Genomic DNA, 54,055 nt, shown 5'->3' on the forward strand with positions numbered 1-54,055 from the left:
AAGCGGAGTTTCTGCGGAGCTAAAACGAAGCTTCCGTTAGGAAGCGGAGTTTCTGCGGAGCTAAAACGAAGCTTCCGTTAGGAAGCGGAGTTTCTGCGGAGCTAAAACGAAGCTTCCGCTAGGAAGCGGAGTTTCTGCGGAGCTAAAACGAAGCCGCAGCACGACAATAGCGGTTACGCCAAACAGTCGCCTGCGCCCATTCCAAACTTTCAGACGGCCTCTACACCTTGCTTTCCCGTATAATCCCCGTTTTTAGCCGTTTCAGACGGCCTCTTTACCTTACCCAGCCATGAAAGCATACAACCGAGAGCTTTTAGGGTCGGCCTGGATGATTGCCGCCGCCCTGTTTTTCACCCTGATGAACCTCTGCATCAAAGCCGCCCATCAAAAATTCGGCATGGGCAGCGGCGAGCTGGTTTTCTGGCGCATGCTGTTTGCCGCCGTGGTGCTGGGCGGGCTGGCCAAATTGCAGGGAAAAACCTTTTCCACGCCGAACCTGCCGCGCCACCTCAACCGCAGCATCGTCGGCACAGTGGCCATGATGTGCAACTTCTATGCCGTGATGCACCTGTCGCTGGCCACCGGCGTAACGCTCTCCTATACCTCCTCGATTTTCCTCGCCGTCTTGTCGTTTATCGTCCTGCGCGAACGGATTTCGCTCTACATGCAGGGCGTACTGCTGCTGGGCTTTGCCGGCGTGGTCCTGCTGCTGCACCCGTCGGTGGGCGGCGGGCAGGTTTTCGCCGCATCCGTCGGCCTGTGCGGCGGCCTGCTGTCGGGCTGGGCGTATTTGCAGGTGCGCGAACTTTCCCTGGCGGGCGAACCGGCCTGGCGGGTAGTGTTCTACCTCTCGCTGGTCGGCATGATAATGGGCGCGGTGCTGGCCACGTTTACCGGTTGGCACCGCCCTTCCCTGCAATCGCTACCCTACCTGCTCGGCATCGGCGCGTCCGCCATGCTGGCGCAGCTGACCATGACCCACGCCTACGCCGTCGGCCGGAAATTCACCGTTGCCGCACTGGCTTATCTGACCGTCGTCTTTTCCACACTGTCCGGCATTGTGCTGTTTAACGAGCAAATCGGCTGGCAGGAATGGCTGGGTATCGGTATTATTATCGCCGGCGGCATTTTGAGCGGTTTGAAAAAATAAACTCCCATAACAGAAAGGCTGAATCATGATTTCCATCAGAGAACAAAGCTACGGCTTGAACGTCGCGCTCTACAACGAATTCACCATCGAAGATTTCCGCGAGTTGGAACAAGCCATACTTCAAGCCGTCGGACGCGTCCACCGCCCCGACCTGCTGTTGGATTTGAGCATGTTGAAAGACTTCACCATCGATATGGCTTGGGAGCAGTTGAAATTCGTCAACGCGCACGACAAAGACTTCGGCCGCATCGCCGTCGTAGTGGACGACATCTGGATCAAGTTTGCCGCCCACATCTCAGACCTGCTGACCCGCACCCACCCGAAATACTTCGACACCGCCGCCGAAGCGCAGGCTTGGCTGTTGGGTGAATAAGTCCCGGATAAAACCATAAAGGCCGTCTGAAAACGCTTTTTGCCGCGAAGCGTTTTTCAGACGGCCCCTCTTTGTTTGCCCCTCCCGTAAAACATTCTTATAATCCGCATCTTTAAACAACACGATAAAAAAGGAACACAACCATGACCGACTTGAGCATCTGGCAAAACGCCCCGCTGAACAACATCACCGCCCACATCGTCCCCCGCTATCACGACACCCACCGCAGCCAAATGGCCGAAATGCTGGAACTGGGCGAAAAAGTGGCCGAAGTGCACGCCGGCAGCTTTCCCGAAGATTTCGTCCCGCTGGTGCAGGCGATTCAAAACGAATTGCTGAGCCACATGATGAAAGAAGAACGCATCCTGTTCCCCATGATAGACCAAGGCGCGGGCAGCGGTGCGGCCATGCCCATCCGCATGATGATGCACGAACACGACGACCATCAGGGCGCGATTGCCCAACTGCGCAGCCTGACCAACGACTTCACCCCGCCGGAAAACGCCTGCGGCTCATGGCAGCGGCTGTACGCACTGGCCAAAGAATTCACCGACGATTTGGCCGACCACATCGAACTGGAAAACAACATCCTCTTCGCCCGCACCCTGAACGGCTGAGCCCTACCCCAAAGGCCGTCTGAAAAGACAAAACCCGCCGTCAGGCGTATAGTTTCGGGCGTTTTGCACCACCTGCAAAACGCCCGGATTTCATTTTCCGCCTTTTCAGACGGCCTCACGAATCCGGCATCGCAACAAAAAAGGAGGAGCAGCATGAAACTGAACGACAACACCCTATTCAAAACCGAATGCCTGATTGATGGCACATGGCGGCGTGCCGACAACGGCCGCACCCTGCCCGTGCGCAACCCCGCCACAGGCGGGCACTTGGCCGACGTACCCGATATGGGCGAAAGCGAAACCCGCGCCGCGGTTACCGCCGCAGCCGCCGCGCAGAAAGACTGGGCGGCACGCCCCGCCGCCGAACGCAGCCGCATCCTGCGCCGCTGGTTCAACCTGATGACGACGCACCAAGACGATCTGGCGCGCATCCTGACCGCCGAACAAGGCAAGCCGCTGGCCGAAGCGCGCGGCGAAATCGCCTACGGCGCATCCTATATCGAATGGTTTGCCGAAGAAGCCAAGCGCGTTTACGGCGACACCATCCCCGCCCCGCGTGCCGATCAGCGCATCAGCGTCATCCGCCAACCCGTCGGCGTGTGCGCCGCCATCACGCCGTGGAACTTCCCCAACGCCATGATTACCCGCAAAGCCGCGCCCGCACTGGCGGCAGGCTGCACCTTCATCGTCCGCCCCGCATCGAAAACGCCGCTGTCCGCATTGGCGGTTGCCGAACTCGCCCAGCGGGCGGGCATTCCGGCCGGCGTGTTCAACGTCATCACCGGCTCGTCCCGCGCCATCGGCGGCGTGCTGACGGGCGACGAACGGGTACGCAAGTTCAGCTTCACCGGCTCGACCGAAGTCGGCCGCGAACTGATGGCCCAATGCGCCGCCACGGTGAAAAAAATCTCGCTGGAACTGGGCGGCAACGCGCCGTTCATCGTTTTCGACGATGCCGACATCGACGCCGCCGTACAGGGCGCGCTGGCCAGCAAATTCCGCAACGCGGGGCAAACCTGCGTCTGCGCCAACCGCTTCTACGTCCAAAGCGGCGTGTATGACGAGTTTGCCGCCAAACTCACGGCGGAAGTGGCAAAACTGAAAGTCGGCAACGGCATGGACGAAGGCACGGACATCGGCCCGCTGATTGACGAAGCCGCCGTCTCGCATGTGGAACGCCTATTGGACGACACGCGCGCCAAAGGCGGCAAAATCTTATGCGGCGGTTTTTTAGACGGCCTCTTCATCAGTCCTGCCGTCATCGCCGGTGCAACGCGTGAAATGGCAGTAGCGGAAGAAGAAATCTTCGGCCCCGTCGCCCCGCTGTTTCGCTTCGAAAGCGAAGAAGAAGCCGTGCGGCTGGCCAACGACACCAAATACGGCCTGGCATCGTATCTGTACAGCCGCGACATCGGCCGCATCACCCGCGTATCCGAAGCCTTGGAATACGGCATGGTGGCGGTAAACACGGGCATGCTGTCCAACGCGGCCGCCCCCTTCGGCGGCGTGAAACAGTCGGGCATGGGGCGCGAAGGCTCGCGCTACGGCATGGATGAATACCTAGAAATGAAATACATCGTTACCGCAGGCATTTAGGCCGTCTGAAAGGCAGTTTGAAGCAAAAAGGCCGTCTGAAATATCTTTTCAGACGGCCTAAGGTTATGCTTTGTCGTGGTATATAAACGCCACCACCGATTTTCATTATTTCTTCCGGCTGTCTTGCAGATATTTCAATTTGACGTATTTATTCATTGTGTAATTGGCATAATTTTTTGCCAAGATATAGCCCATCGCGCCGTCCAAAAAACCGAGTTTTAAAAAATACATTTTAAAAAAGGCGAACCACGGACGTAACCAAATATCGGCAAAGGTATGTATCCGTTTACCTTCGTTCTGATATTTTTCCGCCGACAAAGTGGAATACCGGTTCATTTTATCCAGATATTGCTCCCAAGTCTCATAAGTATAATGAAGCATCGGAGCCTTCAGTTTTTTGTCCCGGCAGCCGTGAATGATTTTCGGATGAACGAAACCTTCCACCCTGCTGCCGTCCTTCGGCATCAGCCGGCACACCCAATCGGGACTGAGCGGGCCGTAACGGACTAATTTATGTTGGAAATGGTTGATGCGTTTCACCCAATATCCGTATTGCGTACCGTCGGCAACAGCCTGCACGATTTCCCCGCACAATTCCGGCGTGCAGCGCTCGTCGGCATCGATGAAGAAAATCCAGCCGCAGCGCGCCTGTTCGACGGCGAAGGTCTGCTGTCCGCCCCAGTCGCCGTCCATGGCGCGGCGTATGACCCTCGCGCCGCATGCTTCGGCGATTTTTTCGGTGTCGTCGGTGCTGAAGTCGTCGATGACGATGACTTCTCCGGCAAAAGTGCAGCTTTCGATGCATTCGCGGATGTTTGCCTCTTCGTTCCTGGCCAAAATCAGTACGCTGATGTCGCTCGCCATGGGTTTGCCCTCATTCGTCGTCCGTTGGAAAGGCCGTCTGAAAATACGGCGGTGCGGTGTTGCCGAACCGTGCCCCGGTGCCTTCAGACGGCCTGCATGGTTTAATGGTTGATGCGGTTGCGTTCGCGCTCTTCGCGCCCTTCTTTAATCGCACCGATCAAGAAATAAATACCGGCCGCGATGAAGGCGGCCACGGTAACGGCGGTAAAGATAAAGAGAAAATTCTGCATGATGGAATCCTGACATTTTCGGCAGGCGCGAGTGTACCCGCTTGACGCGGGCAAAACAACCGCCGCCCCCGCTAACGGATGACTTCCGCCCAGTCGCGTTCGAAATAATTGACCAGCATTTGGTTGTTCAGATAATTCGCCTCCACCGGCCGCCGTGCCATATCTGGCGGGAAGTCGAACATTTCGGCAGCGGTTTTCCCGTTCAGATAGCGGGTGGGGACGGAGAACGCGGCGGGAACGGGGAAGCGGTTTTCACGGCCGGCCAGCACAAAGCCCCATTCGCCGAACGAAGGGACGTAAACGTGATACGGCGCGGTATGCAGCCCTGCGGCCTCCAGCGTGGCCACCACCGACCAATAGGCGTTGGGCGCGAAATAGGGCGAGGTGGACTGGACGACGATTTTGCCCTGCGGCGCAAGACGGCGGGCAACCAGGCGGTACATCGGCACGGAATACAGTTTGCCGAGCGAGAAGTTGGAGGGGTCGGGCAGGTCGATGATGATGACGTCGAAACGGCCTTCGTTTTCCTCCAGCCATTTTGCCGCGTCGTCATTGACGACTTTGGTTTTCGGGTGCGACAGCGAACCTTGGTTCAGGCTGCTCAGTTTGGCCGAAGTGCGGAAGGTTTTGGTCATTTCGGGATCCAAATCCACCAGCGTCAGCTGTTTTACCTGCGGGTATTTCAATACTTCCCGCGCGGCCAGTCCGTCGCCTCCGCCCAAAATCAACACGTTTTCCGCCTTTTTCGCCATCTGCATGGCGGGCAGCACCAGGGCTTCGTGGTAACGCGCCTCGTCGCGCGAAGAAAATTGCAGGTTGCCGTTGATGTAGAGCCGCGTATCGTTTTTCCACTGCGTTACCACCAGCCGCTGGTAGGGCGAGTGGCTTTCAAACACCACCGGATCGCCGAAATAACTCTGTTCGGCGCGGAAGGTAATCCGGTTGGCGTAGGCAAAGGCCAGCAGCAGGAACATCAGCACCGTCCATCCGCGGATTTGCAGCCCCCGGTAATTTTTCAGACGGCCTTTGAAGATGCGGGCGGTCAGCAGCGCGACGGCGGCATTCAATATGCCGAACAGCAGGGCCGAACGCGCCATGCCCAGCCGCGGGGCGAGCACCAGCGGGAACAGCAGCGAAACCGCCAGCGCGCCGAGATAGTCGAAAGTCAGCACCTTGGACACCAGCTCTTTGAAGTCCGCCTCTTCGCGGTTCAACACCCGCATCACCAGCGGAATCTCCATGCCCACCACCGTGCCGACCACCAGCACCAGCGCGTACAGCAGCGTGCGGAACGGCGCGGCGGCCAGCCCGAAGGCCACAAACAAGGCCAAGGCCGATATGCCGCCGATAACGCCCACCAGCAGCTCGATTTCGATAAAGCGGCGCAGGGTGTCTTCGTCTTTGATGTATTTGGTCAGATGCGCCCCGATGCCCATGGCGAACAGATAAAGGCCGATAATCGAGGAAAACTGCAAAATACTGTCGCCGAGCAGGTAGCTGGCCAGCGCGGCCATAATCAGCTCGTAAGCCAAACCGCAGCTTGCGACGACGAAAACGGAAACAATCAGCGTGCGGTTGAGTTTCATGTCTTTCAGACGGCCTGTGGGGAAAAGCGGCGATTATATAGCGGATAACGCCGTTTTTCGACACGGCCGGCGGGCGGGGAAATTCCCGACCCTGCGGGCAAATGGGTTAAAATACGGCCCTTACGCAACCTGATTCCGAATTTATGGCCCGCCATCCCTACCACCGCCTGCGCCCCGCGCGTCCCGCCATGCCCGAAGTCGGCATTTCCGAAACCGGCAACATCCGCTCCCTCCATCTGGGCAGCGACACCATCCAAAGTTCGATGAACCTCGACAATCCGACCGAACTGGTTTTATCGTACAGCCGCGCGATGATGGCCTGGCTGTTGTTTGCCGACCCACCCACCCACATCACGCAAATCGGGCTGGGCGGCGGTTCGTTCGCCCGCTGGATAGACGCCTGCCTGCCCGACTGCCGCCAGACCGCGGTGGAAATCAACCCGAACGTCATCGCCGTGGCGCGCAGCCTGTTCGAGCTGCCGTTTGAAGGGGAAACATTCGAAATCGTCGAGGCCGACGGCGCGCAATACGTCAAAACCCTGCGCGGCGGCACCGACATCATCCTGACCGACGGTTTCGACGGCGAACAGATTATCGACGATTTGGTCAGCCCCGGATTTTTTGCCGACTGCCGGCAGGCATTGTCGGACAAAGGCATTTTCATGACCAACTGGTGGAGCGGCGACAAACGCTATCCGCGCTTTGTTGCCGATTTGAAGGAAGCGTTTGACGGAAAAGTATTGGAAGTCCCGGCGGAAAGCCACGGCAACATTGCCGTGATGGCCTTCCGGCAAACTCCGGCGGAACTGAATCTCGACTCGCTGAAAAAACGGGCGGAACAGCTGGCGCGGCAATATCCGCTCGACTTTCCCGCCCTGTTCTCCGCCCTCAAATCCGCCAATCCGCACAACGGCAAACACCTGCATTTCTGATTTACCGCCCGATGCCCGTGCGACAGGCAGACAGGCCGTCGTTTCCGTAATGCGCCAGCAACTGCTTCGTGTATTCGTGTTGAGGCCGTCTGAAAACCGTTTCGCAATCACCCTGCTCTACAATTTTCCCGTTCCGTATCACCATCACGCGGTGCGACAGGGCGTTGATGACCGCCAAATCGTGGCTGACGATGACCATGCTCAAGCCGTATTCCCGCTGCAAATCGGCCAGCAGTTTCAGGATTTGCCGCTGCCATTGCACGTCCAACGCGCTGGTGGGTTCGTCCAGCACCAGCACCGAAGGTTTGACAATCAGGGCGCGGGCAACGGCGAGCCGCTGCCTCTGGCCGCCTGAAAATTCGTGCGGATAGCGTTCGGAAGCGTCTTCGGGCAGGCCGACCTGCCGCAACACTTCGGCCACGCGCTGCCGCACGGTTTCCTTGTCCAAGCGGGGTTCGTGCACGCGCAGGCCTTCGGATACGATGTCCGACACCTTCATGCGCGGGTTGAACGCGCCGAACGGGTCTTGGAACACCATCTGTATTTCCCGCCGCATTTCGCGCCACCATTCCCGCCCGCGTATTTTCAGACGGCCTTCCGCTTCAATCAGCCGCATCAGTGCTTTGGCCAGCGTGGTTTTGCCGCTGCCGCTCTCGCCGATAATGCCCAGCGTTTCACCCGCCTTCAATTTCAGCGACAACGGCTCCAGCAGCGTTTTCCGCCTACTGGAAAACCAGCCGCTTTTTTCGCGCACGGAGACGGCAATCCCGTCGGCCTCGACGACAAACGGGCTGTCCCCGGCCACGGGGCGCACGTCGCGCTGCGGCACGGCATCGAGCAGCAGCCTGGTGTAGTCGTGGCGCGGGGCGGCAAACACTTCGGCCGCCGCACCCTGCTCCACCACGCGGCCCTGCTTCATGACGATGATGTCGTCGGCAAAGCGGCGCACGAGGTTCAAATCGTGCGTGATGTACAGCAGGGTCATGTTGCGGGTTTGCTGCAGACGAGAAAGCAGGTCGAGTATCTGCGCCTGCACGGCGACATCCAGCGCGGTGGTCGGTTCGTCGGCAATCAGGAGTTCCGGCTCGGCCGCCACAGCCATCGCTATCATCGCCCTCTGCCTCTGGCCGCCTGAAAGCCGGAACGGATACGCCGCCGCCTTTGCTTCCGGTTCGCCGATGCCGGTTTCCGCCAACAGCCCGACCGCCCTCGCCCAAGCCTGTTTTTTGTCCAAACCCAGGTGCAGGGTCAGCACTTCGGCAATCTGCGCGCCGACAGTCATCACCGGATTGAGCGCGGTCATCGGCTCTTGGAACACCATGCCGATTTTGCTGCCGCGCAACTGCCGCAAACGGCGCGGCGCGGCCTGCAAAACGTCTTCTCCATTGAAATTCAGACGGCCTTTCAAGGCAAGGTCGGGATTGAGCCGCATGATGCTTTGCGCGAAAACGGTTTTACCGCTGCCGCTTTCGCCGACAACGGCGGTTTTGCGCCCGCGACGGATTTTGCAGCCGATGCCGGACAACACTTCCCGGCTGCCGAACGCGGCAGTCAGGTTTTCAACCTCCAGGATATACGGTTCCATCAGCCCCTCCTTGCCCACACGTCGAAAGCATGGCGCAGCCCCTCGCCTATCATCACCAGCAGTAACAACATAACCGTCAGTGTGCCGAAAGCCGACAAGCCTATCCACCAGGCATTCAGGTTGTCCTTACCCTGTGCCAGCAGTTCGCCCAAGCTGGCCTGCGAGGCGGGAACCCCCAGGCCGAGAAAGTCGAGGCTGGTCAAAGCCAGCACCGCGCCGGAAATACGGAAAGGCAGGAACGCCAATACAGGCGTGAGGCTGTTGGGCAGGATGTGCCGCCACATAATCGCACCGCCGCCCACGCCCATCGCGCGTGCCGCCAGCACATAATCGGCCTGCCTGTTTTTCAAAAACTCGGCGCGCACATAATCCGACAGCCCCATCCAGCCGAACAGCGACAGCAAGGCCAGCAAGACCAACAGGCCGGGATTGAAAAACGACGACAGGATAATCAGCAGGTACAGCTCCGGCATCCCGCCCCAGATTTCGATAAACCGCTGCATCACAAGGTCGGTCTTACCGCCGAAATAACCCTGCACCGCGCCGACCGCCACACCGATAACCGTCGTAACCGCCGTCAAAACCAGCGCGAACAGCAGCGAATCGCGGAAACCGTACACCAAACGCGCCAACACATCCCGCCCCCTGTCGTCCGTGCCGAGCAGATGCCTTTCCGACGGCGCGGCGGGGTCGGGCACGGTATCGAAATCGTTCAGCGTATCGGCGGCATAAGGATTGGGCGGATAAACCGCGCGATTGCCGTCCGAAGAAAGGTTGCGCCTGATTAAGGGGTCGAGGTAATCGGCGGGCGTGTCGAAATCGCCGCCGAAATCGCGGTCGTGGTAAGTGTGCAGCAGCGGGAAATAGCTTTCGCCGCGATACGACAGCCACAAAGGTTTATCGTTGCTCCACAAAGGCGCAAGCAGCGATGCCGAAAACAAAAAAGCCAGCAGCAGCAGGCTGAAATAGCCGCGCCTGTGCCGTTTGAACGCCCGCCACGCGCCGCGTTCCGAGATAGGTTCCATAGACATTCCAAAGGCCGTCTGAAAAACTGCCGCCGCAAAACGGCGGCACGGTTTGAACGGATAATTTTTTCCGGGCGGCAAAGATAACAGTTTTCAGACGGCCTTTCCATGCCCGCACACTTGCCAAAGCGTTCCGCAGCGTTTAGAATGTTACGATATAACAAAGAAGGAGTATTTCCATGAAACCGAATATCCATCCCGAAAACTACCGCACCGTATTGTTTTTCGACAGCGGTGCCAACGAAGGCTGGCTCATCCGTTCCTGCGCCGACACCCACGGCAAGACCATGGTTTGGCACGACGGCAACGAATATCCCGTATTCATGCTCGACACCTCGTCGGCGTCCCATCCGGTTTACACCGGCAAACGCCGCGAATTCAGCAGCGAAGGCCGCGCCAGCAAATTCCAGCAACGTTTCCAAGGCATGATGAACTCTTTAAGGAAGGACAAATAATGCAAGTTTTATCCTCACTCAAAACCGCGAAAACCCGCCACCGCGACTGCCAAATCGTCCGCCGCAAAGGCCGCGTTTACGTTATCTGCAAAAGCAACCCGCGCTTCAAGGCACGCCAACGCTGAACAAGCCGCCAATCTATACAAAGGCCGTCTGAAACCGTTTTTCAGACGGCCTTTGCATCTTTCCACCGCTTTCGCGCTACAATCGCCGCCGTCCGACACGCATGGAAAACCACATGACCGCCCGAGAACTGCAAGCCTTCCTCCACGCCAACATTCCCGCAACGGCCGCACTGTCGCTGTCCGTCGTCGATATCACGCCCGACAGCCTTATCCTCTCCGCCCCGCACGCGCCGAACCGCAACCATAAAAACACCGTTTTCGGCGGCAGCATCGCCCTTGCCGCCACGGTCGGCGGCTGGGCGATGGTACACAGCCGGTTTCCCGAAGCCGCAGGCAACATCGTCATCCAACAGGGCGAAACCCGCTACCTGCATCCGGCAAACGGCGACCTGACCGTCATCACCCGCGCCGCCGCAGAAGAAGACTGGCGCAAGATGAAGGAAATGTTCGAACAGCGGGGCAAAGGCAAAATCGTGCTGGAAACGGAAATATTTTCCGATGGCGTGAAAGCCGCAGTATTCGGCGGAAAATTTGTCGCCTTGAAAGGCTGAACGGCTGCCCGCCAAATACGGGAGGCCGCCGAATCATGGGCCGATGTGGGGAGGTGTTAGTTTTGTCATAGTGGGGAATTAGAAAAAAAAGGGTGAAATTTTAATAAAAACAGAAAAATAGAAGAAAAGCCGGCAAAATTTAAAAATGCAAAAAATCGCGCAAAACTTGTCAAAGCTCTGGCAGTTTCGCGCGATTTTTGTCATAGGCCTATCAGAAAACAAACAAAACCATCACGACGCGATACCGCAGTCCCAGAGGTACTTACCATAAATTTCGAAGTCGTAGTCTTGGCTTTGAGATAGATCGAGGATTTCAGTCGGATAGCTGTCTTTATTGGAGCTGTCACTTATGATTCTGTATGTATAGCGGTTTATCCTATGTAGGCGTTTAATGCGGATGTCGTCATATTGGCGGAATAGATATATTCCCTCACCTAAATAATCGGCGGTCATCTGCCAAAGCACTGTCCCTCTATCTATAAGGGTTGGCTCCATGCTGTCGCCTTTTATACGGGAACAGAAGCATTTATCCGGCGATACGCCGAGTACATCAAAAAACGAGGCGCGAAACCACATAGCTTCGGTAATTAACTGTTTATCGAAGCGTTCACCGTGTCCTGCCCTGCCAAAGAGGTTAGTGTAGTAGCGAACAGGCACGATTGAACTAACATCTTGACCTTCTGACCAAATGTCGTATTCATTGACCATATCCTGCATAACCAATGGAATAGCCGGCTCGTTTACACCTGATTTTCGTTTCTGAATAGTTGTTTGATGTATCAGGTAAGCAGCAGGGGACTCATTTATTTTTTGATTTTCAACTTTATTTTCTAAATGGGATTTTTCAAGTAATGGAATCAATCCCTTTGCCTGTAACTCTTTAATAACATCATTTGGTAGGCTATAAACAGTTTTTTGACCATTTCTACCCCCTTTTCCTTGAACTATTCTACTTTTCCATCCTTCTTTTTCGGCTCTTATTTTCACACCGCTTTTTGATGATGGGAGGTCAATATGTATCTGTTTAGCCGTTGCTTGACTTACTAAATCACATATTTCTTGTGCGCTATATTCCATAAAAAATACCTCTCCATAAAGTGGACTACTTTAATTCCCAAGTAGTCCACTTTTTTATCTCAAAGTGGTACACTTTATTTTAATTAAAATCATATTGTTATGTATTTTTGTAGACAACTTAGCGTAAATTAAGTTGCGCACTTCGGTGTACTACTATACTATGTTTATAACTTCAAACGGGGACTTGTAAAGAAGTATAACTGATTTGGACTTGATCTTTAACAATTTGGAAAAAAGCCGAAAAAAGACGGGTATCTGGACAACGATCAGTTGTACAAACTGGTGGCGGCTTTGCAGATTGCCGCCAACCGTAAAAAGAAGAAGACGGAGGAATAAATGGCTTACGAGCGTTTGAGCGAATGCGGCGAACCGGCATAAATTGTTGCAGTATGTGTTATCATTGCCAAAAGAACAGCGGGATAAAGTCCGCTTATTGGTAAAAATATCGGAGTAAGTCATGCCGTCTGAACTGTATGTCAGCCGCGAAGTAAAAGTATTTTTAGGCGGGAAAACCGCCCCGTCCGAATTGTTGGACTATCTGTACCCGCGTCTTGCTGAAATCGACAAGGAAGCAGCCGACCAAATGCAGGGCGAGTTTTCGGGCTGCGTATTTTCGATTGCGGATTTGTCCGCTGCTGATTTCAATCGTGTAAGCAGTTGGATACTTGAGGCAGCCGAAAAATCCGAATGGATCAAGCCCTATAAAGCCGACTTGAAGGCCGCGCTGGAAGCCGACCCGCGATTTATGGCCAAAGCCGCCTGATACAGCCCGCCACAGAAGCCGTCCATACGTGTAAGCAGTCCTTACAGGTTCGGACGGTTTTTTAATCTTCGGTGAAACCATGGTTCACCCATTTTTGATAAAGCGCACGAAAAACGCGCCAGACGGCATTTGAACGCTTTAGGTAGGGTTTGGTATTACCCTGCCGCCCGTATGCCCTAAAAAACGCGCTTTACAGCCTCTTTACAGCTATCGGGCAATATGGCCCTTGTCAGGTTATGCGGCCGTGCATCTCCGTTATTTCATTCATCCTGCAAAACCGCGTTTACAGGCCGTTTCAGGCGCAAGGGGATACATACCCCCGCCCGTGCCGATAAATTCAATCTGACGCGATTTTAAAGCGGGTTTAAAGCAGGTTTTTCCTCGATACGACAAGCTGCCCGCTATAAAACATCTCTACCCGCCGCAAGGCGGTTTTTTTATGCCCGCCGCCCGCCCGTCGGCACTTGATGCAGTAAGACTGCCCGTAACGCGCTGTTTTGCCTGTAACAATGGCGGCATGAATACGAAAACACCCCTTGAAATCAAACTTTCCGCCGCCCTGCCGGTCGCTTTGGCCGGCCGCGCGGACGAAGTGCGCACCTTCAAAGGCACCGCCAACAGCGGCAAGCCATTCGGCTACGGCGGCACGCAGACCGTCGTCGACTTCGAAGGGCTGCGGCACAAAGCGTCCGTCCCCGTCCTATTGTCCGATAAGGACTACCGCGACATCGACCACCTGCTGGAGGACTGGCTCAACGGCCTGATCGTACCATGACGAGACTCAAACAGCACGACACCCCGTTGGCGGTTTACCCGCTGATACTCGAACGCCTGAAAACCGTCCCCGGCGTGAAAGCCGTGAAGGAAGTCGGCGAGTTGGCCGAACTGCTTTCCACCGCCTCCGCCCGCCGCAAGGCCGCCCCCTTGGACGGCGCGGTGTATGTGGCCTACGGCGGCAGCAGGCCGGAAGGCAGCGCGGGCAATGGGCGCAAGATGACCGAACGGCTGTACTTTACCTTCATCTTGGCCAAAAGCTACGCCGGCGCGCGTACCGGCCTGTATGAAGTCGGCGCGGTACTGGCCGCCATCCAGCACAGCTTCGGCGGCTGGGATGCGGGCGCGGAATACACCGCGGGCCCGTTCGTCCGCACCGCCCCGCCCGCCATCGAATACAACGACGGCTACGCCTTTTACCCCATCTCATTCACCACCACCGTCATCATCCAACCCTAGGAGGAAACCATGACACGACAAGCAGACGACGGCCTGATTTTTGCCGGCGACGTGTACATCCGCAACCGCCGTACCGAAGGCGGCTTCTACGACATCGGCAACACCACCGCCCTGTTGTTAAAGACCGACAGCGAGAAGAAACAGCGCATCAGCCGCCGCAAGGCAAGCTGGGGGCAGCCCTTGGACAGCATCAGCCTGAAAAAGCCGACCGAGTTGAAGCTCAAACTCGACACATTCGACAAAACCAACCTCGCCATGGCCTTGCACGGCAAGGAGTCGGTGATCGAAGCGCAAATCCGCACCGTTACCGACGAAGAAATCACCGTCGGCGTCAAAGGCAACCGCTACCCGCTCTCCATCGACAACCTCGACCCTGCAACCGTCAGCGTCAAAAACGCCGCCGGTCAGGCCGTGAAGGCGGAACACCTGTCCGTCAACGCGGTTTTAGGCCTGATTGCCGTCCTGCCGGAATGCGACAAAGTCAATGCGGGCGAGAAAATCAAGGTAACGGCCAAAACCCTGAAGAAGGGCGGCTTCAAAATCGATGCCGACGCCGTGCCGGACTACGACCTCGAAATCATGCTCGACGGCGAAAACCGCGTGACGGGCGAGGCGGTCAAACTCCACATCCCCTCCGCCGTCGTTTCCGCCGACAGCGAACTGGACTGGTTTAAAGACGACTTCAACGAGGTTTCCTTCACCGGCAACCCCGTACTGGTGGCGGGCTACGAATCGTCCTACAGCGTGAAGGTGTTTGACAAATAGCAACCGCAGTCAGGCCGTCTGAAAACCATGATTTGGCTTTTCAGACGGCCTTTTTACATATTTTAAACAGGATTTGACAGATGACGAAAATCCAAACAGGCATAGAAATCAAGGCGGACGTATCGGGCGCGGAAAACGTCGGCAGGCTGGCGGACGAAACCGAAAAGGCCGCACAGGCGGCGCAAAAGATGAAGCGGCTGGCCGAGGCCAAGGCGGTTTTGGGCATTAAAACCGACCAAGCGCGCTCGGAACTGGCCAAGGTCAAACAAGCCTATGCCGAACTGAAGGCAAGCGGCACGCTGACCAAACGGGAATTGAAACAGGCGACCGCCGCCTATACGGCCAGAGTGCGCGAACTGAAGGCCGAATTGAAAGGCGTACCGTCCAAACTCAACCCCATTGCCGCCTCCGTGCGCGGCATGGGCGGGGAGATGCTGCGGATGGCGGGTGTGGGCGGCGGCCTGTATGCCGTTAAAGAGGGTTTGCGGCAGGTCGTGCAGGCGACGGCGGAAGGCGACGAAGCCGCAGACAGTACAGATAGTACGGCAAGGCGAGGCAACGCCGTACTGGTTTAAATTTAATCCACTATAACCGCCGCTTCCGCACGGAGTATGGCTTCAGTTGCAAAAAGGCCGTCTGAAAACTTTTGCTTCGGGAAAGCTTCAGTTTTCAGACGGCCTTTTCTCAATGCTCCGATTATTTTTTTCTCACTGCCGCAGGCTTGGATACCTTTTTATCTTTCACGGCAGGCCGACCCGATTCCGGCAACGGCACGCCCAAGCGGCGTATGGTGTTTTGCAGGACGCGGATGTTGCCGCCCGCTTTCAGGCCTTTTTCAAACGTTTCGACCGCCTGCTCTTTTTTGCCCAAATGCCACAAAACTTCGCCCAAATGCGCGGACACTTCGGCATCGCCTTGCATCTTAAAGGCATATTGCAGATACGGCAAAGCCGTTTCCGCATCGCCTTTCAGGAAATAAGCCCAACCGAGGCTGTCGTTGATGGCGGGCTCTTCGGGCTCCTGCTCGTAGGCGGCGCGTATCAGTTCCAATGCCTCGTCCACTTTCGGATTCGGCATGGTCAGCATGGTGTAGCCGAGGGCGTTTTGACCGTTCGGATTATCGGGGTTCAATTCCAGGTAACGGCGCAGGTCGGCAATCGCCTTTTCCGGCCGGTTCAATTTATCGACGTACACCAGCGCGCGCTGATAAAGGACAGCACTCAAGTTCTCGGCATTATTGGGCCGGCGGGCGATTTGGTCGTGAAGGAGGTTCAATTCCTGCAAAGCCTGTTGCGAATTATCATATCGGCCGATTACCAGCAGTTGGATTTGCAGCAGGTGGTTTTCGTCGAAGAAACGTCCTTGGCGCGAAGTCATGGCGCGGGCGCGTTTGATTTCAGCCGCCGCCTGCCGCCATTTGCCCTCTTCCAGATTCAGCGAAGCCATCAAAACGGTTTTGTCGAAACGGAAGTCCGGCGCTTGGATTTTGTTCGCCCATTCACGCGCTTCGGCAAATTTTTTGTTGTCGCCGTTGCGGAGGGTGGCGATAACGGCCGCTCTGCTCTGCTGTTCCTGCGTGCCATGCCGGTAGGCTTTGGTCAGATAGTCCATTGTTTCTTCAAGCGGTGCCTTGCGGCTGCTGGATAATAAGGCCGCCTGAATGTAAAGGTCGGCATTAGGCTGTTTTTCCAGCAATTTTTGTAAAAACCGCTGGGCTTCGTCTTTTTTATCGGCATAAATCAATGCTTCAATCTGCAATTCCTGCCATACGGGCGACAGTTTGGACGTATCCGTTTCGGCAAAGAAGCGGTTGATGATTTCCGGCCGCCGCTGGCCGATTAAGCGCAGGGTCAGATGGGTGGGCGGCAGGATTTCGCTGTCCAGCTGAGCCAGTTTCTGCAATGCTTGAACCGAATCGGCAGCCTTGTCGTTCAGCGCGCTTAAAATCGCATCGGCAATCACGGCTTCCGGCAATTCGGGATAGCTTTTGGCACGTTTGTGCACCGTGTCGTCCATCAGTTGGGCGACGGCGGGGTTCTGCGCGGCAATCTGCGCCACCAGCAGGAAAATTCGGCTGCGCTGTTCTTCATTCGCACCTTCCAGCGCGGCATCGAAGCCGTTGCGTGCATCGCCGTATTCCCCGCGCACCATATCGCGCATCCAACTGATGCGTTTCAAGGCAGGGCCGGGTGTCGGCTCGAGTTTTACCCATCGTTGGTACACCGCCTCCGCATACTCGTATGCACCCAGATTAACCGCCATATCCATGGCGCGTTCGGCTACTTCGGAATCGCGCGTGCGGTCGAGCATGGCCATGTAGGTGGCCAATGCCAGCCCGGGGTCGCCTTTATGCAATGCCAGCTCCGCACCCAGCAGGGAAAAGGTATCGTTGGCGCGGTTTATGATGTTTTTCCGACGCTGATGCTCGTCTGCCTGCTGATCGCGGCTGAAGTTGCGGCCTGCTTCGATTTTTTCGCTTTTAACCTGTTCCTTGGACGGGGCATCGTTTTTATCCTCGGCATACAGCGCTGAGGCGCACAGCAGCATCAAGGCGCATACGATGGTTTTTAAGCGGGATTTGCGGGCAAACATATTCTTTCCTCCAGATAAAGCGTACCCTGTTTTCAGACGGCCTGAAACAAAGGGGGCTTACTTTATCACAGAGCCATCCGCCGCGCTTGGCTTTGTCTGCTTTTCCTATCAGGAAACGGTGCTTTTCCCCCTTTCCGTTTGCCGATATGTAAATTCTTGTTACAATGCCTTTTCTTTCAATCAAACCTTTGCAAACGGAGGAATCATGCAAAAAATCCTGCTTGCCGCCGCCCTGTCCGCCGCAGCTGCCGCCGCATCGGCCGCACAATACGAAATCGACCCGTTCCATTCCAACGCCCGCTTCGAAATCGACCATTTCGGCACCAGCACCAACGTCGGCGGCATTTACAAAGTTACCGGCAATGTCCATTTCGACCCCGCGAAGAAAACCGGTTCCGTCGAAGCCGTACTGCCATTGGCCAACCTGCAATCGAGCAGCGACGAATTTACCAAACACCTGAAATCGGCCGATATTTTCAACGCCGAGAAATATCCCGAAATCCGTTTTGCCTCCACCAAATTCATCTTTGACGGCAAAAAAGTAAGCGCGGTTCAAGGCAACCTGACCCTACTCGGACAAACCCATCCGGTTGTCCTCAAAGCCAGCAAATTCAACTGCTACCAAAACCCGATGAAGAAAGTGGAAGTCTGCGGCGGCGATTTTGCCGCCACCATCGACCGCACCCAATGGGGAGCGGATTACCTGGTTTCCGCAGGCATGGCGAAAAACGTGAAGTTGAACATCCAAATCGAGGCGGCGAAAAAATAAGGCCGTCTGAAAAACAGGCACACGGTTTGAGGCCGTCTGAAAATCCGTTTTCAGACGGCCTTTCTCTTTAATGGCCGTGCTGTAAGGAGCAAAAGACGAAGGTGGGAAAAGTGCTACAATGACGGGTTTCCTAATTTTTCAGACGGCCTCAAAAAACCATGTGCAACCACCATCATCAAAACGACAGCAAAACTCCCCACTCAGAAGCCCGCGACAACGACACCATCCGCATCCGCGGCGCGCGCACGCATAATTTGAAAAACGTCGATTTGGACATTCCGCGCCACAAGCTGGTGGTGGTCACGGGGCTGTCGGGCAGCGGCAAGTCGTCGCTGGCGTTTGACACGCTGTATGCCGAAGGGCAGCGGCGTTATGTCGAGAGCCTGTCCGCCTATGCGCGGCAGTTTTTGCAGATGATGGACAAACCCGATGTCGATTTAATTGAAGGCCTGTCGCCCGCGATTTCCATCGAGCAGAAATCCACCAGCCACAACCCGCGTTCCACCGTCGGCACGGTTACGGAAATTCATGATTACCTGCGTCTTTTGTACGCCCGCGTCGGCACGCCGTATTGCCCCGAACACAAGCTGCCGCTGTCGAGCCAGACCGTATCGCAGATGGTCGATGCCGTGTTGAAGCTGCCGGAAGACACGCGCGTGATGATTCTGGCGCCGGCGGTGCGCGAGCGTAAGGGCGAATTTGTCGATTTCTTTGCCGACTTGCAGGCGCAGGGTTTTGCGCGCGTGCGCGTGGACGGCGAGGTCTATCAGTTGGACGAAGTGCCGAAGCTGGAAAAAAACATCAAGCACAATATCGACGTGGTCATCGACCGTGTAAAAGTGAAGGCGGACATCAAGCAGCGGCTGGCAGAAAGTTTTGAAACCGCGCTGCGCCACGGCAACGAGCGCGCGCTGGCAATGAAAATGGAAAGCGGCGAAGAACATTGGTTCTCCGCGCGTTTCGCCTGCCCCGTGTGTTCGTACAGCCTGCCCGAATTAGAGCCGCGCCTTTTTTCGTTCAACAATCCGATGGGTTCCTGCCCGACTTGCGACGGCTTGGGCAACACCAATTTCTTCGACCCCGAAAAAGTGGTCGCCCATCCTGAATTATCGTTGGCAACGGGCGCAATTGACGGCTGGGACAAGCGCAACCAGTTCTATTTCCAAATGATTCAGTCGCTGGCGCGGCATTACGGTTTCGATGTGCAGGCTGCTTGGGAAACGCTACCTGAAAAAGTGAAAAAAGTCGTACTGCACGGTTCGGGCAAAGAAGTTATTGATTTCACTTACCTGTCCGAACGCGGCACCACCTTCAACCGCAGCCACGCCTTCGAAGGCATCATCCCCAATCTCGAACGCCGCTACCGCGAAACCGACAGCGAAACCGTGCGCGAAAAACTGCGCGAATACCAAAACCACCGCGCCTGCCCGAGCTGCGGCGGCGCACGTTTGCGCAAAGAAGCCCGCTACGTTTACGTCAGCGGCGAACCGTTGCACGAAGTCTCCGCCTGGCCGCTGACCAAAACCCACCAATTCTTTGAAACGCTGGATTTGGACGGCAACAAAAAACAAATCGCCGAAAAAATCCTCAAAGAAATCACCGAGCGGCTCGGCTTCCTGATTAACGTCGGGCTGGATTACCTGAATTTAAGCCGCTCCGCCGAAACCCTCTCTGGCGGTGAAGCCCAGCGTATCCGCCTTGCCAGCCAAATCGGCAGCGGCCTGACCGGCGTGATGTACGTTTTGGACGAACCCTCCATCGGCCTGCACCAGCGCGACAACGACCGCCTGCTCGCCACCCTCAAACGCCTGCGCGATTTGGGTAACAGCGTGATTGTGGTCGAACACGACGAAGACGCCATCCGCGAAGCCGATTTCGTCGTCGATATGGGCCCGGGCGCAGGCGAACACGGCGGCAACGTACTGATTGCCGACACGCCCGAAAACGTCGCCAAATGCGAAAAATCCGTTACCGGACAATACCTCAGCGGTAAAAAATCCATTGCCGTGCCGTCTGAACGCACGCCCGTCAATCCCGACCGAATGCTCGTCCTCAAAGGCGCGCGCGGCAACAACCTCAAAAACGTTACCCTCGAACTGCCGCTCGGTTTGATTACCTGCATCACCGGCGTATCCGGCAGCGGCAAATCCACTCTAATTAACGACACCCTCGCCAAAATCACCGCCCGCGAACTCAACCGCGCCCAAGAAGAACCCGCCCCATACGACGACATCCACGGTCTCGAACACCTCGACAAAGTCATCAACGTCGACCAGTCCCCCATCGGCCGCACCCCGCGCTCCAACCCCGCCACCTACACCGGCCTGTTCACCCCTATCCGCGAACTCTTCGCCGGCGTGCCCCTCTCGCGCGAACGCGGCTACAACGTCGGCAGATTCTCCTTCAACGTCAAAGGCGGCCGCTGCGAAGCCTGCCAAGGCGACGGCGTGATTAAAGTCGAAATGCACTTCCTGCCCGACGTGTACGTCCCCTGCGAAGTCTGCCACGGCAAACGCTACAACCGCGAAACCCTCGAAATCCAATACAAAGGCAAAAACATCAGCCAAGTCCTCGACATGACCGTCGAAGAAGCCCGCGAATTCTTCGACGCCGTCCCCACCGTATCGCGCAAACTGCAAACCCTGATGGATGTCGGCCTAGGCTACATCCGCCTCGGCCAGTCCGCCACCACCCTCTCCGGCGGCGAAGCCCAACGCGTCAAACTCGCCTTGGAACTCTCCAAACGCGACACCGGCAGAACGCTCTACATCCTCGACGAACCCACCACCGGCCTGCACTTCGCCGACATCGCCCTGTTACTGGAAGTCATAGGCCGTCTGAAAGGCAAAGGCAACTCGATTGTGATTATCGAGCATAATCTGGACGTGATTAAAACCGCGGATTGGATTGTAGACTTAGGGCCGGAAGGAGGAGATGGAGGTGGTATGATTATTGCTTGCGGTAGTCCTGAGCAGGTGGCGAAGGTTAAGGGAAGTTATACGGGGAAATATTTGAAGGTGGTTTTGTAATCTGCTGCAACAAGTAATTATTTCTAGGAGAATTATAAAATGTCAAAACTAAATATGAAAAAATACACAGTATATTTTTTTACATTACAAGCAAAAAATTCAGTACAAGATAAAATAATCAGCACATTTGATTTTTTTCAGGAAGAATTTATCCAAAAAAATATTGAATTATCTAAGCCAATTGAATTAGGAGAAAATCGTTTTCAGTTAAGAAATATTTGTAGTTTATCCGATAACGAAATTGGAGGATCTTTAACACGGTTAAGAGAAGATGTCCCACCTGTTGGTTCAGCAGAACAAAACACTGAACGAGATATTGAATTAAAAGCGAACGAAGGATTTTTAGAAAAAAGTCATTTTATTATTAGTAAAGAAATTAGTGGGCGAGAACTTATCTCATTTCAATATGCAATAGAAGCTGGGACAGTTAACACTCTTGGTAAATTATTACAAAAACTAATCACTCATGCGGATGAAGTAGAAATTTTAGAAATTATTCGCCAAGATGCTATGCATAGGGTAATGAATGGGGAAGTTCGTTATTTGGAATACACTATTGCAAAGCCACGTACAGAAGACTATATTGCAGAAGATGATTTTACAAAATCAGCATTGGAACTGATGAATGATAGCAATGCAACTAAATTTGATGGGAAAATATCAATACATGCTCGAAAAAAGGGGTTATCTAAATGGATAAAGGAAGAGATAAGCACATTGATTAAACAATCAGAAACAACTAAAAGATTAAAAGTAAAGCTAAATGAGATAGAGATGCCTATTGATATTTTAAAAGATCAGATAAAAACTAAAATCTCTGTTGAAATAAAAAAGAAAAAAACGCGTCGTCCAGAAACAAGTCAAATGTTACAATCAATTTCTACAGGAAAAAAGAAAATGTATGATCAGATTAAAGAAGCAATAGAGATATAATAATGAAAAATAAAACAATTCTACTTGCTATTTTCATCATATCAATAGGATTATGGACATTTCTCTCTAGAAGTAATGTTATTATGAAGCTAGATAATAAATCAATTTCTGATTTATATGGTTCGATACATAATTTATCTGTATCTTTATTTAGCTTATTGCTAGCTGTTCTTGCATTGTTTGCTTCATTAGTGAATCATGACTTCCTTACTAAAATGCAAAAAACTGGACAATTTTATACTTTAATTAAATCAATATTCTGGAATACTTTTAGTTTCTTTGGTTTGATATGTCTAACATTCATTAACCCATTTCTTGAGATGCAGGAAAGTATTTTTATTCTAAAAATTAGTTTAATTATTCTTTCCATCTCTCTGTTTTTATTATTTGATATTGGAAAGAAATTTTGGTTTGTTTTTTACGGATTAAGTAAAAAATCAAAGAAATAATTTAGCAAGCCGTAGCCTGCATACCTAAACAACCGCGTGTGCGGTACGCACGCACGCGGTTGCTTGATTGACCGTTTGCCGTTTTCAAATTTACTTTCGTTGAAGCTACCACTTTTCAGACGGCCTCAAATACAAATACGGTCTATTCATCAGTTCCCAAACCGTCCGCCCACCTAAAACAAACCAATGTGCAGGCTGCTTTTCAACTCCGTTGAAGTTTCGTTTTCAGCAAGCTGCCATTCAAATATCCTATCGATAAAGGCTACCTGAAAAATATCCGCCTCAACAAAGCCGAATATTTTCAGGTAGCCTTTTCTTAACTTCACGGCAGCCGCAGTTTCAAAAATCAGAGACCGCCGTTATCCGCCAAACAACGCCGCCTTGCCTTCCGCGCCGGAAACATCCAGCACTTCAATTCCTTTCCCGTCCAGCACCGCCTGTGTCAGCATGGCCACGCCGCCGGAGGGGCCGATTTCCAAAATCCGCCGCACGCCCAGCGCGACTATGCTGCGGCATTCGGCCACCCAGTCCACGGGATTGACCAACACATTTTGCGCGATGCCGCGCACCTGTTCCGCATCCAAACCGCAGGCGGCCGCCCATTCGGCTGTTTGCGCCACGGCGGGCAGCATGGCGGGGTGGTGGAAGCCGACTTCCACGTCCAGCCGCCACAGCAGGTTTTCGGGCGTTTGGCCGTTGGCGTCTTTCACCGTGTCCGACAACACGCCGCACACGCGCGCCACCGATTCGGACTTGCCGCTGACGACAAAACCGTCTGCGCTGTTCTGCAAGCCGATACACGGGCGGTCGGCCGAACCTGCGGGGAACAGTTCGTCAATCACGGCGGCAATCTGCCCGCGGCTCACACCCTGCACCATCACCATCGGATGCAGGCCGTCGTGCAAATACATGCCCGTTGCGCGCCCTTGCAGCGTGGCCGCCGCGCCAATCAATTCGGCCAAGGCCAGCAGTTCGGCGGCGTGCTGCGGCTCGCGCATCAGATAACGTCCGAGTATGCCCTGAGAATGCCCGATCACGCCTGCTGCCTTGCCGCTGTCCAAGCCGCGCGCCTCCAGCGTGTGCAGATTGGCGATTTGCGAAAGGAAAATGCCGGGCACGCTCACGGCGGCACGCACCAAATCGATGCCGTCCGCGCCGTTTTCCACCCATTTTATCGGCTCGAAACCCTGCGGTCGGGCTGCCGCAATCTGCCCCACCACAGGCTTCAAGATTCGGGCGGCAGCGGCGGCCACTTCGTTTGCCCTGTCCCGCGCCCCTTCGGCCAAAGCCTCGCGCAGGCTGCTTATCCAATCAAAGCCCTGTCCAGAGAAGCAAAGGGCGAACGGTTCATCATAAAAATGTTCCGGCAGGCGGTTTTGTTGCAGTTGGCTCATGGTTTCACTCCCTCCGTAATCGGTGTTGAACGGTTTGCAAAACTTAATATGATGATTGTATGACGAATCATGCCCTTGTGCCACGCACTCAAATCAAACATGGTTTTCAGACGGCCTTATCCATTTCGCGTTATCATTCCGTTTTATTGTTGAAAGGAAACCCCATGCCTGCCGTCATCACCACCCCTAAAAAACTCGCTACCGCACAAGCCTTGTTTGCCGAAACCCTGCTGGCCGCGCTGCCGCAAAAAGCAGCCTGCACCGTATCGGGCGCGGGCGGCGGTTTTGAAGCCGAAGTGGCTTATTCGCCCGAACTGGATTTGTGGTACGCCATGCAGCCGCAGGGCAAAAAATGCTGGAACGGCTTCGGTATCGGCCAACCTGCGGCCAGCAAAAAGGTGTCGATTGCGGCGGAAATCAATTTTCCTACCGAAGGCTTGAACCGCGCCGTTTCCGGCGTATTCGCGGAGGATGGCGACGGCAGCGTTTGGGTGCTGCACCGAGGTAAAATCCGTGGCGGCAAGGAATTATTTTTCCGCCATTTCGGCGGCGAAACGCTGACGGCGGACGACGACGGCAAAGAGGAAACGTTTGCCTTGGTCGGGCGGCTCGACGATGCGGATTTTGCGGCCAAACTGGCGGCGTTTGTGAAGGAAATTCTGCGGATTAAGGCGGCGGCAAAAGCATGCGGATAATCGGAATCCAGCTTAAAAAATCAATGTAAAGAAGCTGTGTTTTTGGAGAGATGACGGAAAAATCAATCCGTCTTTTATCAATGCCGTCTTAAGCAAAACAGTATGCTTTTGCCAAAATCCCATATCAATTTTGATGCAGGCATCGTTCTTCCTGCATCAAATGTACCCCTATCTTGATAGAGACCGTCTGAAAAACAGTTGCCGCAATATTTTCAGACGGCCTACCGTATTTCGCTCATGCACGATATGGTTTTGCCTGCCTTGTTTGGCTTCGCCGCGTTTTAAAGCTGCTGAAATAAGGACGGTTTGTCTGCCTCCAGTGCTTCGGCTAGAATGCCCGTCCGCACCCGCTCCGATATTTCTAAGAAAAATACCATGTCCGCACCATCCAATCATTATGCCGCCCCTTTGCTGATGGTCGGCTGCGTCGTCTTCGGCCTCGGCAGCCTGATTGTCAAATTCGTCCCCGTCGGTGCTTATGCCATCGCGTGGTGGCGGCTGCTGATTTCCGGCTTGGTCTTTTGGTTTCTGGCACGGCGTTTCGGCCAGAAACTGCCGCGCAGCAAAACAGCCCTTGCCTATGCCCTGCTCTCGGGTGCCGCACTCGGCATCGATTTGGCTTTGTGGCACGAAAGCATTTACAGCGTCGGCCCGGGCATTTCTACCCTGCTCAACAGTTTGCAGATTTTTTTCCTTGCCGCCATCGGCTTTTTCCTGTTTGACGAGAGGCTGAACAAGCTGCAAATCTTCAGCCTGATTATGGCTGTCGGCGGCGTGGCGATGATTGCATTCCCCGAGTTCGGCCATAACGGCAATGCGGTTTGGGGTTTTGTCAGCGGCATTATTTCGGGCGGGATGCTGGCATTGTCGATGACGTTTATCCGCAAAACGCATCAAGCCGAACCGACCGCGCTGTTTCCCATGATGCTGCTGGTCAGCATCGGCGGCGTGTTGGCGTTGCTGGTGCCAACTTTGGTTTTCGACTGGAGCCGGCTGTATCCCGCAACGGCGCGCGACATCGGGCTGGTTTTGGTTTACGGCGCGGTTATGCAGTGTTTCGCCTGGGGGTTGATTGCCTACGCCATCCCGCTGTTGTCGTTGTCGCTGACCGGCCTTCTGCTGCTGAGCGAACCCGTTGCCGCCTTGCTAATCGATTATTTCTGGCTGGACAAACCGATTAACGCCGTACAATGGGGCGGTGCCGCGCTGACCTTGCTGGCGATTTACTTGGGTTCGCTGAAAACAAAGGCGCATTGAGCCGCCGAATCTCCCTATCCGGCCTGCCTTTCGTGTAGAATCACGCCCTTATCCCACAGGCCGTCTGAAAACCGATGAATAAGTTTGCCCAAGCCCTTTCCGCCGCACTCGATCTCTGCGTCGCCACCAAAGAAATCAGCGTTTCCGGCCACCCCGTTGGCTTTATGTACCGCGAAGAGCCGGTTTTCGACAACGACAGCGGCTGGCGTTTTTTCAGCGGCGACGAAAGCGACGGCTACACCGACAATCCCGACAACTTCACCGTGTGCGGCATCGGAGAAATCACCGCATCCAATCCCGACATCCTGCCGTTGCTTCAGGAAAAGGCAGGCGCGTGGGAGTGGACGGAAGAAGGATTTCAAGCCGTCAGCGACTGGCAGCCGAAAGAATAAAACCGTTTTTTCAGACGGCCTCGGGCCGTCTGAACGTATTTGAACGCACGCCGCAGCGCGTCAAACGGAACATCCGCCCCGCTGTATTCGGCCGGGGGTATCAACCCGAAAGGAAATCATCATGAACATCATAGAACCAAACCTGAACGGCGAACATCTGCGTATCGGCATCGTCCAAGCACGCTTTACCAACGAAGTAGGCTCGGCCATGCTCAAAGCCGCCGTAGAAAAGCTGCACGAACTGGGCGTGAAGGACGACAACATCACCGTAACCACCGTACCCGGCGCATTGGAAGTACCGCTGGTGCTGCAATCGATGGCCGGCACGCAACGCTTTGACGCACTGATTGCCATCGGTTGCGTTATCCGCGGCGAAACCTATCATTTCGAATTGGTCTCAAACGAATCGGCCGCCGGCATCACCCGCATGACCCTGGATTACAGCATCCCCGTCGCCAATGCCATCCTGACCACCGAAAACGACGAACAGGCACATGCCCGCATCGTTGAAAAAGCGCAGGATGCCGCAGTCGTGGCCGTGGAATGCGGCAATTTGATCAACTTCTTCCTCGGCGAACAAGAAGACTGAGGCCGTCTGAAAGGAACCCGATATGAAAACCAGCCCCCGCCGCCGCGCCCGCGAATTCACCGTCCAAGCCCTCTATCAGGCAGCCTTGAACCACGCCTCCGCACCCGAAGTGGCGAAAAACATCCGCGAAGCCGCCGACTTCAAACGTGCAGACGCCGATTTGTTCACCGCCCTGTTTTTCGGCGCGCACGGCAATAGCGCGGAATACATGCAAATCATCCGCCCCCTGCTCGACCGCGATGAAAAAGACATTAACCCGATTGAGCGCGGCATCCTGCTGATGGCCTGCCACGAACTGAGTGCGATGCCCGAAACACCGTATCCGGTCATCATCAACGAAGCCATCGAAGTCACCAAAACCTTCGGCGGCACCGACAGCCACAAATTCATCAACGGCATTTTGGACAAACTATCGGTACAACTGCGTCCAAACGATCCGAAACGCACGCCATAAACAAAACAGCATCCGCATATAGAAACAGGCCGTCTGAAAACACCCGCTATCGCAGCGGCATTTTCAGACGGCCTGTTTTAATCGAACGGCTTAACGGGAGCGTTTGTAGAGTGCCATATTCTGCTCGGCCGCATCCTGCGCCAAATCACGGTTTTGGCGGTAAATGTCTTTGTATTTCTCCTGAATCTGCGCGTCTGTCAGACCTTTGCCCTGCTCTTTGATTTGGATATTGAACAATTCGATGTCGGTCTCGAATTTTTTAATCCACAAATCGCGCAGTCCGACTACATCCTGATTTTTCACCTGCAAGGTTTTCAATTTTTCGACCGCATCACGGTACAGATTGATATTGCTTTGGTAAATTTCGACGGCCAGTTTGTTTTTCTGCGCCTCATCTTTGGACTTGCCGAATTCAGCAACCTTCTGCCTCATTTCGTCGGAATCCAGATAAGTGGAACTCTGTACGCCGATTTCTTCAATTGCTTTCAACAACACCAAGGCATCGGCTTTAAACGCCGGATCTTCGTTGTTGTTGCCTGCTGCGGGAACGGGCGCATGAGTCCCGCTTGCGGCAGCGGCTTCTGGATCTACCGAAGAAGCGGAAACAGCTGAAGAAGCAACGGGTTGGGCATCGGACGCGGCAGGCTTGGTACTGTTTTCCGGCTGACAAGCAGTCAGAGCCAATGCAGACAATAGGGCGGTGAAGCGTAGGGTTTGTTTCATCATTATGCTTTCAATTCAAACAGATAAAAAATAAAAATAAAAATGGAAATTTAAACTGCGGGGGTTTTCAGACGGCCTATTCTTCGTTGCCGTTTTCCACCCGCACACTGTGGTCAATCAGGCCGGGCTGCACAAAGGCTGCCGCGCCCGACGATTTGCTGGCCGACAGGCGTTGCAGATAGTTCTCATCGATGTCGCCGGTCAGATAGAGGCCGCTGAAGCAGGAATCGTCGAAAGCCTCGATTTTCGGATTCATCTCGCGGATAACGGCTTTCAATTCGTCCAAATTCTGAAACACGCAGCCGTCGGCACTGATTTCCGCCGCAACTTCGGCCGCCGTGCGTCCGTTGGCAATCAGCTCTTCCCGGGTCGGCATATCGATGCCGTAAACATTCGGGTAGCGCACTTCCGGCGCGGCGGAGGCAAAAAACACTTTTTCCGCGCCGGAGGCTTTTGCCATTTCGACAATTTCCCGGCTGGTGGTTCCGCGTACGATGGAATCATCCACCAGCAGGATGTTTTTGCCTTTAAACTCGCTGTCCATCGGATTCAGCTTCTGCCGCACGGATTTTTTACGCGTCGCCTGTCCGGGCATGATGAAGGTACGGCCGATGTAGCGGTTTTTGATGAACCCTTCGCGATACGGTTTGCCCAAATATGCGGCCAGCTCCATCGCGCTGGGGCGGCTGGTATCGGGAATCGGCATCACGACGTCGATTTGGCCCAAGTCCAACTCCCTTTTGACTTTTTCTGCCAGTTTAACCCCCATATTGACGCGTGCCTGATAAACGGACACGCCGTCGATGACGGAATCCGGGCGGGCAAAATAAACATATTCGAACAGGCAGGGCGCAAGTTTGCTTTGACGGGCGCATTGGCGGCTGTACAGTTTGCCGTCAAGGGTGATGAATACGGCCTCGCCCGGCGCGATGTCGCGCTCCAATTCGAAAGCCAGGCTGTTGAAAACGACGGATTCGGAGGCCACACCCCAATCGGTTTCGCCTTTATCGTTGGTTTGTTTGCCCAACACCAGCGGACGGATGCCGTACGGGTCGCGGAAGGCCAACAGGCCGTAGCCCGCAATCAAGGCCACCACGCCGTACGCGCCGCGCACCCGGCGGTGCAGTTCGCCGACGGCGTTGAAAATATGGTCGAGTTCCAACTTATGGCCGTCTGAAGCGGCAACCTCGCGATGCAGTTCATGCGCCAAAACGTTCAGCAGCACTTCGGAATCGGAACCGGTATTCACATGGCGCAGGTGTTTGTTGCACACGCTTTGGTACAGCTCGTCGGTATTGGTCAGATTGCCGTTGTGCGCCAGCACGATGCCGAACGGGGAGCTGACATAAAACGGCTGCGCCTCGGCCGTGCTGCCCGCATTGCCCGCCGTCGGATAGCGGACATGGCCGATGCCGACAGAACCGGTCAAATCGCGCATATTCCGGGTGCGGAACACTTCGCGCACCATGCCCTTTCCTTTGTGCATATGGAAAGTGGAACCTTCCAACGTGGCAATACCGGCCGCATCCTGCCCCCTGTGCTGCAACATTTGCAGACCGTCATACAGCAACTGGTTTACCGGTTCGTGTGCCACAAGGCCGAAAACACCACACATTGAATTCTCCCCAACAGTTAAAACGACGGATAGCTGACTTTTTTCGCCAGATATTCCGGCAAGTACGGCACGGCCACAGAAGCCGCTCCTTCGAAAAATGGCGAACTGTAGGCATTCTGCCATTCATCGCTCTTTGGCAAATCGGTAAAAGCGCAAACCAAAACGGCCAGCGTGACCACGGCAAAACCGCGCAGCAGGCCGAACACCGCGCCGAGAAAACGGTTCACGCCCCCCAAACCGATTGCCTTGATTACACCGGTCAGCAGGGAGCGTAAAAAAAACAGCAGCAGCAAAGCGGCGGCAAACCCCGCAATAAAGCCCGCCACGGCAGCCAAAACAGACGGCCGGATAAAGCTGAAAACCGTCTCGGCCAAAGGCTGGGCCGCCATTTTGGCCGCAATCAGACTCAGCACCCAGCTGACCAAAGACAACACTTCTCCAACCAGGCCGCGCATCATGGCAAGTATCACAGAGAGGCCGATGGCACATAAAGCAAATATATCGAATAAGGTCATTTCGTTATCAAGGGGCGGAGCCATTATGGTGGCCGTCTGAAAAATCCTGCTTCGGGCAAAATACGTCAGGCCGTCTGAAAATACCGTATGCAGCACTTTTCAGACGGCCTTTTCGGGCTATTTACCCAAAATCACCACGCCGTCGACACCTTGCAGGCGGATTTTCGCCAAAGCATTCTGTGCCGCTTCCTGGCTGCTGAAGCTACCGGTGCGTACGCGGTAGACCTTGCCTTTGGCTGTGTCTACTTCGTTGATGGAGGCACTGTATCCGGCATCCGCCAAGCGTTGCTGGACTTTTTTGGCCTGCGCCTGCGAATTATAAGCACCTGCCTGTATCATCGCACGCCGGCCTTTCTGGTTATTCAATATTTCCTTCGGATCAGCCTTGGCGGGCTTGGCTTTGTTTTCCAATGCCTGCTGGGCTTTGTTGCCGGCGGTTTTTTTCGCGTCGTCGCGTTTTTTCTGTTCGGCCAAACGCTTATCTTCTTCGGCCTTTTTCGCTTCGGCCTGTTTGCGCTCTTCCAAACGTTTTTTCCGCTCGGCCAAACGTTTTTCTTCTTCCGCTACTTTTGCTTCGGCCTGTTTGAGTTCTTCCAGCCGTTTCTTGCGTTCGGCCAGACGTTTTTCTTCATCCACTATTTTCGCTTCGGTCTGTTTGCGTTCTTCCAAACGTTTTTTCTGCTCGGCCAAGCGTTTTTCCTCGGCGACTTTTTTCGCGTCGTCGCGTTTTTTCTGTTCGGCCAGGCGTTTTTCTTCCTCAGCCTTTTTCATTTCAGCCTGTTTACGCTCTTCCAAACGCTTTTTCTGTTCGGCCAGACGTTTTTCTTCCTCAGCCTTTTTCATTTCAGCCTGTTTGCGCTCTTCCAAACGTTTTTTCTGCTCGGCCAAGCGTTTTTCGTCGGCGGCTTTTTTCGCGTCGTCGCGTTTTTTCTGTTCGGCCAGGCGCTTCTCTTCTTCGGCCTTTTTCGCTTCGGCCTGTTTGCGCTCTTCCAAACGCTTTTTCTGTTCGGCCAGACGCTTCTCTTCCTCAGCCTTTTTCATTTCAGCCTGTTTACGCTCTTCCAAACGTTTTTTCTGCTCGGCCAAGCGTTTTTCTTCCTCAGCCTTTTTCATTTCGGCCTGCTTGCGTTCTTCACGCTGTTGTTTTAATTGAGCCAGGCGTTCTTCTTTCAAACGCTTTTCTTCCGCGCGCTGTTTCGCTTCCAGCCTTTTTTGTTCTTTAGCCTGTCTTTCGGCGAGGCGTTTTTCCTCGGCTTCCTGTTTTTGTTTGGCCAAGCGGGCTTCTTCTTCCCGTTTGGCGCGTTCGGCCGCTTCCTCTTCTGCCGCCAAACGATCGGCTTCGGCTTTCCGTTCCGCTATTTCCCTGGCTTTTTCTTCAGCCTGGCGTTTGGCCTCGGCTGCTTTTTGTGCTGCTTTGCGCTCGGCTTTTTCCGCTGCCTGTTTGTTGCTGTTGTTGATGGTTATGGCGGGAAGCGGCTGCCGGTCGTAATCATTGTTGGGTTCGGCTTTTTTTACCACGGTGTGCACGTTGCCGTCGTCGCCTTGCGCTTCTACTGTTTCCTGGCCTTCCTTCAATTCATATACGGGCGGCACTTCCTTGGCCTTTTCAGACGGCATCTCGAAGGTGTCGTTGGCGGCTTCATCCTGAGCCGAACTGCCGCCGGCAAGCAGCGGATTTTCCAATTCGTCTTGTCTGATTTTGCCGCCCGCAGGCTCGATTGGCTTGGGGGTCAATATTTCGGGCTGCCCGCCGTCTTTATTGATGCTGATGTTCTGGGCGGCATTGCCGCCCTCGCCGCCGCCGTTTACCGCGACGCCAAATACGATGCCCGCCACCAGTACCATGGCCGAAGCCCCTACCAGGCGGCGGCGGTTTTTCCGTTTTAATTGCTCGTATTCGTTCATCGAATCCAATCGTTTGTCTGCCATTTTGAACCTTGTCTGTCTTACCCGGCGGCGTGGTGTCCGGTGGGTTTGTCTTGATGTTCCATCACTTCCGCTACGGTATGGAAGGAACCGAAGGCCACAATTCTATCATTTTCCGTACTGTCGGCAAAAGCGGCGTGATACGCGGAGGCAATGTCGCCGAACATTCGGATATTGGCGATTCCGTGCGCTTCCAGTTTGGCCTGCAGTGCGGCCGCATCCATGCCCCGCGGCAGATGGAGCGGGGCGGCATACCAAACGTCGAACTGGTCTTTCACGATTTCCAATACGCCGTCTATGTCTTTGTCGGCCAACATGCTGAATACGGCCGTCCGTTTTTGCGCGAAAGGCAGGCCGATGAGGCTTTGACGCATGGCGCGGGCGGCATGCGGGTTGTGGCCGACATCCCAAACGGTCAGCGGCCGTCCGGGCAGCACTTGGAAGCGGCCGGGGTTTTCCGCCGACAGCAGGCCGCGTTTGATTGCCCCCACGTCAATCGGCAGGCGGTCGCCTAGGCATTCGACAACGGCCAGGGCGACTGAGGCATTGCCCAATTGATAGCCGCCGCGCAAGGCCGGCATGGGCAGGGCGTTGCGGTTGCGTTTGAGGCCGTCTGAAAAAAGCGTGCCATGTTCGGGATGGAAACGGAACGACCATTGTTGGTTTTCCAATTTGCCGAAACTGAAATCGCGTTTGGCCAACAGCAGCTGCGCGCCGATGTCGGCGGCATGTGCGGCCAACGACTGCGGCGGCGGATTTTGCCCGCAGACGGCCGGTTTGCCCTCGCGAAAAATCCCGGCTTTTTCAAAACCGACCTGTTCGACCGTATCGCCCAAAAACGCCTGATGATCCAAATCAATGCTGGTTACCGCCGCGACGTCGCCGTCAAATACGTTTACCGCATCCAAACGCCCGCCGAGGCCGACTTCCAATATCATCACGTCCACACGTTCGCGCAGGAAAATATCCACTGCGGCCAAGGTATTGAACTCGAAATAAGTCAGCGAAATATCGCCGCGCGCCGCTTCGATGCGCTCAAATGAGGCGGTTATGGCTTCGTCCGGCACAGGCCTGCCGTTTACGGCAATCCGTTCGTTGTAGCGCAAAAGGTGCGGGCTGGTCAGCGTGCCGGTTTTGAAACCGGCCTCTTTGTAGATATGGGTCAGGAAGGCGCAGACCGAACCTTTGCCGTTGGTGCCGCCCACTACGATGACGGGGCATTCCGGCTGCAATGCCATCCGCCGGCGCACTTCGCCGACGCGTTCCAAACCCATGTCGATTACGCCGTTGCTGTGTGCCGTTTCCAGATGGGAAAGCCATTCGCCAAGAGATTTCATTTGTTTGCCTTCTGTTTGCTGTTTGATATAGGAGGCCGTCTGAAAACCTGTTTTTGCGTCGTACGGCGGCTTTCAGACGGCCTCAATTCCTTAGCCGGCAGATTTGGTCAATTCGGCACGCATCTGCCCGATAACCGCTTTGTAATCGGGCTGCCCGAAAATCGCCGATCCCGCCACGAAGGTATCCGCTCCGGCAGCCGCCACTTCGGCAATATTGCCGACTTTGATGCCGCCGTCCACTTCCAAAGCAATCCGCCTGCCCGCAACCGCCTGATATTCGTCCAATAAAGCGCGGGTACGGCGGATTTTCTCCAAAGTATGCGGAATAAAGCCCTGACCGCCGAACCCCGGATTGACCGACATCAGCAGCACCATGTCCAAACGGTCGAGCACGTTTTCCAAAACCGATACCGAAGTCGCCGGATTCAGCACCAATCCGGCCTGACAGCCGTGTTCGCGAATCAGGCTCAAACTGCGGTCCACATGGCGGCTGGCTTCGGGATGGAAGGTAATGATGTCCGCCCCCGCTTTGGCAAAGGCAACAATTAAATCGTCCACCGGCTCCACCATCAGGTGAACGTCTACCGGTACCGAAGCATAAGGTTTCAGCGCGGCGCACACCATGGGGCCGAAAGTCAGATTGGGCACATAATGATTGTCCATCACATCGAAATGAATCAAATCCGCCCCGGCCTGGACAACGCTGCCGACTTCCTCGCTCAATCTGGCAAAATCGGCAGATAAAATGCTGGGGGCAATACGGAATTTCTGCATAGCGGCTTCCTTTTCCTGAAATGGCGCACAACCGGTTCGTTCTTTTTGCCTGACGGGCCGCTGCGTATCAACGGCCGCCTGTATTTTCATTCAGCATAAAATTTTTTGAAATTGTATTTTCACAACAAAAAACGGCGCGGCAAGCCGTTAAAACCGGCAGAGCGCATAATATTTAATCAATCGTTATTTGTTTTACCCAAGTTTACGGCTATTATACCGTGTTTGACACGTCGTCCCCGTATATTTCCGCCTTAATTTTCGAAGCCCGAACAGAAGATAAGAAGGTCATACCGTGCTTACTCCATCCGAACGCCGAATCTTGAGTATTTTTGCCGTCAGCGCACCCTTAAGCTGCCTGTCCTTCCCCGCTTCGGCCCTGACCATTCAGGATTTTCATCCGAACTGCGACATCCGCCAACTGAACCTAAGCCGCGATCAATACGAATCCTTGCGCGGCCTGCGCGGCGAATACAAGCAGGCTGTTGAAAAGCTGAACCTGCAGAACAGGGGAAGCGAACGCCCGCTTCGGGACAACCTGCTGCGCGTATTGTCCAATCCGCACTTCGACGAAAGGCAGGCTCAGCGTTATGTCAGCGAGCGGTACGGCTACGGCCTGCAATTCGCGGTGGACGAATTGTCCGTTCAGCATAAGTTTTATCATTCGCTGACACCCGCCCAGCAGCGGATTTGGCTGCAAAAGTGCCTGTATTGAACCGCCGCAAAAAAATATCAAACCCGACCGACTGCCGCATCAACGGCATCATGGTCGGGTTTGTCGCATTCAGGCAAACGCCATTTTTTCAGACGGCCTGAAAACATGATCCGGGCCGTCCTGAAATCCCTGCCCTATTCCGCCTCATCAAAGCCCGTTACCTGCAGCCCGAAACCGTTCAAACCGTTCATCGAGGAAGGCTTGCCCATCACGCGCATTTTCTGCACGCCCAGGCCGGCCAGAATCTGCGCACCGATGCCGTAGGTTTTCCTGTCCCATTTCTTCACTTGGAAACTGTTTTTCGGCAGGGTGCGCTCCAGCAGCGCGGAACCGTCCTCCGTGCGGTGCAGCAGGATGGCCACCCCGCTTTCGGCCTGGCTGAGGTGCGACAGTGCCGTGGGCAGTGGCCAAGAATGGTTGGGGTCGATTTGCAGGAAGTCCATCGCGCTGAACGGCTCATGCACGCGCACCAGCGTTTCCCTGTCGGCGGAAATTTCGCCTTTCACCAATGCCAGATGGGTTTCGCCCGACAGCTTGTCCACATAAACGTGCTGGCGGAACTCGCCCCAAGGCGTATGAACCAGCGTATCGCCCATCTCCTCCAACAGGCTTTCCGTGCGGCTGCGGTATTCGATTAAGTCGGCAATCGTGCCGATTTTGATGCCGTGTTCTTCGGCAAACTTCATCAGTTCGGGCATACGCGCCATCGTGCCGTCGTCGTTCAGAATCTCGCAAATCACGCCGGCGGGCATCAGGCCGCTCATCTGTGCCAAATCCACCGCTGCCTCAGTATGTCCGGCACGCACCAGCACGCCGCCCTTTTGCGAGCGCAACGGGAAAATATGTCCGGGCTGGACGATGTCTTCCGGCCGCACTTCGGGCGAAACGGCCGTCTGAATGGTATGCGCGCGGTCGGCGGCGGAAATACCCGTGCTGATGCCTTGCGCGGCTTCGATGGAAACGGTGAAATTGGTGCCGTATTGCGCGCCGTTTTTCTGCGTCATCTGCGGCAGGCGCAGGCGGTCCACCAATTTGTCGTTCATCGGCAGGCAAACCAGCCCGCGCGCGTGTTTAATCATAAAGTTAATCGCCTGCGGGGTAACGAATTGTGCGGCCATCACCAAATCGCCTTCGTTTTCGCGGTCTTCGGCGTCGGTGATGATGACCATTTTGCCGGCCTTGATGTCGGCCAGGATTTCGGGAATGGTGGAAACGGCTGTCATGGTGTGTTTACCTTCTTGTAAATTTTGGGACGGGGCGTGGACGGTATCGAGCCACATGGCGGGCATCGCGGCGGCCTGTTCGATTTTGCGGGCCTTCTTTTCGCCGAAAGATTTGTTTTTCAACAGGGCGGAAAGCTCGCCAGGATTGACGGCGGCGGTTTGGGCGAAGAGTGCCTGCCTGCCGCCGCAGCGTTCGTCTATCCACTGCCGCAGGTTGGCGCGGCGCAGTTCGGTGATGTTCATGAAAGTTTACTGAATAGTATGGAAGCGGCATTGTATGCCTTTATTTACCGTCAAGTAAACATTTTACCTATTTACAGTCGGAAAAACGTTTTTCAGACGGCCTCATCCTCGCGGATGATGCTCGGAGACGATATTTTTCAGCCGTTCGTTGGCGACATGGGTGTAAATTTGGGTGGTGCTGATATCGGCATGGCCGAGCAGGCTTTGAACGACGCGCAAATCCGCGCCGTGATTGACCAGATGGGTGGCAAAGGCATGGCGCAGGCTGTGCGGGCTGAGATGGCGGATGCCGGCCGCTTCGGCATACTTGTCAACAATCATCCATGCCAGCTGGCGGCTGATGCCGTTGCGCTTCTGTCCGACGAACAATTCGTCGCAGCGGGCGTTTTTCAGCAAAACGGGACGGGCCTGCGCCAGATAACGTTCTATCCAATATGAGGCTTCCTCGCCCATCGGTACCAAACGCTGTTTACCGCCTTTGCCGATGGTAACGACCAGGCCGCGCTGCAAATCGATTTCACCCAACGTCAGCTTGACCGCCTCGCTGACGCGCAGCCCGGAGGCATACATCAATTCCAACAAAGCCTTGTCGCGCAGGCCGTGCGGGCTGTCGGTATCGGGTGCGGCCAGCAGCATTTCGATTTGACTTTCGCTCACGATGGCGGGCAGGGTGCGTTCCTGCTTGGGTGCAGTCAGATATTCGGTCGGGTCGTTGGAAAGCTGTTCCGTTTCCAGCAGCCAGCCGTAAAACCGTTTGCAGGCCGACAATGCCCGCGCCTGCGAACGCGTTTTTTCGTCGGGATGGTAAACGGCGGCAGCCAAACCGCTGCCGTCGGCCGACAGCCAGTCTTCGTCCTGCCCCGCCAAACGGACGGCGATTTTGTTCAAATCGCGCCGGTAAGCCGCCAGCGTATTCGCGCTCAAACGTTCCTGAAGCCAAAGGTGGTCGAGAAAACGGTCGGTCAAATCACTCATGGTTTTCAGACGGCCTTCAAAGCATCCAGCACTTCCTGCGCATGTCCGGCCACTTTGACTTTACGCCATTCATGGGAAATTTCGCCGTTTTCGTCCAGCACGAACGTGCTGCGCTCGATACCCAGCGATTCCTTGCCGTAGAGTTTTTTCAACTTGATAACGTCAAACTGCTTACAGACGGCCTCATCTTTGTCGCTCAATAATTCAAATCGGAAGCCCTGTTTGGCGCAAAAATTCTGATGCGATTTCACGCCGTCGCGCGAAATGCCCACCACCGTATAACCCAAAGCCTGAAACTCCGGCAGCAGGCGGTTGAAATCCAAGCCCTCTGTGGTACAGCCGGGCGTGCTGTCTTTAGGATAGAAATAAACCACCAGCGGCAGATGGCCGGCAGAATCGAAATCGCTGCCGGACGATGACGGCAAAGTAAATTGATACGGCATTTCGCACTCCTGAAAAAGCGCGATGGTAGGCCGTCTGAAAACAATAGGCAAGGCTTGGAAGGCACATCTTCTTTTTCAGACGGTCTACTTATCAACAGTTTACCTATCTTAACTATTGACTTATCCACAGGCGACTCTATATAGCCTACCATGAGAAACTAAACCGACAGGGAGTCATTATGAGATTCGACAAATTAACCGCCAAATTCCAACAAGCCCTTGCAGAAGCTCAGAGTTTGGCATTGGCTGCGGACAGCAGCTATCTGGAAGCGGGCTTTGTGCTGAAAGCCCTGCTTGATGACCAAAACAGCGGAGCCGCCGCGCTCTTGGCTCATGCGGGCGTGAACGTGCCGCAGGTGAAACAGCGTTTGCAGCAGCATTTAAACAGCCTGCCGAAAGTATCCGGTCAGGGCGGCGATATTCTGCCCAGTCGCGAATTGCAGGCGGTGTTGAACCTGATGGACAAAGCGGCAACCAAACGCGGCGATGCCTATATCGCCAGCGAACTTTTCCTGCTTGCTTTGGTGCAGCAGAACGATGCGACCGGCAAAATCCTGAAAGAAGCCGGCGCGACCGAACAAAACATCAATGCCGCGATCGACGCGGTACGAGGAGGACAAAACGTGAACGATGCCAATGCCGAAGACCAACGCGATGCGCTGAAAAAATATACGCTCGACCTGACCCAGCGCGCCCGCGACGGCAAACTCGACCCTGTTATCGGCCGCGATGACGAAATCCGCCGCGCCATTCAGGTGCTGCAACGCCGCACTAAAAACAACCCCGTGCTGATCGGTGAGCCGGGCGTGGGTAAAACCGCCATCGTCGAAGGCTTGGCACAACGCATCGTCAACGGCGAAGTGCCTGAATCCCTGCGCAACAAACGCCTGCTGGTTTTGGACTTGGCGGCATTGATTGCCGGCGCGAAATACCGCGGCGAATTTGAAGAACGCTTGAAAGGCGTGTTGAACGACTTGGCGAAAGACGACGGCAACACCCTGATTTTCATCGATGAAATCCATACTTTGGTCGGTGCGGGCAAAACCGACGGCGCGATGGATGCGGGCAATATGCTGAAACCGGCTTTGGCACGCGGCGAATTACACTGCATCGGCGCGACCACCTTGGACGAATACCGCCAATACATCGAAAAAGACGCGGCACTCGAACGCCGCTTCCAAAAAGTATTGGTCGGCGAACCCAGCGTGGAAGACACCATCGCCATCCTGCGCGGTTTGCAGGAACGCTATGAAATCCACCACGGCATCGACATCACCGACCCCGCCATTGTTGCCGCCGCGGAATTGAGCGACCGCTACATTACCGACCGCTTCCTGCCCGACAAAGCGATTGATTTGATTGACGAAGCTGCCAGTCGCATCAAAATGGAGTTGGACAGCAAACCTGAGCAGATGGACAAACTCGACCGCCGCATCATCCAGCTCAAAATGGAAAAAATGCACGTTGCCAAAGAAAGCGACGACGCCAGCAAAAAACGTTTGGAGTTGATAGACGAAGAAATCGACGGTCTGCAAAAAGAATACGCCGATTTGGACGAAATCTGGAAAGCCGAAAAAGCCGCGTCTTCCAGCACCGCCGACATCAAGAAACAGATGGACGACATCAAAGTCAAAATCGAGCAGGCCAAACGCCAAGGCGACTTTGCCCGCGCGTCCGAACTCGAATACGGCGAGTTGCCGAAATTGGGCGCGCAGTTGCAAGCTGCAGAAAGCAATCCCGACGGCAAAAAACAAAACAAACTCTTCCGTACCGAAGTCGGCGCGGACGAAGTGGCCGAAATCGTATCGCGCATGACCGGCATCCCCGTGTCCAAAATGATGGAAGGCGAACGCGATAAATTGTTGAAAATGGAAGAAGTATTGCACCGCCGCGTGGTCGGTCAAGACGAAGCCGTGCGCGCCGTGTCCGATGCCATCCGCCGCAGCCGCTCCGGCCTTGCCGATCCGAACAAACCCTACGGCAGCTTCCTGTTCCTAGGCCCGACCGGCGTAGGTAAAACCGAGTTGTGCAAAGCCTTGGCAGGCTTCCTGTTCGACAGCGAAGACCACCTCATCCGTATCGACATGTCCGAATACATGGAAAAACATGCCGTTGCCCGCTTAATCGGCGCGCCTCCGGGCTATGTCGGCTACGAAGAGGGCGGCTACCTGACCGAACAAGTGCGCCGCAAACCGTACAGCGTGATTCTTTTGGACGAAGTGGAAAAAGCCCATCCCGACGTGTTCAACATCCTGCTGCAAGTATTGGATGACGGTCGTTTGACCGACGGACAAGGCCGCACCGTGGACTTCAAAAATACCGTCATCGTCATGACTTCCAATATCGGCAGCCAGCACATCCAACAAATGGGTACGCAGGACTACGATGCCGTGAAAGAAGCGGTGATGGAAGAAGTGAAGGCCTACTTCCGCCCCGAAATGATCAACCGTATCGACGAAGTGGTCGTGTTCCACGGACTGAATCAGGAGAATATCCGCAACATCGCGAAAATCCAGCTCAAAGGCTTGGAAAAACGTTTGGAAGCGCAGCACTTGTACCTGAAAGTGGACGATGCCGCATTGGATTTGATTGCCAAAGCCGGTTTCGACCCCGTGTATGGCGCCCGCCCGCTCAAACGCGCCATCCAGTCGGAAATCGAAAACCCGCTGGCCAAAGCCTTACTGGCAGGTCAGTACAAACCGGAAAGCGAAATCAGGGTGGAAGTCGAGGGCAGTCATCTGAAATTCGTTTAAATATAGAAATCCGAGGCCGTCTGAAAAATATTTTTCAGACGGCCTTTGTCTGTTTTGAACGGTACTGTCTGCGTTTTATCTCTCTGTGGCACTACCGTCATACCCGTTCATACTGTTTTTTGCATGCCTTCTTGTTTCTTTTTTAATTAAACAAACGGCCTTTTACAAGGCCGTCTGAAAATTTCTGCCTTTGAATGAAAGGCCGATGATTACGTAATCTATACAGGTCTATCAGTCACTGCTGATGAGGCCGAAAAGTCTCGACAGCCTGATCATTGCATTAACATCGCCGAAATTAATTGTGTAACCACCGGAAATTTGTTTCAGTTCATGGCTCTTTAAAGTCTTCATTGCAGTTTCCTTTCAGAATCAAGTTGGAAAATTTTGGATTTCAGGCCGTGTTCGGACGATGTGTCGAATCGTCTTTATCCGCTGCCATTTTTGCGCAGGCGGGAATAACGGCAGAAACGGAACGATTCCTTAAGATTCGGGATCAATACCGAATCAAAGCATAATCTTTTACAGGAATCTTATTGTGAGGTTTTAGATTCCGAATTTCGTTCGCCTGATTTGGCTCTTTTTTGGAAAAAATATGTTAGATTTCTTTAGTTTATCAAACAGCCTTCAAGCGTTCCGTCCGGTAAACCTTCAGCCCGATTCCTTATAGGCCGCCGCCGGTTCTTGCATCCTAGGACGTCTAGCCCGCTGGTACGCCTTCAGACGGCCTTACATCGATTTGGTGCTAAAATACGGTCGATTGCAACTGCCATACTGAAAAGGAGACGTATATGCCGTCAACACAAACGCAAATCGCAGGGTTTCATTTCGACAACTGCCTGATGAATGCCGCAGGCGTAGCCTGTATGACCGTCGCCGAGCTGGAAGAGGTCAGGAACTCGTCGGCGGGGAGCTTCGTAACCAAAACCGCGACTTTGGATTTTCGGGCGGGCAATCCCGAGCCTCGCTATCGGGACGTGCCGCTGGGCAGCATCAACTCGATGGGGTTGCCGAACCAGGGCATAGACTACTATCTGGACTATCTGCTCGAACTGCAAAACAAAGTGCCCGAGCGGACGTTTTTCCTGTCGTTGGTCGGCATGTCACCCGACGAGACGCACACCCTGCTGAAAAAGGTGCAGCAAAGCGGCTTCAACGGCCCGACCGAACTCAATCTTTCTTGTCCAAACGTGCCGGGCAAACCGCAAATCGCCTACGATTTCGACACGACGGAAGCCATCCTGACCGACGTTTTTTCCTATTTCACCAAGCCCTTGGGCATCAAGCTGCCGCCTTATTTCGACTTCGTCCATTTCGATCAGGCCGCGGCCGTGTTCAACCGCTTCCCGCTTAAATTCGTCAACTGCGTCAACTCCATCGGCAACGGCCTGTATATCGAGGACGAAACGGTGGTTATCCGCCCGAAAAACGGTTTCGGCGGCATCGGCGGGGCGTATATCAAGCCGACCGCGCTGGCCAACGTGCACGCTTTCTATTGCCGCCTCAAACCCGAAATCCAAATCATCGGCACCGGCGGCGTGACGAGCGGACGCGATGCCTTCGAACACATCCTCTGCGGCGCAAGCATGGTGCAAATCGGCACGGCGCTGCATCAGGAAGGCGTGGCGGCGTTCGACCGCATCGGTGCCGAACTCAAAGCCATCATGGCGGAAAAAGGTTACGGCAGCCTGGACGATTTCCGCGGCAAACTGAAATATCTCGGTTGATGCGGATATACGGCGGCAGGATTTTTGCCGTAAAACGCGCTAACAGCCTGAAAAGCCCGAGCGGCCTTTCAGGCTGTTTTGGTTTGGGCAAAACCATTTTCAGACGGCCTCATTGCCGCCGGACGCTTTTTCCGCCGCCAGCAGGGCGGCAATCAACTGCTCCGAGTGGTGCAGGCCGTCTATCTGCTGCCGGATGCGCGCCTGCGTGTCGGCCAGTTTGCCGCGCAGCTCGCTGCAAAAGTTTTGCGGTTCGTCATTCAGGCAGTCGCGCAGGAGGGCGATGTCTTTCAAGGCGAGGCCGGCGCGGTTGAGCATGACGGCTTTGCGGACGAAGCCGATGTCCCGTTCGTCGTATTCCCGATAGCCGCTTGGCGTGCGCGCGGGAACGAGTATGCCTGCGCTTTCGTAAAAACGCAGCATCCGCACGCTGATACCGCAGCGGCGGGCAAATTCGCTGATTTTCATATTGACCCTGACATAGTGTCATTGTGTAAGGTAATGCTTTAGCCCCTGTTTGCCGCTCACCGCTGAGCGGCGCGCTTTGCCGGAGCGTCAGGGTTTCTATTGTAAACAACATGATACGGAGCATCAAAATGAACCGCAGACGATTTTGCGCCGCCGCAGGCGCAGGCGTATTGCTGGCGGGCTGCAAAAGCCTGCCGAAACCCGACGGCGGCCCCGTGCGGGTATTTATCGTCCACGGCTACGGCGCCACGGTTGCCGACCATTGGTTCCCGTGGCTGGCGCAGCAGTTGCGGCGACGCGGAATGGAAGTTGTGCCGGTGCCGCTGCCCGACAGTCTGCATCCCGATTACGGCCGCTGGCAGGACGCGCTGGCGCGGACGGTGGGGATGCCGTCAGGGCGCACGGTATTGGTGGCGCACAGCCTGGGTACGGTTTCGCTGCTGCATTATCTGAGCCGGATTCGTCCGCACAAAATCGGCGGGCTGGTGCTGGTGTCCGCGTTCGGCGCACGCATTCCGACGCTGCCGAAGATTAACGGTTTCGATGTTGACGGCTATGTCGACCGGTGCCCGATTGATTTTGCCGCCGTGCGCCGCATGACGGACCGGATTGCCTTGTTTACCGCCGACAACGATAACATCGTGCCGCCGGAAAACACCCGCCGTTTGGCGCGGCAGTTGGGCGTAAAACCGGAAGAAATTACCGGCGGCGGCCACTTTTTGGGCAGCGACGGCTTTACCGAGTTTCCGCAGGTATTGCGGGCGATAGAGCGGATGGCGGCGGAAATAGGCTGATAAAAGGCCGTCTGAAAATCCCGCAACGGGGTTTTCAGACGGCCTTTGTTTATTTTTCCGCCAACAGGCTCAGGAGGAGTTTTTTTTCTGCGTCGCTGAGGCCGCCTTCGACGGTTTTCCTTTTCAGTGCTTCGAGTTGCGCATGGCGGAATTCTTTGATCAGTTTTCCCATGCCGTCTGAAAAGGCGGTTTCGTTTTCTTCGCCGCCGTCTTCGCCGTCATCCAAACCGCCGGCTTGATAAATCTGTTGCAAGACATTGCCGGTGTCGGTGCCGCGGAAGTGTTCCCAAATGCGCGCATGGTCGGGCGGAGTGCTGCCGGAGAGGATGAAGTCGGCGATGTTGGCCAGGCAGGCGGTATCGCCTTCGAGGACGACGTATTCGGGCAGGCGGACGTGAACCGCCCAGGCGGGATTGGACAGCAGGCTGCGGATTTGGCGTTGCGCGAGGGTCAGCATGGCCGGCTGGCGGCGGGTTTCGCGCGGCAGTTTGTAGCTTTTGGCCTGTACGCGGCGCGGCGGGGCTTCCTGCCCGATCAGGACGGCGAGGTCTGCGGGGTCGATGCCGACAAGTTCGGCCAGCCGTTGTTTGAGCAGGAAGCCGAGGGCGGGCGCGGTAATTTGTGCCAGAAGCGGTGCGGCGGTTTTCAGCAGGCGCGATTTGCCTTCCTGCGTCGCCAGGTTGAGGCCGTCTGAAAGTGCCTGCCAGAAATATTCGGACAGGGGTTTGCTTTGGTGGATGAGTGCGTCTTCAAATTGCGTTTTGCCGTGGGCGCGGATGTAGCTGTCGGGGTCGTGTTCGGGCGGCAGGAAGAGGAAGTGGAGGGATTTGCCGTCTTTGAGCTGCGGCAGGGCGTTTTCAAGCGCGCGCCAGGCGGCTTTCCGGCCTGCGGCATCGCCGTCGAAGCAAAAATAGATTTCGTCGGACTGCCGCATCAGGATTTTGATGTGTTCGCCCGTGGTGGACGTGCCGAGTGAGGCAACGGCGTAGGGAATGCCGAACTGCGCCAAGGCCACCACGTCCATATAGCCTTCTACGACGAGTATCCGTCCTGCATCGCGCACGGCGTTGCGGGCTTCGTAGAGGCCGTAGAGGTTGCGGCCTTTGTCGAACAGCGGGGTGTCGGGCGAATTGAGGTATTTGGGCTTGCTGTCGTCCAAAACGCGACCGCCGAAACCGATGACGCGCCCTTGCTGGTCGCGGATGGGAAACATGATGCGGTGGCGGAAACGGTCGTAGTATCGGTTTTGCTCTTCGTTATGAATGACCTGCCCGCATTCCGTCAGGGCGTTGTTGGGATAGGGCTGGAAGACTTGCGCCAGCGGCTGCCAGCCGTCGGGTGCATAACCCAATCCGTAATGGCCGATGATTTCGGCATTCAGGCCGCGTCCGTCGAGGTATTGGCGGGCGGGCGGGTTGATTTGGAGCTGGTGGCGGTAAAAATCGGCGCAGGCTTGCAGGGTTTCTTCCAGCGTTTGCTGTTTTTTCTTGCGTTCGGCACGGATTTCCGGTGCTTCTATGCGCCCTTTTTCATGCGGAACCGTCATGCCTGCGCGGTCGGCAAGGTATTGAACGGCATCGGGGAAACTCATGCCCTGCTGTTCCATCAGAAAGCCTATCGCGCTGCCGTGCGCGCCACAGCTGAAGCAGTGGTAGAACTGTTTGCTCGGACTGACGGAGAACGACGGCGTTTTTTCTTTGTGAAACGGACAGCAGGCCATGTAGTTCGCACCGCTTTTCTTCAGCGGCACGCGTTCGTCTATGATGTCTACAATGTCGGTTTTTGCCAGCAGGTCGTCGATAAAGTCGGAAGGAATCATGGGCGGCGGTTGCGGAGGATGAGGGAATACGGGATGCGGAACAGCAGCGCGGGTATCGTCGCCGCCATATAGAAGAAGAACTTGCCGCCGCCGATGCGGTCGGACGCAAAAAGATAACCGAACCACATAGCGGCGGCAAAGGTGGTCAAAATTACCGTCATGGTAAAGGTTCTGTGATTCATATCGCGCTTCCTCGAATTCGGGCGGCCGGAAACCGAAGCATACCGAAAAAGCCGCCGCATTGCCATTTCCGCGCTCCGAAGGCCGTCTGAAAAAACGCAGCCGCCTTTTTCAGACGGCCTTCGGCTATAATCCGCTTCTTTTTCTATTTTTGGAACCCCGATGCACAGCCCGGCCTATCTGCAACAGCTTAACGACAAAACCGCCCTGCTCCGCCGCCTGTTTTCCGGCATCCCCATGCCCGAATGGCAGGTTTTCCCTTCACCCGAACAGCATTACCGGATGCGTGCCGAATTCCGCATTTGGCACGAAGGAGACGGCATCAGCTACGCCATGTTCGAGCGCGGGCAAAAAGCGGGCACGGCCTCGCTGATCCGCCTCGCCGATTTCCCCGCCGCATCTGCATCCATCAACCGCCTGATGCCGCTTTTACTGGCCGAACTGTCCGCCGACCCGTTGTTGAAAAACCGCCTCTACCAATGCGAATTCCTCAGCACCTTGAGCGGCGAAATGCTGGTCAGCCTGATTTACCACCGCAAACTCGACGACGGCTGGAAACACGCCGCCCTTGCCCTGCAGGAAAAACTCGGCATATTCGTCATCGGCCGCAGCAAGGGGCAGAAACTGGTGCTGGCGCAGGATTTCGTTACCGAAACACTGACGGTAAACGGCGAAACCTTCCGCTACCGCCAAACGGAAGGCGGCTTCACCCAACCGAATGCCGCAGTATGCGAAAAAATGCTGGAATGGGCATGCGATTGCGCCCAAACGCCAAACGGCGATCTGCTCGAACTCTATTGCGGCAACGGCAACTTCACCCTGCCGCTCTCCCGCCGCTTCCGCCGGGTTTTGGCCACCGAAGTTTCCAAAACCTCGGTACAGGCGGCACAATGGAACATCGCGGCAAACGGCGCGGACAACATCCGCATCGCCAGACTGTCGGCAGAAGAATTCACCGAAGCGTTTAACGGCAGCCGCGAATTCCGCCGCCTGCAGGAACAGCAAATCGACTTGGCCGAATACGGCTTTTCCACCGTCTTCGTCGATCCGCCGCGCGCGGGTGTGGACGACGACACCTTAAAACTGCTGGCGCGTTTCGACCGCATCATCTACATCTCCTGCAACCCGGAAACCTTACGCGCCAATCTGGACGCGCTGCTGCAAACGCACACCGTGGAACGCGCCGCCCTATTCGACCAATTCCCGTTTACCGGCCACATCGAAAGCGGGCTGCTGTTACACAAAAAGGCCGTCTGAAAACGGCAAACGGCAAAGCAAAAATAGGTTAAAATCCGCCGTCTGTCATTTTTCATTCCCATCCGGAGCATTTATGAACCAATTCGAACCCTCTTCTTTCCAACCCGAACCGCCCCCCGCACCCGTGCCGCAGCAACCGCAAGGCAACCAGCCGCCGCGCCTGTTTGCCGAGCCGCGCAAAGTTCCTGCCGGCGAAGGTGCGGCGTGGATAGGCGATGCCTGGCGGATTTTCAAAAAACGCCCGGGCACATGGGTGTTGATGGTGTTCATCATGCTTCTGATTATGTTCGTCGGATCGTTTGTCCCCGGCGTCAGCATGGTCATCAACCTGTTACCGATATTCTTCACCGGCGGCTTTATGCTTTCCTGCGACGCGCTGGAAGAAGGCGGCGAACTGGAAATCGGCTACCTCTTTTCGGGTTTCAAATACAAATTCAAAGAACTGGTTATCCTGGCCCTGCTCTATGTCGTGGCAATCCTATTCATTGTGCTCATTGCCGGCATCCTGCTCGCTGCTTTTGTCGGCTTCAATTTCGGCAGCGACTTCCAAGCCGCTGTGGGCGGCAATGTTTCTGCAGAAGACTTCTTAATGGTTATATTGCTGTTTTTGATCATGCTGCTGTTTATCATTCCCGTCCAGATGACCATTGTCTTCTCTCCCGCCCTGGTCGTCCTGCACGATGTGCCGCCGTTTGAGGCAATGAAGATGAGCTTCAAAGGCTGCCTGAAAAACTTGTGGGCGTTTTTGGTCAACGGGCTGGCATGGGCAGGTATCGGACTGATTTTCTTCGGCATCTTCTTTGCCATTATTGTTTTATCCGTCGGCGTATCCAGTATGGGCAGCGGCGATATCGGCGTCGGCCCTGCCATCGCCATGTTCCTGCTGTTCATCCCAATATATTTTGTACTCGCCAGCCTGACCAACCTTACCTCTTACACCTGCTACCGCAGCATCTGGACCGATCCGCCGCTGCGCCGCAACGGCCGTTAAACTTCAATCCGAAGGCCGTCTGAAAACCGCTTGTGCGGACTTTCAGACGGCCTTTGAACATTCATCCGCCAACGGTACGGCAAGGCAAGACGGCATATGTGATAGGGCAAAGCCGCAACCCGCCGCCTTATCCCGAAAATTCATTTGACCCGCCATACGGAAAGGCCGTCTGAAAGTCCGCACAAGCAGTTTTTCAGACGGCCTTTCGGCTCGTTGCGAAGTTTGATGTTTAATAACGGTCGGAAATCAAGCCGTTCTCATCCCAGAAAGTGCGGCTGATCAATTCGTCGTCCTGATAGACGGTTTCCGATTTTTTCGCACCGTTGTCGTACCATTCCAGAGTAAAGCCGCTGCGTTTTTTGTTGGCGAAATTCAATTCGGCGGTGATGCGCCCCTGATTGTCCCAGCTGACCATTTCCACAGGCTGGTCGTTCTTCATCAGCACTTCGCTTTTCGGGCTGCCGTCGGGATACCATTGCCGCCATTTGCCTTCGGCTTTGTCGTTGTGGAATTCGATTTCGCTTTCTTTGCGCCCGTTTTGGTAATAGCGGACGCCCGTCCCTTCCGTTTGGCCGTTTTTATACGGCATTACGGCGGATTTGTTGCCGTTGTTGTACCAGTTGGTCCATTCGCCGTGCGGCTTGCCGTTTTGAAACGGGGCGGACATTTTCTGTTTGCCGTTAAAATGCCACAGGGTAAGCGTGCCGTTTTCCAATTGCGGCACGAATTGGCGGATTTGCTTCAACGGCGCGCGGTAGGGGTCGGAATATTTTTTGCGCGACGGATAATAAAAATCCTGCACCGCCGCATGATTGCCCGACGGGGTGTATTCGCGCACATAAGCATAGGAGGCCGGTTTGTCGGTCGGCCTGCCCTGCTGGTCGAAATAGATTTTCTGCGGGGCCGCCCAGGCGGCGGAAGCATAAGCGGCAAGCATGGCCGCAAACAGGGTTTTATTCATTATTTCTGCCAATAGGTTTTGATGTTGACGAATTCGTACAAGCCGAATTCGGACAGTTCGCGCCCGTAGCCCGAAGCTTTCACGCCGCCGAAGGGCAGGCGCAGGTCGCTGCTGGTGTGGCGGTTGATGTATACCGCGCCGGTGTGCAGTTTTTCGGCGTAACGCCAGGCGGCCGCTTCGTCCGCGCTGTAAATGCTCGCGCCCAGGCCGTAGGGGTTGTCGTTGGCCAGCTCTACCGCATGTTCGGCATCGCGGGCGCGCAGGATGGCGGCAACGGGGCCGAAAACTTCTTCGCGGTAGGCGAGGCAGGCGGGATTGACTTTGTCCAGCACGGTGGCGGGATAGAACCAGCCTTGTCCGGCGGGGATTTCGCCGCCGCACAGGATTTGCGCGCCGTTTGCCGCAGCATCAAGCACTTGGGCATGGACGCGCTCGCGCAAGTCGGCGCGGTGCAGCGAAGCGAGCGTGGTTTGCACGTCGAGCGGGTCGCCGGTTTGAAGTTTGGCGCATTCGTCCAGAAACAGGCGGATAAAGGGTTCGGCCACGGCTTCGGTAACGATGATGCGCTTGGCGGCATTGCACGACTGCCCCGCGTCGCGGAAACGGGAATAGCACGCGTCTTTGGCCGCCTGCCGCAAGTCGGCATCGGGCAGGACGATGAAGGCGTTGCTGCCGCCCAGTTCGAGCACGGTTTTTTTCAGACGGCCTCCCGCTTCGGCAGCCAGTATGCGGCCGGTGTCGGCCGAACCGGTAAAGGCCAGCGCGTCGGTGTCGGCGATTGCCTGCGGGATGTCGGCGTGTTCCAACCATGCGGGTATCAGCGGGATGTCGCCGCCGACCAATTCAAACAGTGCGTTGCTGACGCGGGCGACGCTTGGCGCGGGTTTGACGGCACAGGCGTTGCCGGTGCACAGGGCGGGGACGACAAAACGCAGCACCTGCCAAACAGGGTAGTTCCACGGCATGACGGCCAGCACCACGCCCAAAGGTTCGAAACGCACCTGGCTCAGGCTGGCCTGTGTGGCGATGGTTTTGTGCGCCAGCAGTTCGGGGGCGAGGCGTGTGTAGTAGCGGATGAGTTCGACCGATTTGTCGAGTTCGGCGCGGCATTCGGTCAGACAGCGGCCGACTTCTTCGCTGACCATGCGCGCCAGCCTGCCGCGTTCGGCATCCAGGCGTTGGGCGAAGGCGGACAGCAGCGCGGTGCGCGCGGTAACGGGCTGTGCGGCAAAATGCCGCTGCCGCTGCCGGAGCGCGCTTAAGGCCGTCTGAAATTCGGCCTGACTTTGCGGCGGGCGTTCATATAGGGTTTCGCCTGTCAGGATGTGGATGCTGCGGAACAATCTGAACTCCGTTTTTTGGGGTTGGGCGGTTTGGGTCGTCATTTGTTTTCAGACGGCCTTTTTTTGCTTGATGGGGAGGCCGTCTGAAAAAGCGTAATCATACGCTGTTTATGGCGGAAAGTTTATATTTTATGGTTATTTGCCTGCCTTGGGACAGGTATAAACGGAAGTGGCCGGACAGATTGCCGCGCACCCCTCGCCGCACGGCAATCCGCCAAGTTATAACCATTCCGTCTTAACATACAACCACACAGTCTTTTTATTTTCAGACGGCCTAAATTACATTGTCGGCCTGCTTTTTAACCATAACCAACCGACTATGCGCCTGTTAAAGACTCCCAGCGTACTGCCCGGCTTCAATATCAGCCTGGGGATTACCGTCCTGTGCCTGTCGCTGCTGGTGGTGCTGCCGTTTGCCATGATGGCCGTTACCGCCGCCGGCATGGGCTTTTCTTCATTTTGGCAGACCATCGCCGAGCCGCGCGTACTGTCCGCTGTGTGGCTGACACTAAAAATGTCGTTTTTCGCCATGCTGACCAACATCGTTTTCGGCACGCTGACGGCATGGGTGCTGGTTCGTTATGAATTTCCCGGCAGGGGTTTGGTGAACGCGCTGGTGGATTTACCTTTCGCGCTGCCCACGGCGGTAACCGGCATCGCGCTGGCCACGCTGTACGCGCCCAACGGCTGGCTGGGGCGGTTTTTCCCGTTCAAAATCGCCTTCACGCCGACGGGCATTTGGATTGCCCTGGTGTTTGTCAGCCTGCCCTTTATCGTCCGCGCCGTGCAGCCCGTGCTGGAAGAATTGTCGGGCGAATACGAAGAGGCCGCCGCCACGTTAGGCGCGGGCCGTTTCACCACGTTCCGCCGCGTGCTGCTGCCCGAAATCGCCCCCGCCCTGCTCACGGGGGCGGGCATGATGTTCGCGCGCGCGACGGGCGAATTCGGTTCGGTTATCTTCATCGCGGGCAATGTGCCGATGGTGTCCGAAATCCTGCCGCTGATTATCACCGGCAAGCTGGAACAGTATGACGTGCAGGGCGCATCTGCCGTCGCGCTGTTTATGCTGTTGATTTCCTTCTCTATCCTGTTTGCGCTCAATATCGCCCAATGGGCTTTGGGCAAACGCGCCGGAGCGAAAGCATGAAAACCAATCCGAATATTACCGAACCGCGCCCGCTGCAATGGCTGCTTATCGGCATCGCGCTGCTGTTTCTTGCCGTGATGCTGGTCATCCCGCTGACAGCCGTGTTTGCCGAAGCCTTGAAGGGCGGCTGGCGGCTGTACCTGGCTTCGCTTTCCGACCCCGAAGCCTTGTCCGCCGTCAAATTAACCCTGCTAACCGCCGCGATTGTCGTCCCCGTTAATGCCGTATTGGGCGTGGCGATGGCATGGCTTTTGACCCGCTTCGACTTCCGCGGCAAGCAATTGCTGACCACGCTGCTCGATTTGCCGTTTTCCGTATCGCCCGTGGTGGCCGGTTTGATGTTCGTCTTATTGTTCGGCGCGCACACGGCATTGGGCGGTTGGCTGGAAGCGCACGGCATCCAAATCATTTTCGCCGTTCCGGGCATTATTCTGGCAACCCTGTTCGTTACCTTCCCCTTTGTCGCGCGCGAAATCATCCCGCTGATGCAAGCGCAGGGCGACAGCGAAGAACAGGCCGCGCTGATTCTCGGCGCGAACGGCTGGCAGATGTTTTGGCGCGTTACCCTGCCCAACATCAAATGGGCGCTGCTCTACGGCGTGATTCTCACCAACGCCCGCGCGATGGGCGAGTTCGGCGCGGTCAGCGTGGTGTCGGGGCACATACGCGGCGAAACCAACACCATCCCGCTGCTGGTCGAAATCTTCTACAACGAATACAACTTTGTCGGCGCGTTCGCCCTGTCCAGCATTCTGGCCCTGCTGGCCATCGCCACGCTGGCAATACAGGACATCCTTACCAAAATCCAACAGAAAAAACACCGCGCCGCCGAAAGGGAAGCAGCATGAGCATCACCATCGAAAATCTGAACAAGCACTTCGGCGCGTTCCACGCCCTGAAAAACATCAACCTGACCGCGCCGACCGGCAAGCTCACTTCGCTGCTCGGCCCTTCGGGCTGCGGCAAAACCACGCTGCTGCGGATTATCGCCGGATTGGAAAACGCCGACGGCGGCAAAATCCTGTTTAACGGGCAGGACGTTACCGCCAAACACGTTCGCGAACGCAAAGTCGGCTTCGTTTTCCAGCATTACGCCATATTCCGCCACATGAATATTTTCGACAACGTGGCTTTCGGGCTGACCGTACTGCCGCGCAGTCAAAGGCCGTCTGAAAAACAAATCCGCAGCAAGGTTGAAGAACTGCTGAAACTGGTACAGCTTCCCCACTTGGCCAAATCCTACCCGCACCAGCTTTCAGGCGGCCAACGCCAGCGCATCGCCCTCGCCCGCGCCCTTGCGGTCGGACCCAAACTGCTGCTGTTGGACGAACCCTTCGGCGCACTCGATGCCAAAGTACGCAAAGAACTGCGTACCTGGCTGCGCGACATCCACCACGAATTGGGCATCACCAGCATTTTGGTCACGCACGACCAGGAAGAAGCCTTGGAAGTCTCCGACCAAATCGTCGTCATGAACCACGGCAAAATCGAACAGGTCGGCAACGCCGGCACACTCTACCGCCAGCCGAACAACGCCTTCGTAACCGAATTCTTAGGCAACACCGACGCCTTTGAAGGCCGCATCGAAAAAGGCGAATGGCGTTATGGCGAATTTGCCTGGCCTTTGGACAGGCAATACCGCTGGCAGGAACAGCACGCGGTCGGCTACATCCGCCCGCACGAATGGGAAACCAACGCCCAAAACCCCATGCTGGCGGGCACAATCGCCAACATCCACGTTTCCGGCGCGCTCACCCACCTGACACTTACCCTACCCGAAGGCCGTCAGGTTCATGTCGATTTCGCCACATCGGAAACAGGCCGTCTGAACCTGCATATCGGCTGTGAACTCAAACTCTCCCCCCGGCAAGTGTATGTTTTCGGTCAAAGCGAACTGATTGACTACGCCATTTAGGAGTTGGATGCAAAAAGGCCGTCTGAAACACAAGGCAGGTAAGATTCCAGTCCCCCTTTCTTTTTCAGACGGCCTGATTGATAATCAGCCAAGCAGCCGCTTTATCCCGAAACGACAGATAGATGGAAACAACCAATTTAAACAAATGCTACCTTTACTTCGCACTGACAGGAAACGGCTTCGACCCCGATAAAATCAGCACCGTCCTCAACCTGAAGGCCACTAAAATCGTGCGTGAGGGCAGCCGCATTCCGGGAAAAATACCGGTATGCTCAAGCTGGAAATACGGCACGCCCCTCTTAAGGAATGGCAACGTTTTCCGTTTGGGAGAAATTGCAGAAGAACTTATCATTCCTTCATTGCCATTATAGGAAAAAATAACGGAACTGATTAAAATCCATAACCTGTCGGCAATTTTCACGGTTGTCCTAACCATCAGCACCGATGAACAAGATTCCACCCCTGCCCTATGTTTCTCACCCGCCGTTATCGAATTTTGCCATTCGGTCGGCGCAAGTATCGAATTGGATTTATACCGCAGTTAGCCCGAAAACAAACATTGCAACAGACGAGCCGCACTTCATCGCAAGTAGCTGCTTTTTCAAAGCAATATACGGCGCCATTCCTACACCACATCAAAAGCATGTATCCATTTGCATAGAATAGACCTCTTGCGAAAGTATCCTGAAGATTTACAATTTCCAAATGAAATACGAAAACCTAATCCAAAGAAGCAACAG

The 54,055-nt window shown here is 55.2% G+C and carries 54 protein-coding genes; 32 read left to right on the forward strand and 22 right to left on the reverse strand.

The features are described 5' to 3' along the window. Positions 1–289: 289 nt before the first annotated feature. The 4 genes from ACTHSL_RS02900 to ACTHSL_RS02915 all read left to right on the forward strand — a co-directional run bounded on the left by ACTHSL_RS02900 (position 290) and on the right by ACTHSL_RS02915 (position 3,736). A complete protein-coding gene (locus ACTHSL_RS02900) occupies positions 290–1,150 on the forward strand; it encodes a DMT family transporter (RefSeq protein ID WP_440380269.1) in 861 nt (286 codons plus the stop codon). 25 nt (positions 1,151–1,175) lie between these two features. Next, positions 1,176–1,523: an STAS/SEC14 domain-containing protein gene (locus ACTHSL_RS02905; RefSeq protein ID WP_440380270.1), complete on the forward strand. Its 348-nt coding sequence runs from the start codon at positions 1,176–1,178 to the stop codon at positions 1,521–1,523. 143 nt (positions 1,524–1,666) lie between these two features. Further along, positions 1,667–2,140, forward strand: coding sequence for a hemerythrin domain-containing protein (locus ACTHSL_RS02910; protein ID WP_003774441.1), 474 nt, complete (start codon positions 1,667–1,669; stop codon positions 2,138–2,140). 153 nt (positions 2,141–2,293) lie between these two features. Continuing rightward, complete coding sequence (locus ACTHSL_RS02915; protein ID WP_440380271.1) at positions 2,294–3,736, forward strand: NAD-dependent succinate-semialdehyde dehydrogenase; 1,443 nt, start codon at positions 2,294–2,296, stop codon at positions 3,734–3,736. A 105-nt stretch (positions 3,737–3,841) separates the two neighbouring features. Here the strand turns inward: ACTHSL_RS02915 and ACTHSL_RS02920 are convergent, their stop codons facing one another. The 3 genes from ACTHSL_RS02920 to ACTHSL_RS02930 all read right to left on the reverse strand — a co-directional run bounded on the left by ACTHSL_RS02920 (position 3,842) and on the right by ACTHSL_RS02930 (position 6,416). After that, a complete protein-coding gene (locus ACTHSL_RS02920) occupies positions 3,842–4,600 on the reverse strand; it encodes a glycosyltransferase family 2 protein (protein WP_440380272.1) in 759 nt (252 codons plus the stop codon). Between the two features lie 101 nt (positions 4,601–4,701). Then, entirely contained in the window at positions 4,702–4,830 is a 129-nt protein-coding gene (locus ACTHSL_RS02925) for a hypothetical protein (protein WP_256205697.1), read from the reverse strand. A gap of 71 nt (positions 4,831–4,901) precedes the next feature. After that, a complete protein-coding gene (locus tag ACTHSL_RS02930) occupies positions 4,902–6,416 on the reverse strand; it encodes a polyamine aminopropyltransferase (protein WP_440380273.1) in 1,515 nt (504 codons plus the stop codon). A gap of 143 nt (positions 6,417–6,559) precedes the next feature. Between ACTHSL_RS02930 and ACTHSL_RS02935 the strand changes: the two genes are divergently transcribed. Then, positions 6,560–7,348 (forward strand): polyamine aminopropyltransferase, encoded by a 789-nt coding sequence (locus ACTHSL_RS02935; protein ID WP_440380274.1) that lies wholly within the window; start codon positions 6,560–6,562, stop codon positions 7,346–7,348. A gap of 1 nt (position 7,349) precedes the next feature. Here ACTHSL_RS02935 and ACTHSL_RS02940 read toward each other — a convergent pair whose 3' ends face one another. Together ACTHSL_RS02940 and ACTHSL_RS02945 are read right to left on the reverse strand one after the other, a co-directional pair. Then, on the reverse strand, positions 7,350–8,933 hold the full coding sequence (locus tag ACTHSL_RS02940; protein ID WP_440380275.1) for an ABC transporter ATP-binding protein: 1,584 nt from the start codon (positions 8,931–8,933) through the stop codon (positions 7,350–7,352). Continuing rightward, positions 8,933–9,958, reverse strand: a complete 1,026-nt coding sequence (locus tag ACTHSL_RS02945) for an ABC transporter permease (protein WP_440380276.1) — start codon at positions 9,956–9,958, stop codon at positions 8,933–8,935. The genes ACTHSL_RS02940 and ACTHSL_RS02945 overlap by 1 nt, the downstream gene beginning before the upstream one ends. A 179-nt stretch (positions 9,959–10,137) precedes the next feature. On the opposite strand from ACTHSL_RS02945, the gene ACTHSL_RS02950 reads away from it, so the two are divergent. The 3 genes from ACTHSL_RS02950 (at position 10,138) to ACTHSL_RS02960 (ending at position 11,089) form a co-directional block, all read left to right on the forward strand. Continuing rightward, on the forward strand, positions 10,138–10,413 hold the full coding sequence (locus ACTHSL_RS02950; protein WP_003774416.1) for a type B 50S ribosomal protein L31: 276 nt from the start codon (positions 10,138–10,140) through the stop codon (positions 10,411–10,413). Continuing rightward, complete coding sequence (gene ykgO / locus ACTHSL_RS02955; protein ID WP_040666351.1) at positions 10,413–10,538, forward strand: type B 50S ribosomal protein L36; 126 nt, start codon at positions 10,413–10,415, stop codon at positions 10,536–10,538. The genes ACTHSL_RS02950 and ykgO overlap by 1 nt, the downstream gene beginning before the upstream one ends. Before the next feature lie 113 nt (positions 10,539–10,651). Continuing rightward, positions 10,652–11,089, forward strand: a complete 438-nt coding sequence (locus tag ACTHSL_RS02960) for a YiiD C-terminal domain-containing protein (RefSeq protein ID WP_440380277.1) — start codon at positions 10,652–10,654, stop codon at positions 11,087–11,089. Between the two features lie 231 nt (positions 11,090–11,320). Here the strand turns inward: ACTHSL_RS02960 and ACTHSL_RS02965 are convergent, their stop codons facing one another. Further along, positions 11,321–12,166, reverse strand: a complete 846-nt coding sequence (locus ACTHSL_RS02965; RefSeq protein ID WP_440380278.1) for a S24 family peptidase — start codon at positions 12,164–12,166, stop codon at positions 11,321–11,323. A 457-nt stretch (positions 12,167–12,623) separates the two neighbouring features. Between ACTHSL_RS02965 and ACTHSL_RS02970 the strand changes: the two genes are divergently transcribed. From ACTHSL_RS02970 to ACTHSL_RS02990, 5 genes are all read left to right on the forward strand, one after another. Next, positions 12,624–12,929, forward strand: coding sequence for a glycine cleavage system H protein (locus tag ACTHSL_RS02970; RefSeq protein ID WP_440380279.1), 306 nt, complete (start codon positions 12,624–12,626; stop codon positions 12,927–12,929). Between the two features lie 517 nt (positions 12,930–13,446). Continuing rightward, a complete protein-coding gene (locus ACTHSL_RS02975; protein WP_440380280.1) occupies positions 13,447–13,704 on the forward strand; it encodes a hypothetical protein in 258 nt (85 codons plus the stop codon). Beyond that, entirely contained in the window at positions 13,701–14,162 is a 462-nt protein-coding gene (locus ACTHSL_RS02980) for a phage tail terminator protein (RefSeq protein ID WP_440380281.1), read from the forward strand. Before ACTHSL_RS02975 ends, ACTHSL_RS02980 begins: the two co-directional genes overlap by 4 nt. A gap of 9 nt (positions 14,163–14,171) precedes the next feature. Continuing rightward, positions 14,172–14,927, forward strand: a complete 756-nt coding sequence (locus ACTHSL_RS02985; protein WP_440380282.1) for a hypothetical protein — start codon at positions 14,172–14,174, stop codon at positions 14,925–14,927. 80 nt (positions 14,928–15,007) lie between these two features. Next, the gene (locus tag ACTHSL_RS02990) at positions 15,008–15,502 is read left to right on the forward strand and encodes a hypothetical protein (RefSeq protein ID WP_440380283.1); all 495 of its coding nucleotides are present in this window, start codon (positions 15,008–15,010) and stop codon (positions 15,500–15,502) included. Positions 15,503–15,623: 121 nt separating this feature from the next. Here ACTHSL_RS02990 and ACTHSL_RS02995 read toward each other — a convergent pair whose 3' ends face one another. Further along, on the reverse strand, positions 15,624–17,519 hold the full coding sequence (locus ACTHSL_RS02995; RefSeq protein WP_440380284.1) for a tetratricopeptide repeat protein: 1,896 nt from the start codon (positions 17,517–17,519) through the stop codon (positions 15,624–15,626). 205 nt (positions 17,520–17,724) lie between these two features. Between ACTHSL_RS02995 and ACTHSL_RS03000 the strand changes: the two genes are divergently transcribed. The 4 genes from ACTHSL_RS03000 (at position 17,725) to ACTHSL_RS03015 (ending at position 22,699) form a co-directional block, all read left to right on the forward strand. After that, a complete protein-coding gene (locus ACTHSL_RS03000) occupies positions 17,725–18,288 on the forward strand; it encodes a YceI family protein (protein WP_440380285.1) in 564 nt (187 codons plus the stop codon). A gap of 158 nt (positions 18,289–18,446) precedes the next feature. Beyond that, complete coding sequence (gene uvrA / locus ACTHSL_RS03005; protein ID WP_440380286.1) at positions 18,447–21,317, forward strand: excinuclease ABC subunit UvrA; 2,871 nt, start codon at positions 18,447–18,449, stop codon at positions 21,315–21,317. Between the two features lie 39 nt (positions 21,318–21,356). Next, on the forward strand, positions 21,357–22,250 hold the full coding sequence (locus ACTHSL_RS03010; RefSeq protein WP_440380287.1) for a hypothetical protein: 894 nt from the start codon (positions 21,357–21,359) through the stop codon (positions 22,248–22,250). Positions 22,251–22,252: 2 nt separating this feature from the next. Next, positions 22,253–22,699, forward strand: a complete 447-nt coding sequence (locus ACTHSL_RS03015; RefSeq protein WP_440380288.1) for a hypothetical protein — start codon at positions 22,253–22,255, stop codon at positions 22,697–22,699. A 359-nt stretch (positions 22,700–23,058) separates the two neighbouring features. Here ACTHSL_RS03015 and ACTHSL_RS03020 read toward each other — a convergent pair whose 3' ends face one another. Then, positions 23,059–24,093: an ACP S-malonyltransferase gene (locus ACTHSL_RS03020; RefSeq protein ID WP_440380289.1), complete on the reverse strand. Its 1,035-nt coding sequence runs from the start codon at positions 24,091–24,093 to the stop codon at positions 23,059–23,061. A gap of 77 nt (positions 24,094–24,170) precedes the next feature. On the opposite strand from ACTHSL_RS03020, the gene ACTHSL_RS03025 reads away from it, so the two are divergent. The 5 genes from ACTHSL_RS03025 (at position 24,171) to nusB (ending at position 27,480) form a co-directional block, all read left to right on the forward strand. Then, complete coding sequence (locus tag ACTHSL_RS03025; RefSeq protein ID WP_440380290.1) at positions 24,171–24,788, forward strand: restriction endonuclease; 618 nt, start codon at positions 24,171–24,173, stop codon at positions 24,786–24,788. Positions 24,789–25,163: 375 nt separating this feature from the next. Continuing rightward, positions 25,164–26,045, forward strand: coding sequence for a DMT family transporter (locus tag ACTHSL_RS03030; protein WP_440380291.1), 882 nt, complete (start codon positions 25,164–25,166; stop codon positions 26,043–26,045). 74 nt (positions 26,046–26,119) lie between these two features. Continuing rightward, entirely contained in the window at positions 26,120–26,437 is a 318-nt protein-coding gene (locus ACTHSL_RS03035) for a DUF2185 domain-containing protein (protein ID WP_440380292.1), read from the forward strand. Between the two features lie 121 nt (positions 26,438–26,558). Continuing rightward, positions 26,559–27,026: a 6,7-dimethyl-8-ribityllumazine synthase gene (gene ribH / locus ACTHSL_RS03040; protein WP_003774333.1), complete on the forward strand. Its 468-nt coding sequence runs from the start codon at positions 26,559–26,561 to the stop codon at positions 27,024–27,026. A gap of 22 nt (positions 27,027–27,048) precedes the next feature. Further along, a complete protein-coding gene (gene nusB / locus ACTHSL_RS03045; RefSeq protein ID WP_107854011.1) occupies positions 27,049–27,480 on the forward strand; it encodes a transcription antitermination factor NusB in 432 nt (143 codons plus the stop codon). A 90-nt stretch (positions 27,481–27,570) separates the two neighbouring features. Here the strand turns inward: nusB and ACTHSL_RS03050 are convergent, their stop codons facing one another. The 6 genes from ACTHSL_RS03050 to rpe all read right to left on the reverse strand — a co-directional run bounded on the left by ACTHSL_RS03050 (position 27,571) and on the right by rpe (position 34,370). Continuing rightward, on the reverse strand, positions 27,571–28,206 hold the full coding sequence (locus ACTHSL_RS03050) for a hypothetical protein (protein ID WP_234405157.1): 636 nt from the start codon (positions 28,204–28,206) through the stop codon (positions 27,571–27,573). Between the two features lie 73 nt (positions 28,207–28,279). Then, positions 28,280–29,818, reverse strand: a complete 1,539-nt coding sequence (gene purF, locus ACTHSL_RS03055) for an amidophosphoribosyltransferase (RefSeq protein ID WP_440380293.1) — start codon at positions 29,816–29,818, stop codon at positions 28,280–28,282. Between the two features lie 17 nt (positions 29,819–29,835). Next, complete coding sequence (locus ACTHSL_RS03060; RefSeq protein ID WP_440380294.1) at positions 29,836–30,357, reverse strand: CvpA family protein; 522 nt, start codon at positions 30,355–30,357, stop codon at positions 29,836–29,838. Positions 30,358–30,450: 93 nt separating this feature from the next. Beyond that, positions 30,451–32,262, reverse strand: coding sequence for an SPOR domain-containing protein (locus ACTHSL_RS03065; protein WP_440380295.1), 1,812 nt, complete (start codon positions 32,260–32,262; stop codon positions 30,451–30,453). A 17-nt stretch (positions 32,263–32,279) separates the two neighbouring features. Next, positions 32,280–33,596: a bifunctional tetrahydrofolate synthase/dihydrofolate synthase gene (folC, locus tag ACTHSL_RS03070; RefSeq protein WP_440380296.1), complete on the reverse strand. Its 1,317-nt coding sequence runs from the start codon at positions 33,594–33,596 to the stop codon at positions 32,280–32,282. 90 nt (positions 33,597–33,686) lie between these two features. Then, on the reverse strand, positions 33,687–34,370 hold the full coding sequence (gene rpe, locus ACTHSL_RS03075) for a ribulose-phosphate 3-epimerase (protein WP_440380297.1): 684 nt from the start codon (positions 34,368–34,370) through the stop codon (positions 33,687–33,689). Between the two features lie 292 nt (positions 34,371–34,662). Here rpe and ACTHSL_RS03080 point away from each other — a divergent pair, with 292 nt between their 5' ends. Beyond that, positions 34,663–35,082, forward strand: coding sequence for a Spy/CpxP family protein refolding chaperone (locus tag ACTHSL_RS03080; protein WP_440380298.1), 420 nt, complete (start codon positions 34,663–34,665; stop codon positions 35,080–35,082). A 134-nt stretch (positions 35,083–35,216) separates the two neighbouring features. Here ACTHSL_RS03080 and ribBA read toward each other — a convergent pair whose 3' ends face one another. The 3 genes from ribBA to ACTHSL_RS03095 all read right to left on the reverse strand — a co-directional run bounded on the left by ribBA (position 35,217) and on the right by ACTHSL_RS03095 (position 37,966). Further along, on the reverse strand, positions 35,217–36,548 hold the full coding sequence (gene ribBA, locus ACTHSL_RS03085; RefSeq protein ID WP_440380299.1) for a bifunctional 3,4-dihydroxy-2-butanone-4-phosphate synthase/GTP cyclohydrolase II: 1,332 nt from the start codon (positions 36,546–36,548) through the stop codon (positions 35,217–35,219). Positions 36,549–36,650: 102 nt separating this feature from the next. Next, a complete protein-coding gene (xerD, locus tag ACTHSL_RS03090) occupies positions 36,651–37,523 on the reverse strand; it encodes a site-specific tyrosine recombinase XerD (RefSeq protein ID WP_440380300.1) in 873 nt (290 codons plus the stop codon). 5 nt (positions 37,524–37,528) lie between these two features. Then, positions 37,529–37,966: a peroxiredoxin gene (locus ACTHSL_RS03095; protein ID WP_107854019.1), complete on the reverse strand. Its 438-nt coding sequence runs from the start codon at positions 37,964–37,966 to the stop codon at positions 37,529–37,531. Positions 37,967–38,145: 179 nt separating this feature from the next. Here ACTHSL_RS03095 and clpB point away from each other — a divergent pair, with 179 nt between their 5' ends. After that, complete coding sequence (gene clpB, locus ACTHSL_RS03100; protein WP_440380301.1) at positions 38,146–40,719, forward strand: ATP-dependent chaperone ClpB; 2,574 nt, start codon at positions 38,146–38,148, stop codon at positions 40,717–40,719. 788 nt (positions 40,720–41,507) lie between these two features. Then, complete coding sequence (locus ACTHSL_RS03105; RefSeq protein ID WP_440380302.1) at positions 41,508–42,443, forward strand: dihydroorotate oxidase; 936 nt, start codon at positions 41,508–41,510, stop codon at positions 42,441–42,443. A gap of 99 nt (positions 42,444–42,542) precedes the next feature. Here the strand turns inward: ACTHSL_RS03105 and ACTHSL_RS03110 are convergent, their stop codons facing one another. Then, positions 42,543–42,908, reverse strand: coding sequence for a MerR family DNA-binding transcriptional regulator (locus tag ACTHSL_RS03110; RefSeq protein ID WP_440380303.1), 366 nt, complete (start codon positions 42,906–42,908; stop codon positions 42,543–42,545). A gap of 128 nt (positions 42,909–43,036) precedes the next feature. Here ACTHSL_RS03110 and ACTHSL_RS03115 point away from each other — a divergent pair, with 128 nt between their 5' ends. Beyond that, on the forward strand, positions 43,037–43,702 hold the full coding sequence (locus tag ACTHSL_RS03115; protein WP_440380304.1) for an RBBP9/YdeN family alpha/beta hydrolase: 666 nt from the start codon (positions 43,037–43,039) through the stop codon (positions 43,700–43,702). A 49-nt stretch (positions 43,703–43,751) separates the two neighbouring features. On the opposite strand, the gene dnaG is transcribed toward ACTHSL_RS03115, so the two are convergent. Together dnaG and ACTHSL_RS03125 are read right to left on the reverse strand one after the other, a co-directional pair. After that, on the reverse strand, positions 43,752–45,521 hold the full coding sequence (gene dnaG / locus ACTHSL_RS03120) for a DNA primase (protein ID WP_440380305.1): 1,770 nt from the start codon (positions 45,519–45,521) through the stop codon (positions 43,752–43,754). Continuing rightward, positions 45,518–45,703, reverse strand: coding sequence for a hypothetical protein (locus ACTHSL_RS03125; RefSeq protein ID WP_440380306.1), 186 nt, complete (start codon positions 45,701–45,703; stop codon positions 45,518–45,520). The genes dnaG and ACTHSL_RS03125 overlap by 4 nt, the downstream gene beginning before the upstream one ends. A gap of 160 nt (positions 45,704–45,863) precedes the next feature. Here ACTHSL_RS03125 and trmA point away from each other — a divergent pair, with 160 nt between their 5' ends. Together trmA and ACTHSL_RS03135 are read left to right on the forward strand one after the other, a co-directional pair. Further along, positions 45,864–46,958 (forward strand): tRNA (uridine(54)-C5)-methyltransferase TrmA, encoded by a 1,095-nt coding sequence (gene trmA / locus ACTHSL_RS03130; RefSeq protein WP_440380307.1) that lies wholly within the window; start codon positions 45,864–45,866, stop codon positions 46,956–46,958. Positions 46,959–47,031: 73 nt separating this feature from the next. Beyond that, complete coding sequence (locus ACTHSL_RS03135; protein WP_440380308.1) at positions 47,032–47,949, forward strand: BPSS1780 family membrane protein; 918 nt, start codon at positions 47,032–47,034, stop codon at positions 47,947–47,949. A 229-nt stretch (positions 47,950–48,178) separates the two neighbouring features. Here the strand turns inward: ACTHSL_RS03135 and ACTHSL_RS03140 are convergent, their stop codons facing one another. Beyond that, positions 48,179–48,910: a toxin-antitoxin system YwqK family antitoxin gene (locus ACTHSL_RS03140; protein WP_440380309.1), complete on the reverse strand. Its 732-nt coding sequence runs from the start codon at positions 48,908–48,910 to the stop codon at positions 48,179–48,181. Continuing rightward, positions 48,910–50,295 carry an aldehyde dehydrogenase family protein gene (locus ACTHSL_RS03145; RefSeq protein ID WP_440380310.1) on the reverse strand — a complete coding sequence of 462 codons (1,386 nt, stop codon included), beginning with the start codon at positions 50,293–50,295 and terminating at the stop codon, positions 48,910–48,912. The genes ACTHSL_RS03140 and ACTHSL_RS03145 overlap by 1 nt, the downstream gene beginning before the upstream one ends. 277 nt (positions 50,296–50,572) lie before the next feature. On the opposite strand from ACTHSL_RS03145, the gene cysT reads away from it, so the two are divergent. From cysT to ACTHSL_RS03165, 4 genes are all read left to right on the forward strand, one after another. After that, complete coding sequence (gene cysT, locus ACTHSL_RS03150) at positions 50,573–51,400, forward strand: sulfate ABC transporter permease subunit CysT (protein ID WP_049248579.1); 828 nt, start codon at positions 50,573–50,575, stop codon at positions 51,398–51,400. Further along, entirely contained in the window at positions 51,397–52,248 is an 852-nt protein-coding gene (gene cysW, locus ACTHSL_RS03155) for a sulfate ABC transporter permease subunit CysW (protein ID WP_440380311.1), read from the forward strand. The genes cysT and cysW overlap by 4 nt, the downstream gene beginning before the upstream one ends. Further along, positions 52,245–53,315: a sulfate/molybdate ABC transporter ATP-binding protein gene (locus ACTHSL_RS03160; RefSeq protein WP_440380312.1), complete on the forward strand. Its 1,071-nt coding sequence runs from the start codon at positions 52,245–52,247 to the stop codon at positions 53,313–53,315. Before cysW ends, ACTHSL_RS03160 begins: the two co-directional genes overlap by 4 nt. Positions 53,316–53,437: 122 nt before the next feature. After that, complete coding sequence (locus ACTHSL_RS03165; RefSeq protein WP_440380313.1) at positions 53,438–53,686, forward strand: DUF4279 domain-containing protein; 249 nt, start codon at positions 53,438–53,440, stop codon at positions 53,684–53,686. The last annotated feature ends 369 nt before the right edge of the window (positions 53,687–54,055 follow it).

Origin of the sequence: Neisseria sp. P0008.S010 (assembly GCF_051962715.1) — a bacterium.
Lineage (GTDB): Bacteria > Pseudomonadota > Gammaproteobacteria > Burkholderiales > Neisseriaceae > Neisseria > Neisseria elongata.

Bases quoted from the DNA above. Each gene is read 5' to 3' on its own strand.
- ACTHSL_RS02900 (WP_440380269.1), top strand. From the start codon at position 290: ATGAAAGCATACAACCGAGAGCTTTTAGGGTCGGCCTGGATGATTGCC.
- ACTHSL_RS02905 (WP_440380270.1), top strand. From the start codon at position 1,176: ATGATTTCCATCAGAGAACAAAGCTACGGCTTGAACGTCGCGCTCTAC.
- ACTHSL_RS02910 (WP_003774441.1), top strand. From the start codon at position 1,667: ATGACCGACTTGAGCATCTGGCAAAACGCCCCGCTGAACAACATCACC.
- ACTHSL_RS02915 (WP_440380271.1), top strand. From the start codon at position 2,294: ATGAAACTGAACGACAACACCCTATTCAAAACCGAATGCCTGATTGAT.
- ACTHSL_RS02920 (WP_440380272.1), bottom strand. From the start codon at position 4,600: ATGGCGAGCGACATCAGCGTACTGATTTTGGCCAGGAACGAAGAGGCA.
- ACTHSL_RS02925 (WP_256205697.1), bottom strand. From the start codon at position 4,830: ATGCAGAATTTTCTCTTTATCTTTACCGCCGTTACCGTGGCCGCCTTC.
- ACTHSL_RS02930 (WP_440380273.1), bottom strand. From the start codon at position 6,416: ATGAAACTCAACCGCACGCTGATTGTTTCCGTTTTCGTCGTCGCAAGC.
- ACTHSL_RS02935 (WP_440380274.1), top strand. From the start codon at position 6,560: ATGGCCCGCCATCCCTACCACCGCCTGCGCCCCGCGCGTCCCGCCATG.
- ACTHSL_RS02940 (WP_440380275.1), bottom strand. From the start codon at position 8,933: ATGGAACCGTATATCCTGGAGGTTGAAAACCTGACTGCCGCGTTCGGC.
- ACTHSL_RS02945 (WP_440380276.1), bottom strand. From the start codon at position 9,958: ATGGAACCTATCTCGGAACGCGGCGCGTGGCGGGCGTTCAAACGGCAC.
- ACTHSL_RS02950 (WP_003774416.1), top strand. From the start codon at position 10,138: ATGAAACCGAATATCCATCCCGAAAACTACCGCACCGTATTGTTTTTC.
- ykgO (WP_040666351.1), top strand. From the start codon at position 10,413: ATGCAAGTTTTATCCTCACTCAAAACCGCGAAAACCCGCCACCGCGAC.
- ACTHSL_RS02960 (WP_440380277.1), top strand. From the start codon at position 10,652: ATGACCGCCCGAGAACTGCAAGCCTTCCTCCACGCCAACATTCCCGCA.
- ACTHSL_RS02965 (WP_440380278.1), bottom strand. From the start codon at position 12,166: ATGGAATATAGCGCACAAGAAATATGTGATTTAGTAAGTCAAGCAACG.
- ACTHSL_RS02970 (WP_440380279.1), top strand. From the start codon at position 12,624: ATGCCGTCTGAACTGTATGTCAGCCGCGAAGTAAAAGTATTTTTAGGC.
- ACTHSL_RS02975 (WP_440380280.1), top strand. From the start codon at position 13,447: ATGAATACGAAAACACCCCTTGAAATCAAACTTTCCGCCGCCCTGCCG.
- ACTHSL_RS02980 (WP_440380281.1), top strand. From the start codon at position 13,701: ATGACGAGACTCAAACAGCACGACACCCCGTTGGCGGTTTACCCGCTG.
- ACTHSL_RS02985 (WP_440380282.1), top strand. From the start codon at position 14,172: ATGACACGACAAGCAGACGACGGCCTGATTTTTGCCGGCGACGTGTAC.
- ACTHSL_RS02990 (WP_440380283.1), top strand. From the start codon at position 15,008: ATGACGAAAATCCAAACAGGCATAGAAATCAAGGCGGACGTATCGGGC.
- ACTHSL_RS02995 (WP_440380284.1), bottom strand. From the start codon at position 17,519: ATGTTTGCCCGCAAATCCCGCTTAAAAACCATCGTATGCGCCTTGATG.
- ACTHSL_RS03000 (WP_440380285.1), top strand. From the start codon at position 17,725: ATGCAAAAAATCCTGCTTGCCGCCGCCCTGTCCGCCGCAGCTGCCGCC.
- uvrA (WP_440380286.1), top strand. From the start codon at position 18,447: ATGTGCAACCACCATCATCAAAACGACAGCAAAACTCCCCACTCAGAA.
- ACTHSL_RS03010 (WP_440380287.1), top strand. From the start codon at position 21,357: ATGTCAAAACTAAATATGAAAAAATACACAGTATATTTTTTTACATTA.
- ACTHSL_RS03015 (WP_440380288.1), top strand. From the start codon at position 22,253: ATGAAAAATAAAACAATTCTACTTGCTATTTTCATCATATCAATAGGA.
- ACTHSL_RS03020 (WP_440380289.1), bottom strand. From the start codon at position 24,093: ATGAGCCAACTGCAACAAAACCGCCTGCCGGAACATTTTTATGATGAA.
- ACTHSL_RS03030 (WP_440380291.1), top strand. From the start codon at position 25,164: ATGTCCGCACCATCCAATCATTATGCCGCCCCTTTGCTGATGGTCGGC.
- ACTHSL_RS03035 (WP_440380292.1), top strand. From the start codon at position 26,120: ATGAATAAGTTTGCCCAAGCCCTTTCCGCCGCACTCGATCTCTGCGTC.
- ribH (WP_003774333.1), top strand. From the start codon at position 26,559: ATGAACATCATAGAACCAAACCTGAACGGCGAACATCTGCGTATCGGC.
- nusB (WP_107854011.1), top strand. From the start codon at position 27,049: ATGAAAACCAGCCCCCGCCGCCGCGCCCGCGAATTCACCGTCCAAGCC.
- ACTHSL_RS03050 (WP_234405157.1), bottom strand. From the start codon at position 28,206: ATGATGAAACAAACCCTACGCTTCACCGCCCTATTGTCTGCATTGGCT.
- purF (WP_440380293.1), bottom strand. From the start codon at position 29,818: ATGTGTGGTGTTTTCGGCCTTGTGGCACACGAACCGGTAAACCAGTTG.
- ACTHSL_RS03060 (WP_440380294.1), bottom strand. From the start codon at position 30,357: ATGGCTCCGCCCCTTGATAACGAAATGACCTTATTCGATATATTTGCT.
- ACTHSL_RS03065 (WP_440380295.1), bottom strand. From the start codon at position 32,262: ATGGCAGACAAACGATTGGATTCGATGAACGAATACGAGCAATTAAAA.
- folC (WP_440380296.1), bottom strand. From the start codon at position 33,596: ATGAAATCTCTTGGCGAATGGCTTTCCCATCTGGAAACGGCACACAGC.
- rpe (WP_440380297.1), bottom strand. From the start codon at position 34,370: ATGCAGAAATTCCGTATTGCCCCCAGCATTTTATCTGCCGATTTTGCC.
- ribBA (WP_440380299.1), bottom strand. From the start codon at position 36,548: ATGAACATCACCGAACTGCGCCGCGCCAACCTGCGGCAGTGGATAGAC.
- xerD (WP_440380300.1), bottom strand. From the start codon at position 37,523: ATGAGTGATTTGACCGACCGTTTTCTCGACCACCTTTGGCTTCAGGAA.
- ACTHSL_RS03095 (WP_107854019.1), bottom strand. From the start codon at position 37,966: ATGCCGTATCAATTTACTTTGCCGTCATCGTCCGGCAGCGATTTCGAT.
- clpB (WP_440380301.1), top strand. From the start codon at position 38,146: ATGAGATTCGACAAATTAACCGCCAAATTCCAACAAGCCCTTGCAGAA.
- ACTHSL_RS03105 (WP_440380302.1), top strand. From the start codon at position 41,508: ATGCCGTCAACACAAACGCAAATCGCAGGGTTTCATTTCGACAACTGC.
- ACTHSL_RS03110 (WP_440380303.1), bottom strand. From the start codon at position 42,908: ATGAAAATCAGCGAATTTGCCCGCCGCTGCGGTATCAGCGTGCGGATG.
- ACTHSL_RS03115 (WP_440380304.1), top strand. From the start codon at position 43,037: ATGAACCGCAGACGATTTTGCGCCGCCGCAGGCGCAGGCGTATTGCTG.
- dnaG (WP_440380305.1), bottom strand. From the start codon at position 45,521: ATGATTCCTTCCGACTTTATCGACGACCTGCTGGCAAAAACCGACATT.
- ACTHSL_RS03125 (WP_440380306.1), bottom strand. From the start codon at position 45,703: ATGAATCACAGAACCTTTACCATGACGGTAATTTTGACCACCTTTGCC.
- trmA (WP_440380307.1), top strand. From the start codon at position 45,864: ATGCACAGCCCGGCCTATCTGCAACAGCTTAACGACAAAACCGCCCTG.
- ACTHSL_RS03135 (WP_440380308.1), top strand. From the start codon at position 47,032: ATGAACCAATTCGAACCCTCTTCTTTCCAACCCGAACCGCCCCCCGCA.
- ACTHSL_RS03140 (WP_440380309.1), bottom strand. From the start codon at position 48,910: ATGAATAAAACCCTGTTTGCGGCCATGCTTGCCGCTTATGCTTCCGCC.
- ACTHSL_RS03145 (WP_440380310.1), bottom strand. From the start codon at position 50,295: ATGACGACCCAAACCGCCCAACCCCAAAAAACGGAGTTCAGATTGTTC.
- cysT (WP_049248579.1), top strand. From the start codon at position 50,573: ATGCGCCTGTTAAAGACTCCCAGCGTACTGCCCGGCTTCAATATCAGC.
- cysW (WP_440380311.1), top strand. From the start codon at position 51,397: ATGAAAACCAATCCGAATATTACCGAACCGCGCCCGCTGCAATGGCTG.
- ACTHSL_RS03160 (WP_440380312.1), top strand. From the start codon at position 52,245: ATGAGCATCACCATCGAAAATCTGAACAAGCACTTCGGCGCGTTCCAC.
- ACTHSL_RS03165 (WP_440380313.1), top strand. From the start codon at position 53,438: ATGGAAACAACCAATTTAAACAAATGCTACCTTTACTTCGCACTGACA.